This window comes from Flavobacterium mesophilum (assembly GCF_039581405.1).
Classification (GTDB): Bacteria; Bacteroidota; Bacteroidia; order Flavobacteriales; family Flavobacteriaceae; genus Flavobacterium.
This window is the reverse complement of record NZ_JBCPXZ010000003.1, coordinates 288,357-346,027: the sequence shown is the minus strand read 5'-3', so window position 1 is coordinate 346,027 and position 57,671 is coordinate 288,357. Positions and strand designations below refer to the sequence as shown.

52 protein-coding genes and 1 tRNA gene (2 of these 53 cut by a window edge) are annotated in these 57,671 nt (G+C 34.0%); 16 read left to right on the top strand and 37 right to left on the bottom strand.

Annotated elements, in window-relative coordinates; genetic code table 11:
• On the top strand, positions 1-282 hold the 3' portion of the coding sequence (locus AAYQ19_RS10445) for a DUF423 domain-containing protein (RefSeq protein WP_343536168.1). 105 nt of this gene lie to the left of the window's left edge; 282 of the gene's 387 nt are visible here — the last part of the coding sequence; its start codon lies off the left edge, out of view; it ends in the stop codon at positions 280-282.
• Between the two features lie 300 nt (positions 283-582).
• Positions 583-2,187 carry a phosphoenolpyruvate carboxykinase (ATP) gene (pckA, locus tag AAYQ19_RS10440; RefSeq protein WP_343536167.1) on the top strand — a complete coding sequence of 535 codons (1,605 nt, stop codon included), beginning with the start codon at positions 583-585 and terminating at the stop codon, positions 2,185-2,187.
• A 128-nt stretch (positions 2,188-2,315) separates the two neighbouring features.
• Here pckA and AAYQ19_RS10435 read toward each other — a convergent pair whose 3' ends face one another.
• Together AAYQ19_RS10435 and AAYQ19_RS10430 are read right to left on the bottom strand one after the other, a co-directional pair.
• Complete coding sequence (locus AAYQ19_RS10435; RefSeq protein ID WP_343536166.1) at positions 2,316-3,374, bottom strand: phytase; 1,059 nt, start codon at positions 3,372-3,374, stop codon at positions 2,316-2,318.
• Positions 3,375-3,447: 73 nt separating this feature from the next.
• Positions 3,448-6,258 (bottom strand): TonB-dependent receptor, encoded by a 2,811-nt coding sequence (locus AAYQ19_RS10430; RefSeq protein ID WP_343536165.1) that lies wholly within the window; start codon positions 6,256-6,258, stop codon positions 3,448-3,450.
• A gap of 235 nt (positions 6,259-6,493) precedes the next feature.
• Between AAYQ19_RS10430 and AAYQ19_RS10425 the strand changes: the two genes are divergently transcribed.
• On the top strand, positions 6,494-7,594 hold the full coding sequence (locus AAYQ19_RS10425) for a DUF4407 domain-containing protein (protein ID WP_343536164.1): 1,101 nt from the start codon (positions 6,494-6,496) through the stop codon (positions 7,592-7,594).
• Positions 7,595-7,737: 143 nt separating this feature from the next.
• Here AAYQ19_RS10425 and AAYQ19_RS10420 read toward each other — a convergent pair whose 3' ends face one another.
• From AAYQ19_RS10420 to ruvC, 9 genes are all read right to left on the bottom strand, one after another.
• On the bottom strand, positions 7,738-8,454 hold the full coding sequence (locus tag AAYQ19_RS10420) for a PH domain-containing protein (protein ID WP_343536163.1): 717 nt from the start codon (positions 8,452-8,454) through the stop codon (positions 7,738-7,740).
• Between the two features lie 71 nt (positions 8,455-8,525).
• Complete coding sequence (locus AAYQ19_RS10415) at positions 8,526-8,897, bottom strand: MmcQ/YjbR family DNA-binding protein (RefSeq protein WP_132990607.1); 372 nt, start codon at positions 8,895-8,897, stop codon at positions 8,526-8,528.
• A 6-nt stretch (positions 8,898-8,903) separates the two neighbouring features.
• Positions 8,904-9,254 carry a DUF4260 domain-containing protein gene (locus AAYQ19_RS10410; RefSeq protein ID WP_343536162.1) on the bottom strand — a complete coding sequence of 117 codons (351 nt, stop codon included), beginning with the start codon at positions 9,252-9,254 and terminating at the stop codon, positions 8,904-8,906.
• Positions 9,251-9,652 (bottom strand): GNAT family N-acetyltransferase, encoded by a 402-nt coding sequence (locus AAYQ19_RS10405; RefSeq protein ID WP_343536161.1) that lies wholly within the window; start codon positions 9,650-9,652, stop codon positions 9,251-9,253. The genes AAYQ19_RS10410 and AAYQ19_RS10405 overlap by 4 nt, the downstream gene beginning before the upstream one ends.
• Positions 9,653-9,710: 58 nt before the next feature.
• Positions 9,711-10,499: a cyclase family protein gene (locus tag AAYQ19_RS10400; protein ID WP_343536160.1), complete on the bottom strand. Its 789-nt coding sequence runs from the start codon at positions 10,497-10,499 to the stop codon at positions 9,711-9,713.
• Between the two features lie 58 nt (positions 10,500-10,557).
• The gene (locus tag AAYQ19_RS10395; protein ID WP_343536159.1) at positions 10,558-10,935 is read right to left on the bottom strand and encodes a GxxExxY protein; all 378 of its coding nucleotides are present in this window, start codon (positions 10,933-10,935) and stop codon (positions 10,558-10,560) included.
• Between the two features lie 121 nt (positions 10,936-11,056).
• A complete protein-coding gene (gene hemW, locus AAYQ19_RS10390) occupies positions 11,057-12,202 on the bottom strand; it encodes a radical SAM family heme chaperone HemW (protein WP_343536157.1) in 1,146 nt (381 codons plus the stop codon).
• A 71-nt stretch (positions 12,203-12,273) separates the two neighbouring features.
• Complete coding sequence (locus AAYQ19_RS10385; protein ID WP_343536155.1) at positions 12,274-13,125, bottom strand: DUF6252 domain-containing protein; 852 nt, start codon at positions 13,123-13,125, stop codon at positions 12,274-12,276.
• A 38-nt stretch (positions 13,126-13,163) separates the two neighbouring features.
• Entirely contained in the window at positions 13,164-13,718 is a 555-nt protein-coding gene (gene ruvC / locus AAYQ19_RS10380) for a crossover junction endodeoxyribonuclease RuvC (protein WP_343536153.1), read from the bottom strand.
• Between the two features lie 119 nt (positions 13,719-13,837).
• Here ruvC and AAYQ19_RS10375 point away from each other — a divergent pair, with 119 nt between their 5' ends.
• The gene (locus AAYQ19_RS10375; protein ID WP_343536152.1) at positions 13,838-14,782 is read left to right on the top strand and encodes a hypothetical protein; all 945 of its coding nucleotides are present in this window, start codon (positions 13,838-13,840) and stop codon (positions 14,780-14,782) included.
• Positions 14,779-15,882 (top strand): glycosyltransferase family 2 protein, encoded by a 1,104-nt coding sequence (locus AAYQ19_RS10370; RefSeq protein ID WP_343536151.1) that lies wholly within the window; start codon positions 14,779-14,781, stop codon positions 15,880-15,882. Before AAYQ19_RS10375 ends, AAYQ19_RS10370 begins: the two co-directional genes overlap by 4 nt.
• A 111-nt stretch (positions 15,883-15,993) precedes the next feature.
• On the opposite strand, the gene AAYQ19_RS10365 is transcribed toward AAYQ19_RS10370, so the two are convergent.
• Together AAYQ19_RS10365 and AAYQ19_RS10360 are read right to left on the bottom strand one after the other, a co-directional pair.
• A complete protein-coding gene (locus AAYQ19_RS10365; protein WP_343536150.1) occupies positions 15,994-16,473 on the bottom strand; it encodes a hypothetical protein in 480 nt (159 codons plus the stop codon).
• Positions 16,474-16,522: 49 nt separating this feature from the next.
• A complete protein-coding gene (locus tag AAYQ19_RS10360; protein ID WP_343536149.1) occupies positions 16,523-16,906 on the bottom strand; it encodes a hypothetical protein in 384 nt (127 codons plus the stop codon).
• A gap of 46 nt (positions 16,907-16,952) precedes the next feature.
• Between AAYQ19_RS10360 and AAYQ19_RS10355 the strand changes: the two genes are divergently transcribed.
• Positions 16,953-17,453, top strand: a complete 501-nt coding sequence (locus tag AAYQ19_RS10355) for a DUF456 domain-containing protein (protein WP_343536148.1) — start codon at positions 16,953-16,955, stop codon at positions 17,451-17,453.
• Positions 17,454-17,736: 283 nt separating this feature from the next.
• On the top strand, positions 17,737-18,339 hold the full coding sequence (locus tag AAYQ19_RS10350) for a DUF937 domain-containing protein (protein WP_343536147.1): 603 nt from the start codon (positions 17,737-17,739) through the stop codon (positions 18,337-18,339).
• 63 nt (positions 18,340-18,402) lie between these two features.
• On the opposite strand, the gene AAYQ19_RS10345 is transcribed toward AAYQ19_RS10350, so the two are convergent.
• From AAYQ19_RS10345 to AAYQ19_RS10325, 5 genes are all read right to left on the bottom strand, one after another.
• Complete coding sequence (locus tag AAYQ19_RS10345; protein ID WP_343536146.1) at positions 18,403-19,311, bottom strand: pseudouridine synthase; 909 nt, start codon at positions 19,309-19,311, stop codon at positions 18,403-18,405.
• Positions 19,312-19,630: 319 nt separating this feature from the next.
• On the bottom strand, positions 19,631-20,587 hold the full coding sequence (locus AAYQ19_RS10340; RefSeq protein WP_343536145.1) for a geranylgeranylglycerol-phosphate geranylgeranyltransferase: 957 nt from the start codon (positions 20,585-20,587) through the stop codon (positions 19,631-19,633).
• Between the two features lie 60 nt (positions 20,588-20,647).
• Complete coding sequence (locus AAYQ19_RS10335; protein ID WP_343536144.1) at positions 20,648-21,238, bottom strand: DUF502 domain-containing protein; 591 nt, start codon at positions 21,236-21,238, stop codon at positions 20,648-20,650.
• Between the two features lie 64 nt (positions 21,239-21,302).
• Positions 21,303-22,241: a mevalonate kinase family protein gene (locus AAYQ19_RS10330; protein ID WP_343536143.1), complete on the bottom strand. Its 939-nt coding sequence runs from the start codon at positions 22,239-22,241 to the stop codon at positions 21,303-21,305.
• A 95-nt stretch (positions 22,242-22,336) separates the two neighbouring features.
• Positions 22,337-23,428: a diphosphomevalonate decarboxylase gene (locus AAYQ19_RS10325; protein WP_343536142.1), complete on the bottom strand. Its 1,092-nt coding sequence runs from the start codon at positions 23,426-23,428 to the stop codon at positions 22,337-22,339.
• Positions 23,429-23,570: 142 nt separating this feature from the next.
• On the opposite strand from AAYQ19_RS10325, the gene AAYQ19_RS10320 reads away from it, so the two are divergent.
• Positions 23,571-24,047, top strand: coding sequence for a TspO/MBR family protein (locus AAYQ19_RS10320; protein ID WP_343536141.1), 477 nt, complete (start codon positions 23,571-23,573; stop codon positions 24,045-24,047).
• A gap of 57 nt (positions 24,048-24,104) precedes the next feature.
• Complete coding sequence (locus AAYQ19_RS10315) at positions 24,105-25,085, top strand: tetratricopeptide repeat protein (RefSeq protein ID WP_343536140.1); 981 nt, start codon at positions 24,105-24,107, stop codon at positions 25,083-25,085.
• Here the strand turns inward: AAYQ19_RS10315 and AAYQ19_RS10310 are convergent.
• From AAYQ19_RS10310 to AAYQ19_RS10235, 16 genes are all read right to left on the bottom strand, one after another.
• On the bottom strand, positions 25,069-25,776 hold the full coding sequence (locus tag AAYQ19_RS10310; protein ID WP_343536139.1) for a BamP family beta-assembly machinery protein: 708 nt from the start codon (positions 25,774-25,776) through the stop codon (positions 25,069-25,071). The genes AAYQ19_RS10315 and AAYQ19_RS10310 overlap by 17 nt on opposite strands.
• 6 nt (positions 25,777-25,782) lie before the next feature.
• Positions 25,783-26,535, bottom strand: a complete 753-nt coding sequence (locus AAYQ19_RS10305; protein ID WP_343536138.1) for a BamP family beta-assembly machinery protein — start codon at positions 26,533-26,535, stop codon at positions 25,783-25,785.
• Between the two features lie 10 nt (positions 26,536-26,545).
• Complete coding sequence (locus AAYQ19_RS10300; protein WP_343536134.1) at positions 26,546-27,262, bottom strand: BamP family beta-assembly machinery protein; 717 nt, start codon at positions 27,260-27,262, stop codon at positions 26,546-26,548.
• A gap of 73 nt (positions 27,263-27,335) precedes the next feature.
• The gene (locus AAYQ19_RS10295; RefSeq protein ID WP_343536133.1) at positions 27,336-28,010 is read right to left on the bottom strand and encodes an MBL fold metallo-hydrolase; all 675 of its coding nucleotides are present in this window, start codon (positions 28,008-28,010) and stop codon (positions 27,336-27,338) included.
• A gap of 60 nt (positions 28,011-28,070) precedes the next feature.
• On the bottom strand, positions 28,071-28,643 hold the full coding sequence (locus tag AAYQ19_RS10290) for a Crp/Fnr family transcriptional regulator (protein ID WP_343536132.1): 573 nt from the start codon (positions 28,641-28,643) through the stop codon (positions 28,071-28,073).
• 2 nt (positions 28,644-28,645) lie between these two features.
• Positions 28,646-29,293: an HAD family hydrolase gene (locus AAYQ19_RS10285; protein ID WP_343536131.1), complete on the bottom strand. Its 648-nt coding sequence runs from the start codon at positions 29,291-29,293 to the stop codon at positions 28,646-28,648.
• 6 nt (positions 29,294-29,299) lie between these two features.
• Positions 29,300-30,508 (bottom strand): BaiN/RdsA family NAD(P)/FAD-dependent oxidoreductase, encoded by a 1,209-nt coding sequence (locus tag AAYQ19_RS10280; protein WP_343536130.1) that lies wholly within the window; start codon positions 30,506-30,508, stop codon positions 29,300-29,302.
• Complete coding sequence (locus AAYQ19_RS10275; protein WP_343536129.1) at positions 30,505-31,182, bottom strand: glycerophosphodiester phosphodiesterase; 678 nt, start codon at positions 31,180-31,182, stop codon at positions 30,505-30,507. The genes AAYQ19_RS10280 and AAYQ19_RS10275 overlap by 4 nt, the downstream gene beginning before the upstream one ends.
• A gap of 181 nt (positions 31,183-31,363) precedes the next feature.
• Positions 31,364-33,028, bottom strand: coding sequence for an alpha-amylase family glycosyl hydrolase (locus tag AAYQ19_RS10270; RefSeq protein ID WP_343536128.1), 1,665 nt, complete (start codon positions 33,026-33,028; stop codon positions 31,364-31,366).
• Positions 33,029-33,290: 262 nt separating this feature from the next.
• Positions 33,291-35,162 carry a glycoside hydrolase family 13 protein gene (locus AAYQ19_RS10265; protein WP_343536126.1) on the bottom strand — a complete coding sequence of 624 codons (1,872 nt, stop codon included), beginning with the start codon at positions 35,160-35,162 and terminating at the stop codon, positions 33,291-33,293.
• A 115-nt stretch (positions 35,163-35,277) separates the two neighbouring features.
• Positions 35,278-36,123 (bottom strand): hypothetical protein, encoded by an 846-nt coding sequence (locus tag AAYQ19_RS10260; protein ID WP_343536125.1) that lies wholly within the window; start codon positions 36,121-36,123, stop codon positions 35,278-35,280.
• A gap of 237 nt (positions 36,124-36,360) precedes the next feature.
• Positions 36,361-38,475, bottom strand: a complete 2,115-nt coding sequence (locus AAYQ19_RS10255) for a glycoside hydrolase family 97 protein (protein WP_343536124.1) — start codon at positions 38,473-38,475, stop codon at positions 36,361-36,363.
• A 28-nt stretch (positions 38,476-38,503) separates the two neighbouring features.
• Positions 38,504-40,807: a maltose phosphorylase MdxK gene (gene mdxK, locus AAYQ19_RS10250; protein ID WP_343536123.1), complete on the bottom strand. Its 2,304-nt coding sequence runs from the start codon at positions 40,805-40,807 to the stop codon at positions 38,504-38,506.
• A gap of 139 nt (positions 40,808-40,946) precedes the next feature.
• Entirely contained in the window at positions 40,947-41,600 is a 654-nt protein-coding gene (gene pgmB / locus AAYQ19_RS10245; RefSeq protein ID WP_343536121.1) for a beta-phosphoglucomutase, read from the bottom strand.
• On the bottom strand, positions 41,593-43,113 hold the full coding sequence (locus AAYQ19_RS10240) for an MFS transporter (RefSeq protein ID WP_343536119.1): 1,521 nt from the start codon (positions 43,111-43,113) through the stop codon (positions 41,593-41,595). The genes pgmB and AAYQ19_RS10240 overlap by 8 nt, the downstream gene beginning before the upstream one ends.
• Positions 43,114-43,289: 176 nt before the next feature.
• Positions 43,290-44,321 (bottom strand): LacI family DNA-binding transcriptional regulator, encoded by a 1,032-nt coding sequence (locus tag AAYQ19_RS10235; protein ID WP_343536118.1) that lies wholly within the window; start codon positions 44,319-44,321, stop codon positions 43,290-43,292.
• Between the two features lie 235 nt (positions 44,322-44,556).
• Between AAYQ19_RS10235 and AAYQ19_RS10230 the strand changes: the two genes are divergently transcribed.
• Genes AAYQ19_RS10230 through AAYQ19_RS10215 form a run of 4 tightly spaced genes read left to right on the top strand, consistent with a single transcriptional unit; the run spans position 44,557 to position 53,167 of the window.
• Positions 44,557-47,499, top strand: coding sequence for a SusC/RagA family TonB-linked outer membrane protein (locus AAYQ19_RS10230; protein ID WP_343536117.1), 2,943 nt, complete (start codon positions 44,557-44,559; stop codon positions 47,497-47,499).
• 17 nt (positions 47,500-47,516) lie between these two features.
• Positions 47,517-49,112, top strand: coding sequence for a RagB/SusD family nutrient uptake outer membrane protein (locus AAYQ19_RS10225; protein ID WP_343536116.1), 1,596 nt, complete (start codon positions 47,517-47,519; stop codon positions 49,110-49,112).
• A 19-nt stretch (positions 49,113-49,131) separates the two neighbouring features.
• Complete coding sequence (locus tag AAYQ19_RS10220; protein WP_343536114.1) at positions 49,132-50,232, top strand: SusE domain-containing protein; 1,101 nt, start codon at positions 49,132-49,134, stop codon at positions 50,230-50,232.
• 58 nt (positions 50,233-50,290) lie between these two features.
• Positions 50,291-53,167: an alpha-amylase family glycosyl hydrolase gene (locus AAYQ19_RS10215; protein WP_343536112.1), complete on the top strand. Its 2,877-nt coding sequence runs from the start codon at positions 50,291-50,293 to the stop codon at positions 53,165-53,167.
• 87 nt (positions 53,168-53,254) lie between these two features.
• On the opposite strand, the gene AAYQ19_RS10210 is transcribed toward AAYQ19_RS10215, so the two are convergent.
• Together AAYQ19_RS10210 and AAYQ19_RS10205 are read right to left on the bottom strand one after the other, a co-directional pair.
• Complete coding sequence (locus AAYQ19_RS10210; protein WP_343536110.1) at positions 53,255-53,479, bottom strand: DUF6814 family protein; 225 nt, start codon at positions 53,477-53,479, stop codon at positions 53,255-53,257.
• A gap of 15 nt (positions 53,480-53,494) precedes the next feature.
• Positions 53,495-54,991 (bottom strand): MFS transporter, encoded by a 1,497-nt coding sequence (locus AAYQ19_RS10205; RefSeq protein WP_343536108.1) that lies wholly within the window; start codon positions 54,989-54,991, stop codon positions 53,495-53,497.
• Positions 54,992-55,180: 189 nt separating this feature from the next.
• Between AAYQ19_RS10205 and AAYQ19_RS10200 the strand changes: the two genes are divergently transcribed.
• Positions 55,181-55,768, top strand: a complete 588-nt coding sequence (locus AAYQ19_RS10200) for a hypothetical protein (RefSeq protein ID WP_343536106.1) — start codon at positions 55,181-55,183, stop codon at positions 55,766-55,768.
• A gap of 107 nt (positions 55,769-55,875) precedes the next feature.
• On the opposite strand, the gene AAYQ19_RS10195 is transcribed toward AAYQ19_RS10200, so the two are convergent.
• A tRNA-Phe gene (locus tag AAYQ19_RS10195) sits at positions 55,876-55,948 on the bottom strand.
• 104 nt (positions 55,949-56,052) lie between these two features.
• On the opposite strand from AAYQ19_RS10195, the gene AAYQ19_RS10190 reads away from it, so the two are divergent.
• Both AAYQ19_RS10190 and bamG read left to right on the top strand, forming a co-directional pair.
• The gene (locus AAYQ19_RS10190) at positions 56,053-56,787 is read left to right on the top strand and encodes a type III pantothenate kinase (protein ID WP_343536105.1); all 735 of its coding nucleotides are present in this window, start codon (positions 56,053-56,055) and stop codon (positions 56,785-56,787) included.
• Positions 56,780-57,671: the 5' portion of a BamG family beta-barrel-assembly machinery protein gene (bamG, locus tag AAYQ19_RS10185; protein ID WP_343536104.1), read on the top strand. The gene runs 338 nt beyond the window's last position; only the first 892 of its 1,230 coding nucleotides appear in the window; its start codon is at positions 56,780-56,782; its stop codon lies off the right edge, out of view. The genes AAYQ19_RS10190 and bamG overlap by 8 nt, the downstream gene beginning before the upstream one ends.

Genomic DNA, 57,671 nt, shown 5'->3' with positions numbered 1-57,671 from the left:
CTGAATACTTTTGAAGTTGGAGTTCGTTATCAAATGTATCATGCTTTCTTTTTGTTTTTCGTTTCGACTCGAAAAGACATTTCTGAAAAAACCTTAAAAACCATTTATAATTTGGTTGTTGCAGGCGTTGTACTTTTTAGTGGTTCGATTTATTTATTGGCTACAAAAAACTTCACTTTGTTCGATTTTAAATTTATAGGATTCGCAACACCTTTGGGCGGAATGCTATTAATTATTGCTTGGTTGACATTATTTGTTACTATTTTGAGGCAAAAATCATAAAATCCCGAATAAAAAATTCTATCTAAAAATTAATATTTAATTTTGTCTCATAAATAACATATAATCTTATTTGTGTGAATTTATTTTGTTTTTCACTTTAAAAAGAGAAAAATATAACAAATTTGACTAAAAGGTTATAAGATAACAAATTAGAAGCTCTTATTTTTTTATTTTATTGAATTTAAAGTTTAAATTTTGCTTTTTTGATATAAATTAAAGTGAAATTGAAATATTTTTAAAGGATTTACAATAAATCTGTAATTTTGCATTCTATCAAACATCACACACAACTTAAAATTTATGGACACTAACACACTTTTCTCGCAATCGATTTCGTTAAAAGAATTAGGAATTGAAAATGCTAAAGTTCGCTATCAATTATCCCCAGATGAATTGCATGCCATTACTTTACAATCAGGCCAGGGTGTCGAAAGCTCAACAGGAGCATTGGCTATTAATACAGGTGAATTTACAGGACGTTCTCCGCAAGATCGTTTTATTGTAAAAGATGCGATTACAGAAGATAAAGTTTGGTGGGGAAATGTAAATATTCCTTTTGCACCAGAGGCTTTTGAAAAATTATATAATAAGGTAACAAAGTTTTTATCAGACAAAGAAGTTTTTGTTCGTGATTCATACGTTTGTTCAGACAACAATTACAGATTAAATGTTCGTGTTGTAACCGAAACAGCTTGGTCAAATTTGTTTTGCTACAATATGTTCTTAAGACCAGAAGAATCTGAATTGGCAAATTTTACTCCAGAATGGACAGTAGTTTGTGCACCAAGTTTTATGGCAGATCCTGCTGTAGACGGTACACGTCAATCTAATTTTGCAATTTTGGATTTTACTAAAAAAATCGCATTAATTGGTGGAACTGGGTATACAGGAGAAATGAAAAAAGGAATTTTCTCTGCTTTGAATTTCATTTTACCAGTTTTCAAAAATACACTTCCAATGCACTGTAGTGCAAATGTTGGGAAAAACGGAGATACTGCAATTTTCTTCGGATTATCAGGAACCGGAAAAACGACTTTATCTGCAGATCCAGAGCGTAAGTTAATTGGAGACGATGAGCACGGATGGACAAGCGAAAATTCAGTTTTCAACTTTGAAGGCGGTTGTTATGCGAAAGTAATCAACTTATCTGAAGAGAATGAACCAGACATTTACAGAGCGATCAAAAAAGGTGCGCTTTTAGAAAATGTGGTTTTCAAAGCTGGAACTAACGAAGTAGATTATGATGATGTTTCAATCACTCAAAATACACGTGTAAGCTACCCAATAACGCATATTGACAATATTCAGCCAGGTTCAATCGGACATAATCCTAAAAATATCTTCTTTTTAACAGCAGATTCTTTCGGAATTTTGCCTCCAATCTCAAGATTGACTCCTGGTCAGGCGGCCTATCACTTTATTTCTGGATATACTGCAAAAGTTGCTGGAACTGAAGCTGGTGTAACAGAACCACAACCAAATTTCTCTGCTTGTTTTGGAGCGCCATTTATGCCTTTGCATCCAACAAAATATGCTGAAATGTTGAGCAAAAAAATGAAAGATGCTGGTGTAAAAGTTTGGTTGATCAATACAGGATGGACTGGAGGCCCTTACGGAACAGGAAGCCGTATGAAACTAAAATATACTCGCGCTATGATTACCGCTGCATTAAATGGAGAATTGGATAATGTAGAGTATAAAGATCACGCAGTATTTGGAATTGCAAAACCACAATCTTGTCCAAATGTTCCAGAGGAAATTTTAAATCCAAGAAATACTTGGGCAGACAAAGATTTATACGATAAAAAAGCGTTAGAATTAGCTCAGAAATTCAAAGCTAATTTTGCCAAATTTGAAGAATTTGCGAATGCTGAAATTTTAGCAGGAGCACCGATTACAGAATAAAGGGGCAATTACTAATTCAAAATTAAAAAAGCTGTTCGTTTTGAACAGCTTTTTTTGTTTGGTTTCCAATCGCAGAAAAAAAAATAAATAAACACTGAAAACTGCGACCGAAAACCTTGACAGAATGCTTATTTCTTAGCTTCGTCAATGCGTTTTTGGATCAAATCCCAAGTATAATAATGAAAGGTCATTCCGTTGCTCATGGCTACGAAAAGTCCGTTTTTGTATTTTGAACCTAAGTTTACATTGGTAACATCGGCACCGTCGCACTCAATTGTTGAAGTTGGAATTTCGGCTAATAAAGGATAACTGTTTGGATTTCCTTTAGAACCTTCTCTCGGATAAACCATAAAAGAATTTGCTTGCTGATTTGAAACCAAAATATATCCGGTAGAATCTGTTTTCTTGTAGATTGCGATTCCTTCATGATCTGCTTTGAAATCCTTTTGTCCAAAAAGTGCCAATTCTTTATTATCATTTAAAGCTGGATCTGCTTTGTATTTTCTGATTCCGAATTGTTCGTCACAATAGTAAACAGCGCCTAATTCATTGTCAACTGCAATCGCTTCGATTTCTTTTTTGCCACTATAAGCTCCGAATTTGCGAACTACTTTTGCGACAGCATTTTTTCCTGAACCCGAAAGTTCATATTGCCATAAATAACTTCCAGAAGGTCCCGTTTTTCTTCCCACAATAGCAAAAATCTTTCCATCATTTGGACGTGTGTACAAAGCAACTCCCATTGGGTCGCGTTGTGCTTCGCCTTCAAAAACTGGAATTCCGCCGTTGTCAATTGGTTCTAAATCTGGTAAACTAAAAATTCTGATTTTGTTTTCTTCACGTTCTGTAGTTACCGCAACATCTACTTTTTTTCCGTCAATAATCAATCCGTAAGCGATATCAACATTGTTTGGACGTTTTAACGGAATCGATTTTTTAAGGATTTTTCCATTCATATCAAAAGCATATAAACCGCCGTCTGTGTCCTTGTCTGTTCCAACAATAATACTTTTTGAAGGATCTGTTGGGTGAATCCAGATTGAAGGATCATCTGTATCGTGAGGCAAGGCTTGAGTGACAGTTGTTGGCTTAACGGCATTTGGTTGTACCGGTGCTAATTTATCATCTTTACAAGCTGTAAATGAAACTGCTAAAAGTAAAAGAGCAATTAAAGATTTATTTTTCATTGGTATGATATTTTAATGCAATTAGACAGAGCGCTAAACTCTGTCTAATTTAAGAATTTTAAAAAAGTGCGGCTTACAAGTCTAATTTCAATCCTAAATTGTAACGTCCTTGGTAATATTCAGCTTGTTTTGTGTGTGCTTCAACTCCTTGGTAGTAACGCAATGGCTGATTTGTTAAGTTGTTAGCTTCTGCGAAAACACGAAGTTTAGGTGTGATTTTATAAGAAGCATTTGCATCCAAGAAAAATTGCTTGTCATAAAAACTGTCTTTATAAGATTCTGAACCTAATTCATCTAAATAATCAGAAGTGAAGTTAGTTGAAACTCTCGCTGAAAAACGTTTGTTTTCCCAAGATAAAGATCCGTTGAACATGTGTGGTGCTGTACCTGGAAGACTGATATCGTTTCTTTCATTTCCGTCTTCATCAGAAATACCTTTTGCTTTAGATTTTGTATACGTATAGTTTACATAAATTGAGAAGCCTTTCAAGAAATCACCTGGCAAGAAATCTAAACGACGCTGAAGCGCAACTTCAAATCCGTAAACGTCAACGGTGTCTCCGTTTCTTGATTGTAAAAATGACCAGTTTTCTCCCGTTGGAATTGGGTTAACTTGATTAGGAAAATCTGCAGCAAATTTTTCAGTTGTATATTGATTGTCGCTGTAGTTGTATATGAAATCATGTAATTTTTTGTAGAAAACACCTCCAGAAATCAAACCAACAGATTTGAAATAATTCTCAGCCATGAAATCATAATTGTATGAGTATGTTGCATCAAGATCTGGATTTCCAGCTGTAATTTCTTTATCAGCAGCGATATTGTTTACATAAGGTGCTAATGCATAATAGTTTGGACGAGCCAAAGCTGTTGTTGCAGCCGCTCTTAAAACTAAATCTTTAGTCGCATTGTATTGAAATGAAATGCTTGGCAACAAATTCGTATACGTGTTTTTGGTGTTGATTTGACTTTCTAATTCTTCCTCATCCAAAACTCTATTTCCTGTATAATCAATGTGCGTATTCTCGACACGGAAACCTAAAACCATAGAAAGTTTATCGTTAAAATCTTGATCCCATCTTACATAAGCAGCGTAAATACTTTCCTTAGCATTGTAGTTTACAGCTAAATATTCTGCTGGATCGGCTTCTTTATCAAATAATGTCGGATTGTTTAAATCTAAACCTCCCAAAAACGCTGCAGAAGCAAAAGTTCCTGGCACATATTTGCTTCCTGGATTGAAGTTTTTTCCATCAAAATACGATGTTGGAACTTGTGATAATAGCGCCATATCATCATTGATCGGTTCGTAAGAATAGAATGAATTGTTCCTTTCTTTTTCTTTCAAACGAAGTCTAAGACCAGTTCTCAATCTTCCTTTTTCTCCTGCAATTACAGAGAAAGGAAAACGGATATTTACTTTTGCTCCAAATTCGCTTTCGCTTGTATCATCTGTATTTTCAGTAACCGAATCAAATTTGAATTCGTCAACTGATTCACCAACCGTTGTCATCAAAGGAAATCTTGGATCAGATAAATCTTCCATCATTTCCAAACCTTTCTGACGGTATTCGATATAACGTTCTTGCGGGCGATATTCTCTCGCTTTTGCATAATTAGCAGACCAATCCAAATCTAGAGTTGAATTGATTAAATGCTCTCCTCGAATTGAGTAATTCTGAACCGTTTGTTGTTCTAATCTTCTGTTTTTGTTTCTATTGCTGTCAACTCCACCTTTTGTTTGACGTTTTACACGACCTTCAAAACCAGTGATTTCTTCGCCGTTGTAAATTGGCTCGATATCATCATAAGTAGTTCTGAAACGGTTTTCTCTGTCATCTCTCCAGTTGTAGATTGCATTAGCAAAAATGGTATTGTTTTCGTCAAATTTGTAATCCAAAGCCACAGAAGCACTACGACGAATACGTTGTACATCGTATTTTCTGATTTCTGAAGCTTGTAGATATTCATTTCCAAAATCATCTTTTACCCATTCGTTTTCGATGTTATCAGAACCGTAATCTACATTATTATATGATCCGCTGAAAACTGCTCCAAGTTTATTGTCGAAAAAACGATTTCCGTAAACTAAACCTGCAGTATAAGATGCGTGGTCGCGAATTGGCAAATAACCTCCAGCAAGCGTTGCAGAGATTCTTTCGCCATTTGGAGTTGCTCTTGTAATCAAGTTTACAGAACCTCCAATCGCATCAGCATCCATATCTGATGTAAGCGTTTTGTTTACTTCGATAGTCGAAATCATATCAGATGGAATCAAGTCCATTTGTACGTTTCTGTTATCTCCTTCAGCAGATGGAATTCGGTCGCCATTTAAAGTAACCGAGTTCAATGAAGGAGCAAGACCTCTAATAATAATGTTACGCGCTTCACCTTGGTCGTTTTGCATGGTGATACCTGGAACACGTTTTAAAGCGTCTCCAACATTAGCATCAGGAAAACGTCCAACTTGGTCAGATGAAATTACGTTTCCAATGTTTTTGTTGTTTTTTTGCTGATTCAGCGCTTTGGCCTGACCTTTTAAAACGTCTCCAACTACAACTTCGTTCAGCTCAGTTCCAGAAGTTTTTAAGGCAAAATCAATTACATTGTTTTTTCCTTGTTCAACGGTGATTTCCTGAGTTATTGCAGTATATCCAATATATTTTACAGTTACTTTATAAGTTCCTGTATTTACGTTTAATAATTCGAAACGGCCATTATAATCTGAAACCGTGTATTTGTTTTCGCCTACGATTTGAACCATCGCTCCAGGCAAAGGAAGTTTGTCGTCAATATCTAATACTTTTCCCGAAATTATTGCTTTTTGAGCATAACCTGAAAAGGCCAATAGCATAAATGTTACTAATAAATAAATTTTTCTCATTGTGTTTTAGTTTGATTTCCTGCGAAACTAGAACCTTAATGTTATTAAAGAAGTTGAAAAAAATTAACATAGTGTTATGATTGCCCTAATAAAAAACGAACTTATTAATGTTAAAGTAACACTTATTTATTTGAAATAATTTAAGGCGCAAATGAAAACAAATCAACTATTTACCTCATAATTAAATTTTTGGCGTTAAATTTGTTCTATCAATCACAATCAAAAATCATCAATCATGTTAAAACAATTTTTTATCCTATGTTCAGGAGTCGACCGAGATCTCTTGAAAGATTGTTCAGAAGGCGAACAAACCAAATATGTTGGAATTGGCGCCACTGTATTTTTTACTGCTGTAATGGCATTTTTAGCCAGTGCTTATGCGCTTTTTACGGTTTTCGATTCTATTTATCCCGCTTTGATTTTTGGATTTGTTTGGAGTTTGCTGATTTTTAATCTGGACCGATTTATCGTTTCGACAATTAAAAAGAGAGACCGTTTTATGGATGAATTCCTGCAAGCGACGCCTCGAATTGCTTTGGCAATTATTATTGCGATTGTAATTTCAAAACCTTTGGAAATTAAAATCTTCGAAAAAGAAATCAATACTGTTTTGTTGAAAGAGAAAAACGAAATGGAATTGGCCAATAAAAAACAAGTTGGAAACTATTTCAAATCGGATTTAGATAAAAATAAAGCTGAAATTGCGGCGCTAAAGGCAGATATTGTAAAGAAAGAGAAAGAAGTAAACGACTTATATTCTGTTTATATTACCGAAGCCGAAGGAACTGCCGGAACCAAGAAATTAGGAAAAGGCCCAGTTTATAAAGAGAAACGAGAAAAACACGATGCGTCGCTTAAAGAGTTTGAAACTTTAAAAACAACAAACGAAGCAAAAATCGCCGAAAAGGAAAAAATCGGGAAACAATTACAAGCCGATTTAGATAAAAAAGTTTCGCAAACACAGCCCATCATTGAAGGTTTCGACGGATTAATGGCGCGTATCAATGCACTAAACAAATTGCCTTGGCTTCCGTCATTTTTCATTATGCTATTGTTTTTAGCCATTGAAACTTCTCCAATTATTGCCAAATTATTAGCACCAAAAGGAGAATTCGATTTCAAACAAGAAGAAGCCGAAACTGCGATGAAAGCGACTTTGGCACAAAATAAATACCAACGCGATTTACTCGTAAAAACCAGCGCCGAAATGCACGACAGAGTGTACGCTGATATCGCCGAAGATAAAGGATTATTTGACTTGCAACGTAAAAATGCCAAGGAATTACTGGAACTACAGTCGCATAAATTTGTAGAAAAGCAGAAAGCGACGCTTTAGTCAGAAAGTTGGAAATTCGAAAGTCATAAAGTCGAAATACAGACTTAAAAATAAAGTCCGAAATAGAATTTCTATTTCGGACTTTTTATTTTGACAAAGTCAAGAAAACTTTAAGACTTTCGACTTTTGACTTTAAGACTTATTTACATGTAACTTAAAATCTCTTTCTTATAAGCATCATATTCTCCTTGCATGATTAAACCATTGTCAAGAAGTTTTTTGTAATTCTGCAATTTATCAAAAAGTTCTTCTTTAGATAAATCACTTAATTTGCGTTCTCCTGCTGGTTGAGATGGTTGCGTTGGAAGCGGTTCGTAAGTTTCTGTAACAACTGGTGCTGCAGGCAAAATTTCTGCGAAACTTGTCACTTCTTCTGTTTCTACTTCTTCAACTTCGTCTTCGTCTTCAAAAACTGGTTCTTCTACTTGAACTGGTTCTTGAACAGGAGTTCCAGCTTGAACAGGATTTTTCAATAAATCCAATTGCTCTTTAGCATAGGTATAAATTTTTCTAGCTTGAATTTTCGGGATATAATCGATAGAAACAGCTAAATCAGTTTTTGTTCCAAATGAAAATTCAGAACCTAAAATATTTTCTTTAACAAACGTACTTGCAATATCATCCCAAGTATAATCTGTGAAGTCCATAGAAAGACCCAAATTTTTAGGTTTGCAGATAATAATACGTTTATTGGTTAATACAATGCTGTCCGGAAAAACAGTAAGTGCAGGCTTTTTTTGCACTGCGATATATCCAACTTCTTCGCCTTTCATTAATAAATCTGTAAGTTTCGAAGTGATTTTTTCAATCGCTTTTGGATCTTGTTCTTCGTTCAGAAATTTTTTAAATTGTTCTTTCATTTTTTTAAAGGTTCTAAGTTGCTAAGCTACTAAGCAGCTGCGTTTTTTTTCTTACGTTGCAAATGTAATGCCTAATTTTCTAATTCGGTTATTTCATTTTGAATTTTCTTTGTTAAGCTTTTGAAAACCAATTCGTACGAATGGTCTATGAGTTCTTTCACAAATTTATCTGGGAGATTTCCGTTTAAGGCCACGGTATTCCAATGTACTTTGCTCATATGAAATCCTGGTTTTATTTCGTCATATTCTGCCCTTAGTTCTTCTGCACGGTCTGGATCACACTTTAAATTGACCGAAGCTTCATTTTTTTCCCATTGTGAAAGTGACGATAAGGCAAACATTTTTCCGCCCACTTTAAAAACTAAAGTATCTTCATCAAAAGGAAAATGCTCACTGACGCCTTTTTTCGAAAGACAATATTCATAATACGTTTCTAAATTCATACTAGTTTATTTACCAATTTCACCTAAATGCGTGTATTTAAAACCTTTTTCATATTTGAGGCCGTAACCAAAAAATCGATCCATTGCCGAATGTGAAAATAAAATAATTCCGGCTAACTGCAACAATTCATTTTTAAAATAAGAACCTAAAAGATATAAAAGAATTGCAATGCCTTTATGGTGAAAGACATTATAAAGAAATGCTCCACCTTTATTTCCAAAAGCATAGCCAATCATGGATAAATCGGGAGCTAGAATTAATGCCAAAAACCACCACCATTCAAAATTCAAAAGACTAAATAAATAGATTCCCAGAATAAACAAAGCGACTTCTTCAAGTTTTAGAACTGTTTTCATTTGACTATTTTTTCCATCATCTTTTCAGGATGATTCAGTTTTGTAAATCCGAATTTTTCATATAAAAAATGCGCATCAGTGGTTGCCAATCGCCAAATTTTGACTTCTTGTAATTGAGGATCGTTCATCATCGCTTCAATTAAAATGGATGAATATCCTTTTCCACGATGTTCTTCAGTAATAAAAACATCCATTAAATAAGCAAAAACCACATAATCGGTAATTACGCGCGCAAAACCAATTTGTTTGTCGTCCAAATAAATTCCAAAACAAACCGAAGCATCGATCGTTCGTTGAACTTCATCAATTGTTCGCCCTGCGGCCCAATAAATATCTTTTAGAAAATTCTGTATAAACGGAACATCAAGTTTTGTTTTATCTGTAGAAACGGCTATCATTTTAATTTTAGATTTAAGAGTTCAGATTTTAGATTTTTTTAGAAGTGGAATCTAAAATCTACAATCTAAAATCTGCAATTTTATATAATATAGGTTTACTTGGACTTGCGTCATTTTCAAACGAAGCGATTTGAAGATTTAGTATATAATTTCCATCTTCAATTTCATCGGGAGCATAAATCATTTCTGTAATTGTAGCATTTAGTCTGGCGTCAGAATTGAGATTTACCGTGTCTTTTACATTCCAAAACGCTTTGTGAGCTAATAATTTTCCTTCGTCATGTTCTTTGTCGACACTTGGCAAATCGATTAATAAATGTTGAATTTCGCTTTCGCGGATGAAAATCGCAGCATCTTCAGCTAAATATGGCGGATTTGTATTCGAATATTTTCTTGATTTTTTATCTAATTGATTTGGAAGCGTTCTGATAATAATCGACTCTATCTTGCTAAAAGGAGTCGAAGCATTTGTTACATTGAGCGAAGTCGAAATGCATTCTTTCGTAATCACAAAATCATCTCCAATTTTTTCTGGTTCAACCGTGATCAATTTTGCCGTAAAGAAAAACTGTTTCAATGATTGATTAATGCTATAAAAATCATTCGTGATATGTCCTAAACATTCTGTATGCGTGCCATGTCCATGCGGATTGAAGAAAATGTTGTTGAAATTCGTAGACGATTTCCCTTCCGAAACTTTCCCAATCCAGTCGCCAAAAACTACCGGTTCAATGGAAGGTTTTTCGATATACCAAGCAATCGGATTTGCATCTGTATTGGTTAATGGAATCGAAATATCGATGGGTTTTGATAAGTCTATTTCGAAGTTGTTGATTTTTGCTTTCATAAGTTTTGTTTAACCGCAAGGCACGCTAGGAATTACGCAAAGGTCGCAAGGATTTTTATTAAAGATTGTTTGCCACTCTTTTTATTCCATTTTTTAATAAAGAAACATTGAAGTTAATTAATAAGCCTAGTTTGCAATTTGTTAGTTTTAAGTAAGTCAATAACTGAGCAAAATGAACCTCATTTAAACAATCGACTGCCTTTACTTCCAAAATTAGTTTATTTTCTATTAAAATATCTAAACGATAACCAACATCTAATTTTACTTCTTCATAAATTAATGGTAATGCTTTTTGTTTTTCGATATTAAGCTCTAATTTCTTTAATTCATAGAACAAACATTCCTCATAAGCACTTTCTAAAAGACCAGGACCTAAAGTTTGGTGTACTTTTAACGCCGCATTAAACACAATTCGAGATAGATCATTTTCTGACATAAGCAGTTTCAATAAAAATTAAAACTCAAATATAAAACTTTATGTACAAAATATAGTTCAATTCTTACAAAATAAAAGATAGCGTTCTTTGCGTAATTCCTAGCGTGCCTTGCGGTTAAGTCTATTCTTCCAAATTTAAATAAAACAAATCACTCGCAATTCCATCCGTTAAAAATTTTCCTTTTGGAGTGGGTTTTAGAATGTTATTTTCAATTGAAAGAAGATCATCATTTAAAAACTTTTCAGATTGTTTTTTTAGATAGTTCAAATATTCCAAACCAAATTCCTTTTCAATTCTGTCCAAAGAAACCCCCCAAATCGTTCGTAATCCCGTCATAATATATTCATTATAACGATCTGAAATCGTCAATGTTTCCGTTTCAATAGGAAGTTCATTGTTTTGAATTGCTTTTATATAAAGTGAATTATTGGCGATATTCCAGCCTCTTTTTTCTCCGTCATAACTATGCGCCGAAGGACCAATTCCGATATATTTTTTGCCTAGCCAATATGCCGAATTGTTTTTGGAGAAATAATTCTCTTTTCCAAAATTCGATAATTCATAATGAATAAAACCGTTTTTCTGAAGCATTTCAACCAAAATCATAAAATGGTTTGAAGCGACATCGTCCTGTGGTTCAGCAATTTTTCCGGTTTGAATTAATTTGCTCAAAGCTGTTTTTGGTTCCACCGTCAAAGCATAACTCGAAATATGCGGAATACCAAAATCTAAAGCCGTTTGAATATTCTGTTTCCACATTTCGTCGCTCATTCCCGGAATTCCGTAAATCAAATCCAATGAAATATTATCGAAATATTTAGTTGCTTCTTGCAAACATTTTTTGGCTTCCGCCGAATTATGAGCACGGTTCATCATCTTCAAATCGGCTTCAAAAAAAGATTGAATTCCAATGCTTAAACGGTTTATTGGACTTTTGGATAATTCTAAAATTCGTTCTGGCGACAAATCATCTGGATTTGCTTCCAGCGTAATTTCAGGATTTTCGATGACTTTGTAATGCTTGTAAACTTCAGAAATCAGAAAATTAATTTCTTCATTACTTAAAACCGAAGGCGTTCCGCCACCAAAATAAATTGTTTCAATAATATTGTCATCCTGAGCAGAGTCGAAAGGTTTACGCATACCAATTTCTTTGGCTAAAGCCAAAACCATATCGTCTTTCTTTTTCATAGAAGTCGAAAAATGAAAGTCGCAGTAATGACAAGCCTGCTTGCAAAATGGTATGTGAATATAAATGCCCGACATAATAAAAAAAGAGCAAGGTAAATCTTGCTCTTCAATATTCAATATTATTTGACGAAAAAATGCTTTTAATTCTATTTTCTTTCCTTGAATGTACCATTTGTAATGGTGATTTTTGCTTTGGTTACAGGATGTGTCGCAGTAAGATTAAATGTTCCTGTCACGTAAAAATCATTTATGGCCGTGTAATTTATTGTTCCTGAAACGATGTAATCAATATTTTCATGAGTTGCAACATCATATTTTTGGAAAGAAATTTTGTATGCCGAATTATTTGTGAAAGTATAAGTTCCAGCTTTAGCACCAGAATAAGGGAATGTTATGTTAATTGTATATTCTCCATCATTTTGAGCATACAAAATATAAGATTCCATATTTTCAATTGTAGATGACATCACTAAACCATGCCAGTCTTTTCCGTCTAATTTTGCAAAAGTACCTTGCCCTTCAAAATCGGATGCGATTTCTTTGTATGGAATTTTAAAAGAACCACTTACATTTATGAAGTCAGATTGATAATCGTATTCGTCTTCATAAATTTTGCCAGAAAATTTTACCTGAACAGTTTTGTCCGTTGGATTTAAATTTTCTAAAGTAAAAGTAAATGTGTTCGAACTGAAATTTCCTAATGCATAATGATTTGGAATTGTACTTGTTATTGATGTTGAGTTCGTAATAGCTTCGTACAAATTGCCATAGGTATTGAATTTAAAATCAATAGCAAAGCCTTCTTCAGATGTACCTAAAACTTCTATAAAATCACCTTGTTTAATTGCTTCCCAGGTTTTGACTTTTTGTGTTTTGTTATTGTAAGTAAAGTTGAAATAAGCATCCCCAGATTGGCTTCCATCACCGCTTTCGTCTGAAGAACATGATGAAATAAGGATCGTAAATAAAGCAAGAGCAATAAGTTTAAGGTTTTTCATTTGTGGTATTATTAGGTTAAATTTTAACCCAAATATACTTATTTTCTTATTTTATCCTCGTTTTGTTTCACAAAAGCATCCCAACCTGAATAACTTTTTCCAGCAACAACTTTTCCCGAATTAAAATGATGGCAAACTGCAGCGGCCAAACCGTCTGTTGAATCTAGGTTTTTTGGCAATTCTTTTAAGCCCAAAAGTTGTTGCAGCATTTTTGCGACTTGTTCTTTGCTGGCATTTCCGTTTCCGGTAATTGCCATTTTTATCTTTTTAGGTTCGTATTCTGTAATCGGAATGCCTCTTGAAAGTCCCGCCGCCATTGCCACACCTTGCGCGCGTCCTAATTTCAGCATCGACTGAACGTTTTTGCCAAAGAAAGGCGCTTCAATTGCGATTTCATCAGGACAATGCGTTTCGATTAATTCGATAGTTCTTTCAAAAATAACTCTTAGTTTTTGGTAATGATTGTCGTATTTGGAAAGCTGCAATTCATTCAATTGCAGAAATTCCATTTTTTTATTGGTTACTTTAATCAATCCGAAACCCATAATTGTGGTTCCTGGGTCAATACCTAATATGATGCGTTCTTGTGTCAAGAGAGTTTTTGTTTCAAGTTTCAAGTTTAACGTTTCAAGTTTCAAGTTTTTTAAAAATCAAAACGATTCATTTTCTAATTGTCATATTGCCTAATTTACAAATTGTTTACTTTTGCGGCATGATTTCAATTCCACACAAAGCTAAGCAATTCCTAGTTCTTCTGGCCAAACTTTTAATTGTTGGCGGCGCATTTTATTTTATTTACAATCAGCTGGCTAACAATGACAAATTAGACTGGCAGAAGTTCATTGTTTTGTTCAAGAAAAACCAGTCGGTTTTAGGGATTGGATTTATCTTGCTTTTGAGTGTTTTGAACCGTTATTTCGAGATTTTGAAATGGCAGAATCTGGCGCAAGTCATTCATAAAATATCAGTTTACGAATCCACAAAACAAGTTTTAGCCGCTTTAACTGCCGGAATTTTTACGCCAAATGGAGTAGGAGAGTACGCAGGAAAAGCTTTGTATTATCCAAAATCTGAAGCCAAAAGAGTGGTTTTTTTAAACTTGATCTGCAACGGAATCCAAATGATTTTGACGATTATTTTCGGGATTTTCGGATTGCTTTATTTCAATGCAGAATTCAATGTGATTACAACCCAAACCGTTCTCATTCTTTTTAGTGGATTTGTATTAATTTTAATTATTTTATTTTCAATTAAAAAGATAAAAGTAAAAGGATATTCGATTGAAAAACTGATTCATAAAATCAATGAAATTCCGAAATCAGTTCATCGAAAAAACATTTTTTTAGGAATTTGCCGTTATTTGGTTTTTTCGCATCAGTATTATTTTTTGTTTTTAGCTTTTGATGTCGATTTACCTTATTTGACTTTAATGGCAGCGATTACATCAGTTTATTTTCTGGCTTCTTCATTGCCAACATTTCAATTTTTGGATTTTGCAGTAAAAGGAAGTGTAGCCATTTATTTCTTCGGAATTCTGAAAGTAAACGAGTGGATTGTAGTTTTTATAAGTACTTTAATGTGGTTTTTAAATGTAGTTCTTCCGGTAGTTTTAGGAAGCTATTTTGTACTGAATTTTAAAACTAAAACGACAACATGATTTTGGAATTATTCTTCATATTAGCCATTTATAGCATCAGTATTGGTTTGCTTGTTTATGGTTTTTTCAGAATAAAAACTTATCAAAAGAACAATTTAGAGCCGAAAATAAGTTTTACAATAATAGTTCCGTTTCGGAATGAAAAGGAAAATTTGCCAATACTTTTAGAGAGTTTTTCTAATTTGAATTATCCAAAAGATTTATTCAAAGTTATTTTAGTGGATGATAATTCAAACGAGAAATTCCACATCTCACATTTCACATTTGACATTTCACAAATCGACAATATACGAGTTTCAAAATCTCCCAAAAAAGATGCGATTACAACTGCAATGCAACATGTAGAAACCGATTGGGTTATTACAACCGATGCTGATTGTATTGTTTCAGAAAACTGGCTTTTGACCTTAGACAATTACATTCAGGAAAATAAAGTTTCGATGTTGGCGGGTGCTGTGACATACAACTGCGGAAATTCTTTTTTAGATCATTTTCAGCAATTAGATTTAACGAGTCTGCAGGGAGCCACAATTGGAAGTTTCGGAATCAATAAAGGGTTTATGTGTAATGGAGCCAATTTTGCCTACACAAAATCATTGTTTGAAAGTTTAAATGGCTTTGATGGAAATGACAAAATTGCTAGTGGTGATGATGTTTTTTTACTCCAAAAAGCCATTGAAAAGTTCCCAAATCAAGTTCATTATTTAAAAGCAGACGGTGCCATTGTCATCACAAAACCAACTAAAAACTGGAAAACATTATTTCATCAAAGAGTACGTTGGGCAGCAAAAACAAGTTCTTATAAAAGTGCTTTTGGCAAATTCTTAGGAGTGATTGTTTTCTTTGGAAATCTGAGTTTTGTAATTGGATTTTTCTTTCTTCTTTTCGGAATTTGGTCGTATCCGATTTTTGTAATTTTTGCTTTTTTTAAGTTTGCAATTGATTTTGTTTTGCTTTCCGTTACCAATAAGTTTTTGACAAAAACTAAAATCAAAAGCCTTTTGCTGAGCAGTTTGCTATATCCTTTTTTTAGTTCGGCTGTGGCTTTGTATAGCTTGTTTGGTTCTTATGAATGGAAGGATCGACGCTTTACGAAATAAATTAAAACCATATAAGTTATATAAGAAATTTAAGTTGCAAATCACTGTCACCTTGCAGTAAGTTTAAATGAACTTATATAACTTACATGGTGAAAAGTTATGGTGAAAAAACTATTCTTTAGCTTTTAAAATAACAGGCAAAATAAATTGCGTTTTTACCGGAATACCACGCTTGATAGCTGGATTTACTTTAGGAAAATCAATTAAGCGTGCGTGCAGAATACTATCTACTTTGATGGTGTCATAAGCAACAGAATCTTTAGGGAATTGAGGCTCGAATTTCATTTTTGAATTCGGAAAAACAGTTACTTTTACCTGGATGGTGTCCAGTTCAGGATACAGAATTGACAGACTATCGATTTGTAGTTTCTCTTGAATAAGTTGTGCCATTACATCAAAAAAACATTTTTGGCGTTGTTTTTCATCTGCAATACTTTCGCATTCGGCGACGGTAGGATATTCATCTACTTCTTTCCAGTTAATGGATTTTAGCTCTTTTTGAAGCAATTCTTTTTCAGACGGAACCTTCTTCTCAAAATATTGACAAGAGTTCAAAAGTAGGAAAGCTAAAAAAATGAAAAACTGCTTCAAGATTTTGAGGTTGAGTTGAATAAAGTGCTTTTGTGGTATAAAAATACGATTATTTTTTTTGTGAACCTTTGTATTCTAAATAATCTTCATAGCTTTCAGAAAGCCACTGTTGTTTATTTTGCGCAGCAAGTTCTTTTTGGTCAGGATATAATGAGGCAAGCCGATCTGAAAATGTTGCGATCTGAACGGTGTAGGTGTAAAATTCGGCTTTTGTAAGTACAATATTTGGATCTTGTTTGCGATTAAAGAATTCAAGAAAAAGGGTGTCAAATTCCTTGAGAGAAAAATTTAATACTTTTTTCTTATTACTTTTATAAATGCTGTCCTGCATTAAAAGATCATCTAAAGGAAGTTTTTGAGTTTGAGCACATACGTTTGAATGGATTGAAAGAATCAAATAGAAGAATGCAAATATTTTCAAAAATCGTCTCATAGCTTGTTTTTTCTAGGGATTTGCAAATACAATTTACAAAAAATATATGGATTTAGTATTGTTGTTGCTCGGTTTTATCTGTATGATTATCGGTATTTTTGGTAGTTTCTTGCCTGTTTTGCCTGGCTTGTCAAGTTGCTGGGTCGGATTATTGCTTTTGTATCTCACAAAGGCTGTCGAGAATAATTACTGGGTTTTGGGCATTACATTTCTTATTACAATCGTGATTACAATTTTAGATTATATAATTCCGTCAAAAGGAACTAAAAAATTTGGAGGAAGCTCTTACGGAGTATGGGGAACAAACATTGGTTTAATAATTGGGATTTTGGCTCCTATACCTTTCGGAGTAATTATTGGACCATTCGTTGGGGCATTTATTGGAGAACTTATTTATGATTCAAAAAACCATCACAGGGCATTAAAAGCGGCTACAGGATCGTTGCTTGGATTTCTTGCTTCAAGCTTTATTAACTTTATGTTTTGTGTTATTTTTCTTGGAATTTTTCTGCATGTAACATGGGAATATCGAAACATTTTATTTTAATTCTGTAAAAGTACTTAGGATTTTTCTTATTTTTTGTAGGTTTTTGAAAAATATTCAAAAATTTGTAAAATTTTTTTCCATTTCCTTTTGATAACGAAAGTATTATGTTTACTGATATTGGCAACAATTTATGTTAATAACCTGTTAATCGGGTATGTATATTCTTAACTTATTTTTTGGAAATGTTAAAATATTTTATATTTTTATCCTGATAAACGATAAAAAGCCTCACTTTATCGATTATTTCGAACAATTATAAATAATTATTTTATAAGTTATGAGTATGACCCCAAACCTACAAATTGAACTTAGACGTTTTATTTCTTCTAATGTTGTTTCTAAGCTAAACAAGTTTTATTTCGAAAACGATGCACTTTTAATCAAGGGAATTGATGTTTCAATAGGCACAATTTTAATGGGCCTATATAACAAAGCCGAAGAATTAGGCTTTTATAAGGAAGTCATCTCTTTGATCGAAGACGATTCAACCTTTTATCAGGAAGTCGATTTTACTTCAGGCCGAATCTTATCAGTTGACGACTGTTACCGAATTGAAGGAAACGCAATTTTAAAAGAAATCTTCACCAACAAAAAAGGCAGAATTTCTGAAATGATTTCAAATGAAGTCGGAATCAAGAGCGAAACTGCCCGAGAAATACTTAACTTTTCAGCACTTCTTGTAGTCTCTTATCTTAAAAATAATATCCAATTATTAGACAGTTTAAAACTTCTTTTGGAAGAACAAAAAAGAGAAATCCTGAACAGCATCCAACCTGGAATCAAAATCATACTTGGTTTTTCGAATTACGAATCAGTTGAAGAAAAAAATCAAAACATCGGAAGATCAATCTTCACACTTTTTGGACATAACTTTTTCAGTTTCTAAAATAAAAAAATCCCGTCTTACAAAAGCAAAACAGGATTTGATATTTAATCTAATTTGAGAAACTTAAGAGTTTTTCAAATTGATAATTTCTTGGTCTGTCAGAAAACGCCAGTTTCCTCTAGGCAGATTCTTTTTAGTTAAACCAGCAAATGAAACGCGGTCAATACGCAAAACATTGTAGTCAAAACTTTCAAAAATAGAACGAACAACCTTAACGTTTGATGTACGTAATTTAAGGCCAACTTCGCTTTTTGCTTCTTTTTCAATATAACTGATTTCCTCAACAGAAACACGGTGTCCTTCAAGAACTAAACCTTTGCTGATTTTTTCCAAATCCTCAAACTTCAAGTTTTTGTCTAGCGAAACCTGATAAATTTTTGATGATTTTTGATTCGGCAATGAAAACTTACGAATCATATCAGTATCATTAGTAAACAAAAGCAATCCCGTTGTATTCTTGTCCATACGTCCTACAGGAGCAATTTTTGCATTTGTAGAACCACGAACAAGTTCCAATACATTGCGATATTCCTGACCTTCATCAAGAGCAGTAGTAAAGTTTTTCGGTTTGTTCAGTAAAATATATTCTTTCTTTTCTGGAGTCAAAACAACGCCATCAAAGTTTACAACATCATTGATTTTTACTAAATATCCCATTTCAGTAACTGGAACGCCGTTAACTTTAACGTTTCCAGACTGAATATAAATATCGGCATCACGACGTGAACACACTCCAGAATTTGAAATGTATTTGTTCAAACGAATTTCGTCTGAAGCTTTTTGTCTCTTAGCCGGCTGATTTTGTTTTCTGAATTTTTCAGCAGCAGCTTCCTGAGCAGCTTTAACTTCAGGTTTCACTTTTTTTGGCCCCTGAGCGCGTTTTTGCATAGGAGGTTTTGGCTTGCTAGAGTTTGGTCTTGAGCTATTTGGTCTCGATCCGCCTCTTCTATTATTGCCTTCCTTGTTGTTCATAAAGTCATTAATTTGTGCAAAGATAGTTTTTTCCCGCCAATAAATCTTAAGTTCAATGTTCTTAGATTAATAGCGTTGATTTTTAAATAGATAAGGAGCAAGACGAAAGGCTTTTTTTCGGGCATGGTTTCCCGCTTTTTGTTCCCAATCTTTTATTTTTTAAAGAAAAAAATAAAAGGATTTCCACGTCAATCGGGGCTAGACTCAAACAATTGGCTTTTTTTAAACAATTTAGCTGTTTCGCAGAGTTTCAGAAAAATTATAAAAGATTTTCAAATTTTAAATCAGCGCAATCTGCCAAATCTGCGAGAGAGAAAAATTAGTAATTAGAAATCAATTCGCGCCCGTGCCACAAAACACTCGGATTGATCAAAACAATGCAGAAAACGCCAGAAACGATCAAGAATTTCAAAACATTATGAAGCATTAAAAATTGTTCTTTAGAATTTGATTTCCACAAATAAAGAAGGAAAAACAACAAAACCGCAAAACAGATATAAAAGTAAATATCCATATAGCCAACATCATAAACATTGACTAAAATATAAACCGGAATAATGGTCAAAAGCGTCAAAAGCGTTATAATTTGTTTTGAAGTTTTTTCGCTATAAAGTATCGGAATCGTTCTGTAATCATTTGCCAAATCGCCTTTCAAGTTTTCTAAATCCTTGATCATCTCTCGAATCAAAAGCAATAAAAACAAGAAAACCGCATGTGCCGAAATGACCATAAAATGACTCATATGATTTTCAATTTCTTCAAACGAAATCGAATTGTAGAAATACAATAATATCGCAAAAAATGGGATTACTGCCATAAGCGCAGCGGTCAGATTTCCAATAAATGGATATTTTTTTATTTTATGCGAATAAAACCAAATCAGGAAAATGTAAGCAGAAAAAAATAAAAACGCACGCCAAGAAACAATTGAAGCCATTAAAACCGCCAAAAAATTCAAGCTGAAATAAACGGATAATTTTGTTTTCTGACTAACCAAACGATCCAGCATCGACTTGTTAGGCCTATTGATTAAATCTTTCTGACTGTCGTAAAAGTTGTTGATGATATATCCCGAAGCAATTGTAATTGCCGAAGCAAAAACAATCAGAAATAAATAAAAATCCAAGATAATGTCAAGTGCTCTTTTCTCTGGAGCCAAAATAAATATCGCCGACAGATACTGCGCAATAACGATAATAGGGATGTTATAACCGCGTACCACAGAAAACAAACTAACAATTTTCATTACTATAAGTTTGTGCTGTCTGCTTAACATAAATTACAATTGTGATGGATTAGATTGTGGAAGTTAAAGTATATTTTTTTATTCTAAAATTTACAGTTTGTTTTTTAACAATTCTTTAGAACCATAGCCGAGTTTTCGAATACATGCCAAAGCTTGTTTTTGAGTAATCTCAATTTCTCTAATGTCTTTTTTTTCTACAATAACCACAGAACCACTCCAAGGATTTGGTGCATCTGGAATAAAAACAGTAAAAGAGTTGTCGTTTATTTGCTCAATCAAAAAGGCAAATTGCCAACCAGCATCAGTAGGAACCATAATTACTTTTAAATCTTCATTAGATTCAAAACCCATTATGCTTTCGTTCATGTTTTTCATAAATGCATAACCCGGAACAAAACTCAGAATATTGTCTTCAATTTTCTGAACCAAGTTTTTTGCATAAACTGTTTTTGCTAATAATCCTGCGATGAAGCAAATAAGAACAATTATAGTAACGCCAATAATTTCCTGAAGTGCAAATCCCATAAATTTTACCCGAGGCAAACTGTTGACAATGGGATCTGTAATTTTTTGAACAATATGATATCCTTTTTCTAAAAGCACCAATAATAAAATCAGAGGTGCCAAAAATAGAATTCCGCCTAAAAAAGTTGCTTTGATGATCTTTAAAATACTTTTCATATTCAGTAACTTTTAGAGGTTAAATTTCAGGAAAGTCTATTCAAATAATTGTCGTTTTAGGAAATTAAAATTGATATACTACTTCTAATTTGTAGTCTTTCAAAGAAGCTTTTGCACGTTCTAGGTCTTCGGTGAAACCAAGAATATAACCGCCACCGCCAGAACCGCAAAGTTTTAGGTAATAGTCATTGGTGTCAATTCCGTGTTGCCAAATTCCGTGAAATTGTTCTGGAATCATTGGTTTAAAATGATTTAAAACAACTTTCGAGAGTTTTTTGGTATTGGTAAACAACGATTTCATATCGCCATGCAAGAAGTTTTCTACGCAAGCGTCAGTATATTTAACAAACTGATTTTTAAGCATAGCACGGAAACCTTTATCTTTTAGGTTTTCCATAAAAATGCTAACCATTGGAGCAGTTTCACCAACGATTCCTGAATCTAACAAGAATACGGCGCCTTTTCCATCAAAACTTTGAGTCGGAATACCGGTTGCTTCAATATTGTCTTTAGAATTAATCAAAATCGGAATACTCAAATAACTGTTCAATGGATCCAAACCAGAACTTTTCCCGTGGAAAAAGCTTTCCATTTGAGAAAATATATTTTTAAGCTGTAATAGTTTTTCGCGTGTCAAATTCTCTAAAACCGTGATTTTGTTTGTAGCATATTTGTCATAAATAGCTGCAACAAGTGCACCGCTGCTTCCAACACCATATCCTTGTGGAATACTAGAATCGAAATACATTCCGGTTTCAACATCATTTTTTAAAGTTACTAAATCGAAAGTAACCAATTCTGGTTGCTGTGTGTGTAACACTTCAAGATAAGAAGCAAAACTTCTTAAGCTTCTGTTTGATGCAATCGCTTCAGCCGAAGGTTCTTCGGATTTCTTCAATGCACCGTTGTAAAAGTTATAAGGAATAGAAAGTCCTTTAGAGTCGCGGATAATTCCGTATTCTCCAAAGAGTAATATTTTTGAGTAAAATAGGGGTCCTTTCATGATTTATTTTATGTCTTTCTTTATTTTTATTTGGGGCTTGAATGATTCTAATTTTTAATTTTCGAATCTTAAATTTTAATTAAAGATACGGAAAATTACAATGCAATTGCACCGCTTCCAATTTTGTCGCAAATGTACTGACCATTCTGACAAAAAACAACTAATTCACCCTGAATAAATTGTAATACTTCTTCGCTAACGTTTTCAGGATAAAGTACATGAACATTTGCTCCAGCATCAAGCGTAAAACATACTGGAATTTGGGTTTCATTTCTGAATTTCCAAATCGCATTAATGATTTGCAGCGTATTTGGTTTCATCAAAATATAATACGGCATCGAAGTCATCATCATGGCATGCAAAGTCAAGGCTTCGCTTTCTACAATTTTGATGAATTCGTCTAAATTTCCACTTTCAAAAATGGCAATTAATTTATCTAGATTTTCATGCGCTTGCGCAAAACGTCTTTCAGCGTACGGATGATTGTGCATTAAATCATGTCCAACCGTGCTTGAAACCTGTTTTTCGCCTTTGTCAACTAATAAAATCGTGTCTTGGTAATTCTTGAAATTTTCGTGAATGGCATAAGGAAATTCAACTCCAAATAAATCCGTACTTCCTTCGATATTAGCTTGATTTCCCCAAACTACTACATTTCCTTTTACACTTCGGCACGCACTTCCAGAACCCAATCGAGCCAAAAATGATGCTTTCTGATAGAAATAATCGTCGGTCATTTCAGGATTCAATTTTCTTTCTAAGCTCATAAAATTCATTGCCAAAGCGGCCATTCCAGAAGCAGAAGAAGCAATTCCTGAACTATGCGGAAAAGTATTTTGGGTATCGATTGTAAAATGATAGTCTTTCAAAAACGGCAAATAAACTTCAACTCTTTCTAAAAACTTCTGAATTTTCGGTTTGAAATCTTCTTTTGGTTTTCCTTCAAAAAGCAAATCAAAAGAAAAATAATTCGTTAAAGCCGAAGTATCTTTTTTAGAAAAAGCTAATTTCGTAATCGTTTTACAATTGTTAAGCGTAAAACTTACTGATGGGTTTGCTGGAATCTGGTTGGCTTTTTTCCCCCAGTATTTTACCAATGCAATGTTGCTTGGAGCGCTCCATTCAAAGTTTCCGTTTTCGATTGTTGAAGTATATGGATTTGGAATAAAATCAGTTGCTGTAAACATGAAATAAAATTTTGGCAAAGATAACTTTTTCACCATATAAGTCATATAAGAAATTATAAGTTGGGTTTGCTAAAATGAACTTACGCTACTTATGTGGTTTAAATTTTTCTTTTGATTATTTTTGACTACAAAATATGATAAAATGAATAAGTTCGTAAAAATTGCTATAGCTTTAGTAATCTGTTTAACAGTAGGGTATTCTGCAAGTTTGGTTACAAGGCCAAGCATAGAGACTTGGTATGTAATGCTTCAAAAACCAGTTTTTAATCCGCCGAACTGGATTTTTATGCCGGTTTGGTCGTTGCTTTATATTTTAATGGCAGTTGCCGCAGGATTAGTCTGGGACAAACTAAAAGAGAATTCTGAGGAAATAAAAAAAGCATTGCTTTTCTTCATTATTCAATTGATTTTAAATTCAATTTGGTCGTATATATTCTTCGGATTAAAAAATCCGATGTTGGCTTTAATCGAAATTATTCTTTTATGGTTGTTGATTTATGAGACGTATTTGAAATTCATCAAAATCAATAAAACTGCCGGTTATTTATTGATTCCGTATTTGGCTTGGGTAGCTTTTGCGACGGTTTTAAATGCTAGTATTTGGTGGTTGAATAAATAGTTTTTTGTTTCAAGTTTAAGGTTTTCTTTGTTTCAAGTTTAATCAATCGTTTGCTCTATGAATAGATTTAAGTTTTTTCTAGTTGTTTTGGTTTTAATTTCATTTAAGACTTTTGCTTGTTTGAATGGCGAAACTAAGATTCTTAAAAATGGAGAATATGTTTATATCGATTACAGAGGATTAGTACCGCACGGGCATCATTTTGCTATCAATGATTTTCCTAAAGTTATAAAACAACTTGACAGCGCATATACAAAGACTAAAGACATTGATTATTTGTCTGACAAAGGTTACCTCTTGATTGTTCAAAAGAAATATGCAGAAGCCTTAAACTTGTATTTGAATATTGAAAAAATTAGCCCGAACAGATACTCAACAGCTTCTAATTTAGGAACGCTTTATGAATTGATAGGCGAAAATCAAAAAGCATATACTTGGATTAAAAAATCTATTGGAATTAATCCTGAATCTCATAATGGTTCTGAATGGCTTCATTTGAAAATATTAGAAGCAAAAATCAAGAATTTAAATGATGTTTCGGGACAGTTTTTAATAAATACAGATTTTGGGAGTTCAGGCGTACCTCAAACTAATTTATCAAAAGAGGAAGTTGATAAATTAGCGAAAGCTGTTTATTTTCAAGTAAATGAGAGAATATCATTTATTGAGCCTAAGGATAAAATTATTTCGATTCTGCTTTTTGAACTCGGAAATCTTGTGGAGTTGATAGGAGAACATGAAAACGCTCTTCGCATTTTTAAGAGTGCAAGAATTTATGGTTATAATAAGGATATTCTCTTTGAAAGGGTAATTAACAGTGCTCGAACTGATAATGTTTATTTTCGTGAAAGAGCTGTAAAATATGGTTCTCAACTTCGAGCTTTAAGAGAAAGTAAAGGAAACATATATTCTAATTATATCTCTCAAATAGAAACAACTATTGTTATTCTTTCAGGAATAATAATAGTTTTATTAATTTTCTCAATCGTAGTTTTCTTAAAATGGAAAAAGCTTAAGAATATTACTTCAGCTTCTTAAATTCTTCATTTTTAGTATAAAGAAAATCCATAACTGCCAAAACATTTGGGTTTTCCAGAAGCGTTTTCGATTTCGGATCTGACTCGCAAAAATCAATAAAAAGTTCCTTTTCTTCGGGTTTCAGTTTTAAATTGTTGATGAAAAAATCGGGTGGGCAATAAGCAAGTGCTAATTTCTTAAAACGATCGTCGTCAAGTTCCATTTTTTTCTTCGGCTTACCTTTTAAAGGGAATGAAACTCGAAGTGCTTCTCTAATTGTATTATCACTAACTCCTGTATTCCAGAATAAATTTTTGGCATTTTTATCGATTAAAATAGCTGCGGTAGCATCAGCATCAACCTTGACTTTATCAAATTCGACCTTCGTTATTACAACTTCCTTCAATTCTTCAGGTTTTAGAACCGTATTCACGATTATAGTATTCTGATTAATATTTTCCTCAGAAATTTTTAACCTTGAGAAAAAAGAATCTTTATAGAAAAAAATAAGACTGTCCTGTGCCTTTACCAAAATTGAAAATTCTCCCAATTCATTTGTTTTAGTGCTGATTTTAGTGGTCTTATTAATTACTTCCACTTTGCTCAGTGGCGTATTCTGCGAAAGAACTTTTCCGTGTACTAATTTTTCGGTTTGAGAAATACTAAGCTGATAGGTGAAAAAAGAAATTGTGGTAAGTAGTTTTGCTTTCATCAAACTTTAGTTTTTAATTTCGTTTTTTAGCTTCTTAAATACATCGTTTTTAGTATACAAAAATTCCATAGTGGCTAGGATATTTGGATTTTCTAAGAGTATATCAGATTTTGGATCGGCTTCACAGAATTGAAGGAAAAGCTCTTTTTCATCCGGATTTAATTTTAAATCTTTGATAAAAAAATCTTCAGGACAGGTTGTTGCAATTAACTTTCTGAAATCAATTTTTGGAAGTTCTTTTCTTGACTCTTCTTTGCCTTTTTTGAACAAGTTGTAAACTTCTTTGCCAAGACGGATGAAATCTGCATCTAAAGGCGTTCCTTTTGCTTCATTAAAACCTTGAATTTTTAAACCTTCTTTTGTTTTATGTGAATTTAGTTTGAGTTCGTTTAGATCTTCTTTACTCAGTGAAATTGAGGTAGTTTTTTTGTCTAAAATCACCACTTCATTTAATTCTTCCGCTTTCGGAATCATATTTACAACAAGGTTATTAGTTTCGATTTCCTTTGCTGTAATTTTTAATCGTGTGAATAAATAATCTTTTGCAAAAAACAATAAACTGTCCTGCGCTTTTACAGCAATAGAAAATTCTCCCGAAGCATTTGTTGTCGTGCTTGTTTTGGCCGTTTTATTTATAACTTCAACGTTTCGCAAAAGTAGATTTTGAGAAATGACTTTCCCGTGAAGCATTTTTTCGGTTTGAGAAATACTGATTTGATAAGTGAAAAAAGAAATTGTAGTAAGTAATTTTACTTTCATTTAGTCGATTTTAGTTTTTGCTTTCAGCATTTAGTTTTTGAAACTCTTTGTTTTTAGTGTGCAAAAAATCCATGGTGTAGAGTAGATTTTTTTGTTTTACAAGAATTTTAGCTTTAGGATCGGCATCACAAAATTGTAGAAACAAATCTTTCTCTTCTGGATTTAATTTTAAATCATTTGTGAAGAAATCGAGCGGAACCGTTGCTTCTGCAAGCTTTTTAAAATCTAATTCTTTGAATTTTTCTTCAGCTTTTTTATGCTTTTTTCGAAATAAGCTGAAAATGGCCATCAAATCGACTCCACCTGCTATCGTTCCATCGTAAACGCCAGTTGATAGCGGAGGTCTTGGGACTATAATTGAGTTTTCGTCGGCTGGACCAACTTTAGGAAAAGTAATTTTGCTAAGAACCACTTCGTCAAGTTCTTCAGGCTTTAAAACCATATTGACCGTAATATTGTTTTGATCAATAGTTTCTTGCCAAACTTTTAATCTTTTAAAGTAATAATCTTTAGAGAAAAATAGTAAACTGTCTTTTGGCCGAACCAAGATAGAAAATTCTCCGAGCTCGTTTGTACGTGTACTCGTTTTGGCAGTTTTATTAATTACTTCTACTTTATCAAGTGGAACATTCTGCGATAGCACTTTTCCCTGAAGTAATTTTTCGGTTTGAGAAATGCTGAGTTGATAGGTGAAAATAGAAATTGTGGTAAGTAATTTTACTCTCATACAGGATTAATTAGTTGAGAGTAAAATTATTAGAATAGTCTTAATGAAAACTTACAGATTCTGTAAATTCTTGTTAATTAAATAGGGTCGAGTTGCTGAATTTCTGCAATTCGCCATTATTAAATAGAACAGGACCATGGCCAAAGCACAATATTTTCGGCTGTAACGAAGCTAATTTTAGAATCGATTTTCTATTTGTTTCTTGGTTTGTAGTAAATAAATGTGGTGGTTCGTGAAGACCGACTTTTGTAGTCAATAAATTCATATTGGTCATAACATCGCCTACAATTAAAACGCCATCTTTTTCTCTAAAAAAAGACAAATGACCTCTTGAATGTCCAGGAGTTTCAATAACCGTAAAACCGCCAATTTGATCTCCTTCTTTTAAAGTTTGAGAAACCGAATGTCCTTTTCCTGCCCAGAAATTCTTCTGAAATTTTGAAATAATATGATTCGGATTTGGGTATTCTGTAATTACGTTCCCGTTTTCGGCGAATTCTTTTTCAGGTTCGCTGCATAAAAGAGGAATGTTCAACGTTTCACAGATTATTTTACTGCTTCCTTGATGATCGGCGTGCGCGTGCGTGAGCGCGTGTTGGGTAACCGATTTGTCTTTTATTGACTTTAATATTTTATTGGCAGAACTTCTAATTCCGGCATCAATTAAAACATCTTCGATCAAATAGCAATTGATGGCGTTGCGAGGAAACAGTGGAATTTGGTAAACGTCTTTGGCGATATTCTTCATCTTTACAAATTTTATTTTGACAAAGATTCGAATTCGGTTTTTCAATCCACTTGATAAATGTTAAGAAATATCCTGACGGATTCTGCTCAACGATTCTGGAGTAATTCCGAGAAAAGATGCAATATAAATTAAAGGTGTCCGCTGAATGATTTTGGCTGGAGCCGAAGCTAAAAAAGTCTGGTATTTTTCTTTAGCGGGAATCATTTGAAGTTTTAAAACGCGATCGGCCATGCAAAGGTAATTCTGTTCCGCTAAAATTCTCCCGATACGTTCCCAATTCGGGATTTCGTGATACAGAAACTGCATTTTTTCGAAAGTAATCGAAAGCACTTCGCAATCTTCAATACATTGAATATTTTCAAAAGATTGGGTTTGATTGATAAAACTGGAATAGGAAGCGATAAAACCTTCATCACAACTTAAATAGGTCGTAATTTCTTTTCCATCTTTTAAATAATAAACTCTCGCCAATCCGTTAAGGATGAAAAAAATCTTCTTGCTGATTTTTCCCATTTCCGAAAGATATTCTTTAGCTTTAAACTCTTCATATTCAAAACAAGAAGCGATTGCCTCAATTTCATTTTCAGGAAAAGAAGCAATCGCTGTGATTTGTTTTTGTAATGAAAGATGCATTTTTATAGAATCTCAATCAATTCTGAAGCCGTATTGACAACCATTTTCGCACCGCTGTTTTTCAATTCTTCTTCAGTTCTATAACCCCAAGTAACGCCAACTGGAAACATATTGGCATTTACAGCCGTCTGCATATCGATATCAGAATCGCCAACAAAAAGGATTTCTTCAGGTTTTAGATTCCATTTTTTACCAATTTCTAAAGCTTCAAACGGATTTGGTTTTTTTAGTGCTTCTGTGCTTAAACCAACCGCTTGATCAAAATGATTTGGGAATATTTCTGATGCTATTTTCTTTGTCAATTCATCGGCTTTGTTGGAGAAAACCGCCATTTTGATGTTTTGCGAAGTCAGGTTTTCTAACAACTCGACAATTCCATCATAAGGTTTGGTTTTGAGTGTGCAGATTTCACGATATTCGTTAATCATTCGATCAAAACAAATTTCGATTTGTTCGTCTGAATTGTCGGTTGCCGGAAGTGCTTTGCTTACTAAATTTCGCAAGCCACTTCCAATAAAATATTGATAGGTTTCGTAAGTGTGCGTTGGGAAATTTAGACCTTGAAGCACTTTGTTCATAGCATCTGAAATGTCTTCTAATGAATTGACCAAAGTTCCGTCTAAATCGAAAATAATTCCTTTAAATTTCATTTTGTATTAAATATTTTGAGCCAGAATAAACCCGCTTGTCCAGGCATTCTGAAAATTAAACCCTCCTGTTATGGCATCGATATTGACAATTTCACCAGCAAAATAAAGGTTTTCATGAATTTTGCTTTCCATTGTTTTAAAGTTAATTTCTTTTAAATCGATTCCGCCAGCAGTTACAAATTCCTCCTTAAAAGTACTTTTTCCGTTGACTTTAAATTCGGCTTTTGTTAATTGTGAAGTTAGATTTTGCAATTGGTTTCTAGATAAATCTGCCCATTTCGTTTCTGCATCAATTCCCGAAGCCAAAACCAAACTTTCCCATAAACGATTCGGAAAATCAAAAGGTGATTTTTTAGAAACTGCTTTTTTAGCATGTTCCTGTTTTAATTCTTTTAGGATTTTTTCAGCATCTTCAAAATCAACATCATTTAACCAATTCACAAAAATCGTAAACTGATAATTTTTATCATGCAGAATACGCGCTCCCCAAGCCGAAAGTTTCAAAATCGCTGGTCCGCTCATTCCCCAATGCGTGATTAACAAAGGTCCTGTCGATTCCAATTTGGTGTCTTTTACGTTTACGGTAACTTGTGCAGCAACTCCCGGTAATTCTTTAATTCGCGGATCTTTGATGTTAAAAGTAAATAGGGAAGGGACAGGACTTACAATAGCGTGACCGTGTTCTTGAAGCATTTCCCAGATTTTAGGATTGCTTCCAGTTGCCATGACTAATTTTTCTGTAGCATAATTATCGGTTTGCGTATCAATTTTCCAATGATTTTCTTTTTTGAAAATGGATTGAACGCTTTGTCCTGTCAATACTTTAATGCCTAATTTTTCGGTTGCTTTTAGAAAACAATCGATTATAGTTTGTGAAGAATTGGAAACAGGAAACATTCTTCCGTCTTCTTCGATTTTTAATTCGACACCGTGTTTTTCAAACCATTCAATCGTATCTCCGGAACAGAATTGATGAAACGGCCCCCGAAGTTCTTTTTCGCCGCGAGGATAAAACTTCACTAATTCGTTGGGCTCAAAACAAGCGTGTGTAACGTTGCATCGTCCGCCACCAGAAACGCGGACTTTAGAAAGAACTTCTTTTCCTCTCTCTAAAATGGCGATTTTCAGTTTCGGGTTTTTCTCAGCAATATTAATTGCAGTAAAAAAACCAGCAGCGCCTCCGCCAACGATGATGATGTCGAAATTTTTAATCATATTTTATCTGGATTATCAGAGATAATTCCGTTTGCTTTATAACTTTTTACTTTTTGAATGTCTTCGTCCGAGTTTACTGTCCAAGGGAAAACTAAAAATCCTTTTTCCTGAATTTGCTGAACATTTTCTTTATTCAATAACTGAAAATCGGGATGAATTGCTTTTGCTTTTATTGATTCGGCGAAAGCCAAGGCGTCTTCAATATTTTCTTCTGTTAAAACTCCAATTGGAATGTTTGGATTTAAACTTGAAGTTTCCTGAAGCATATTCCAATCGAAACTTGAAATTATAAAATTATTGTAATTCCATTTTTTTTCTGAAATATATTCCTCAATTAACCGGACAACTTTAGGAGCAGTTCCTAAACCTTTTAATTCAATATTGATCAGACATTTTTTGTCTACCAAATCAAAAACCTCGTTTAGAGTTGGAATTTGGTATTTTTCATCAATCAGAAATGATTTTATTTCAGATAATGAAAAAGTATTTATCAAACCTTTTCCATTAGTTGTCCTGTCTATAGTTTCGTCATGAATTACGATAATATGTCCGTCGGAACTTAAGTGAACATCAAGTTCAATTCCGTCTGAATGCAAGTCTAAGGCTTTTTGAAAAGCTTGAAGTGTATTTTCAGGTTCGTATGCTTTTGCACCTCGATGAGCTATTTTTAGCATTTTCTGCGTTTTTTTCTAACCGCAAAGGTCGCAAAGTTTTACGCAAAGGTCGCAAGGAATTTAAAAAATAAATAGCCACGAATTCACGAATTTTTATTTTCAAAGATTGTCAAAAAATAATTCGTGAATTCGTGGCTAAAAAACCTTTGCGTGCTTTGCGTAAACCTTTGTGTCTTTGCGGTTAAATTTTTTCTAATAAAACAATTCCAAATTCGCTGTCAATAATCACTTTTCCATCAACAACTTCTGTTACTTGATTGGAAAAACCATCTCGTAATTTAGTTCCGTTTTCGAAAAGAGAATACACAGAAAGTTCCTTACGACCTTCAGGTAAATCTAAACCAATTAATACTTTGTCTGCAAACAATCCTTTAGAATACGTTCTTGAAAATAAATACGGCTGACTGCTTAATTGCGTATGAACGCCCGCGCCAACCGCAGGATGATTTCGTCTAAACTGACCTAATTTTTGCCAGTGTGAAAGCATTTTCTGCGTATCAGGATTGTTTTGGATATCATCCCAATTCATATTCGAACGTAAAGTTGCATCACCTTGAGTTCCTTCAACAACCAAAGAACGATTCGATTCGTCTCCGTAATAAACTTGTGACATTCCTGGTGAAAGCAAGAGTTTTGTTCCTGCTTCAAAACCTTTTACACGATTGGCGTCAAAAGGTTGTCCGTCGTCGTGAGAAGACATATAATTAAGGACAGAATAGCCTTTTAAGTCGTTATTCAAATGATTCGAATATTTCGAAAATAAAGTTTCATAATCGCTTTGACCGGCATTCCATTTAAACTCAAAATTGATCATGCTGTTGAAACCATTTTGGAAGTAATTGACTTTTCGATCTCCAAAATCATAATCTTGTCCACCGCTGATTCCGTAACCGTAAACTTCAGCGATTGTATAAAATGGGTTTTGATCTAAAACTTGCATCGGGTGATGTTTTTTCCAAGTTTCAAACGCGTAGTCACATTCTTTTTTGAAATCGGCCCAAACATCTTCATTAGTATGTTTTACGGTATCGGCGCGGTAACCGTCAATTCCGAATTCTGTGATATAATCGGTCAACCATTTTATGATGTAATATTTGGGTGTTTTTGGATAACCGGTTCTTTTGAAAAACTCATTCAAAGAAGCGATTTCCTTTTCGTAACGCCCTTCTTTTTTCCATTTTTCGATTAAAAAAGGAGGAAGTTGCACTTCTTGATTGCTTTCGGTTCGCACATCTGGAAGATTATCCACCAAAGTACACATTGTAGTATTGTCAAATGATTTGTAATCGCACACAACACCAGTTCGAACCCAGTCAGAAGGCCAAATTGGATCTTCGGGAGTTACGGGGCCTGTATGGTTGATTACGCCGTCTAGAATTATTCGGATACCTTTTTCGTGTGCTTTTTTTACCAATTTGGCTAAATCTTCTTTTGTTCCAAAGTTCGGATCAAGGGCTGTCCAGTCTTTTGCCCAATAACCATGAAAGCCATAACTCAATCCTGTTCCTTCATCAACGCCATCATGAATTTGTTCTACAATCGGCGTAAGCCAAATGGCATTGATTCCTAATTTTTCAAAATATCCTGATTCGATTTTTTTAGTGATTCCGATAATATCTCCGCCTTCAAATCCGCGCAGTTTTCCAGGTGTTTTAGTTCGGTTGAAATTTAAATCGTTTGATTTGTCGCCATTGTAAAAACGGTCTGTAAGTAAAAAATAAACATTTGCTCCTTCCCAAACGAAAGGTGTTTTCGAAGTATTCTCGTTATTCATTGTAACTGATTTTGAGCCAGAACAACCCATTATGAATACTAAAGATAAAAAAAGGAAAGTGTATTTTTTCATTATTTAGGAATTAATTATTAAAAAAAATAGCCACGAATTCACGAATTATTTTTTGACAATCTTTGAGTGTGAAAAATCGTGAATTTGTGGCGGAAAATTTTTAAACACATAGAGTCATAGGCTTTACTTTGTCTTTAAAAGATTTAAATAAATGATTTCAATCATTAACACATAGTTTGAATATTACAACTATGTTTATTTAAACAAGTGAAACGCCTTTATTGAGTTTTAAAATCTATGTTTCTATGTGTTTAAATAAAATTTATTCCAATTCTAAAATCAGAGCTGATTTTGGTTCTAAAGTAATTTCAGAAGCTAAATCAAATGTTTTTCCTGTGATAACATCTTTTCCTGATTTAAAGTTTTTGATATTTTCTTTGAAACGGTTTGTTTTTACAACTTGTTCTTTTGCATTGTTATTGAAAACTACCATTACCGTTTTTGCATCGTTATATCTGAAATAAACATAAGTATTGTTTTCCGGGATATAATGCGTCATTTTTCCAGTATGAATCACTTCGTTTGATTTTCTCCAGTTGAATAATTTCGAACTGAAATCAAAGAAAGAAGCTTGTTGAGCCGTTCTTCCTGCTGCAGTAAAAGCATTGTTTTTATCGCCAGCCCATCCGCCTGGAAAATCCTGACGAATATCGGCATCGCCTTTGCCTTTGTCTCCACCCATTCCAATTTCAGTTCCATAATATACCTGTGGAATTCCGCGAATAGTTGCAATCAAAGTCATTACCATTTTGTATTTCGTCAAATCATATTTATACACTTCGTTGATACGATTTGTATCGTGATTTTCAGCAAAAACTAAGATGTTGTTGGTATTTGGATATAAATAATCCATTGCAAAATTGTTGTAGAATTTAATCAATCCGCTGTCCCAGTTTGGAGTATCTTCACTAAAAACAGAACCAATTTGGTCTTGCAAAGTAAAGTCCATTACACTCGGAAGATTTGAATTATAATTTTCAATCGCTCCAATTTTACTGTCTTTTTGCCAATAAGCCAAACTCGCCTGATTGTGCATCCAGATTTCTCCAACAATATTGAAATTCGGATATTCGTTCGTAATCGATTTTGCCCAATTTGCCATAGCAGTTGGATCAGAATAGTTGTAAGTATCCACGCGGAATCCGTCAAGATTTGCAAATTCAATCCACCAAATGGCATTTTGAGTTAAGTATTTTGCAACAAGAGGATTTTTTAAATTCAAATCAGGCATTGAAGGCACGAACCAGCCATCAATACAAATTTCCTGATCTAATTTTGAAGCGTGTGTATCTGGAATTACTTCACGTCTATGGTGTGTTTGTGTGAAACTTTCGAATTGGTTGAACCAAGTTTTGGTCGGAATATCTTTCATCATCCAGTGCGTAATTCCCCAGTGATTAGTTACATAATCCATAACCAATTTCATGTTCTTTTTGTGCATTTCTGCAGATAAACGAGCATAATCGTCATTCGTTCCGTAACGAGGATCAATTCTGTAAACATCAGATTGTCCGTAAGTATGATATGAATGTTGCTTGTCGTTGTCTTCGCATAAAGGCGTGCTCCAGATTGTAGTGGCTCCAAGAGACGAAATATAATCTAAGTTTTTGATGATTCCTTCGATATCACCGCCGTGACGCCCGCCTGGTTCTGCGCGATTTCCTTTTTCAGTCAAAACAGGATCACTGTCGTTTTTCGGATTTCCGTTCGCAAAACGATCCGGCATGATTAAATAAATCAAATCAGATGAATCGTAGCTTTTTCTGTTGGCAGAATTCGCTCTTCTTTCTTTCAAAGCATATTTTTGAGTAAAAGCCACTTTGTTTTTCAATTTAAATGAAAAAGTTAGTTCAGAAGCTTTAACATCTTTTGTATCGATAGTTACGAAAAGGTAATTTGGGTTTTCCGTTTTTTCGACGTTTTTAATCGCAACATTATTTGAAACCGAAGCTTCATATTGCGAAATGTTTTTTCCGTAGAACATAATCTGAAGTTCCGGATTGTTCATTCCGGCATACCAGAAAGGTGGTTCTATTTTTTGGATTTGCGCTTTCGCGGAAGCGGAAAACAATAAAACCACTAGAAGTAATTTATAAAAAGAATGATTTAAGAAATTCGTTTTAAGGTTTTTCATAGTTTATTTTTTTTGATTTAATAAATAGCAATTCTTACCAGATTTTTGAAGCCTTAATGAAGAATTGATTTGAGAGAAACGACTATTTTTTGAAAAACCTTTTTGTGAAATTTTTTTAGTCACATGGAATTCCAAATAAATCTAAGCCATCTCCCCAGTATACTTTTATAGGTTTATCTTTTTTTACAATATATATCGCTCTTCCTGGGAAATCACATTTTGATTTTTGCGGATATTTTCCCCATAGAAAATCATCATTATATGTAAAATAATAATCTCCAATATTTGCGAATACCTTGGTTTTTATTTCGTCTTTGTAATCATAATTTTTGCTTTCCTTTTCATTGTATTCGCGTATTTTTCTCTCAATATCCGAATAGTTGTTTTGATAGTTTATTTTAAGCAATTGTTTTGAACAAAAAATTGGATTGCCATTTTTAGCTGTATCAAAATTTTGAATTGGAAAAGCAATAATATTTGTGCGACACTCATCAAGTCCGCAAACGACATTGTTTATGTTCATTTTCGAAAATCCTTTCGTGCCATAAACATAATAGCTGTTATCGACTATTTTTTTGATCTCACTTTCTAATGCTTTGTTTCTTATGAGTTTGTAACTTCCTAAAGTGTCAAAATATTCAAAATTTCTAGCTTTTGTTGTGTCTGTTTCTAAAACATTATACAAAGAATCTTTTGCATTGATCTGATTGAATATTTTATCAAACGGATTGGCATTATTGGAATTTGAGTCATCTAGATTCACAACAATTGCTATCGTTGTTTTTGATAAATTATAAACCGAAAATAGTTTTTTGTCTATATCAGGATTCTCTAAAGAATCTATTTTTGTATTTTGACTGTTTGTTTTAGTAATCTGCTCTTTTCGCTGATTACATGAAATCAGTAAAATTGTGAAAAGAATAACGGCAATATTTCTCATTTTATTAATTTGTTTTTTCATAGAATTTCGGTCGTCGAAATTTTGAACAAATGTAATTAAAAAGACAAATAAATAAGTTTTTTCTTTCTTTTTTAAACCGTAAAAATTTTTTTAGTTGAAAATGTATTTTATTTGATACGTTATAGTAGTAAAATAGAATTTAGACCATATAAGAAATGCAAGAACAATTAAGAAAAAAACTGGGGAGATTTTAATTTTAAATGAACTTACATTTTCTTATATCGCTAATTAAATTATTTATTTAGTTTCAATAACACTTATCGCATATCCTCCTCCAGGAGCAGAAAACTGAGATAATTTAGATTTGTTTGTTACAGCAATTTTCTTGATCGTATAAGCTTGCGGATTTGTTTTGTAATGCGCATCTTTTGCATCAGCATAAATTGTTGCTGTATATTTTTTACCTTTTTCAAGGAAACTGAAATCGATGTTTGAAGTACGAGGCGTTTCTCCGTTTACGTTTCCGATAAACCAGTTGTTTGTTCCTTTTGCTTTACGAGCCACAGTAATGAAATCTCCAGGTTCAGCCTCGATATATTTACTTTCTGACCAATCTACAGCCACATCTTTAATGAATTGGAATGCATCAGGAAAACGGTTGTAGTTTTCTGGAGTATCAGCTGCCATTTGTAATGGACTGTACATCGTTACATATAAAGCTAATTGATTACAGATTGTACTGTTTACATGTGATTTGTTATCAGGATTCATTTTGCTGATATCCATTTCGAAGATTCCAGGCGTATAATCCATTGGGCCACCAATTAATCTTGTAAAAGGTAAAACCGTTACGTGATTTGGTTTAGAACCACCAAACGCTTGGTATTCTGTTCCTCTTGCAGCTTCGTTTCCAATTAAGTTAGGATACGTTCTTGCGATTCCTGTTGGGCGAACTGCTTCGTGCGCGTTCACCATGATTTTGTAATCAGCCGCTTTTTCAATTGCGTATTGATAGTGATTTACAATCCATTGATCGTAATGATTTTCACCACGAGGTAAAATATCTCCAACGTAACCGCTTTTTACAGCATCATATCCGTTGTCTTTCATGAATTTGTACGCAGCATCCATGTGACGCTCGTAGTTACGCGTAGAACCAGAAGTTTCATGGTGCATGATGATTTTTACACCTTTAGATTTTGCATATTCGTGAAGTCCTTTTACATCAAAATCTGGGTAAGGAGTCAAGAAATCAAAAACATAATCTTTTGAATGTCCGAACCAATCTTCCCAACCTACATTCCATCCTTCAACCAAAACAGCATCAAAACCATTTGCAGCAGCGAAATCAATGTATTTTTTTACGTTAGCATTGTTTGCTCCGTGAGTACCGCTTGGTTTTGCTTTTGAGAAATCAGAAACTCCCAATTGAACTGTTGGGAAATCATTTGTGTAAGACCAAGAGCTTTTTCCTGTGATCATTTCCCACCAAACACCAACATATTTTACTGGTTTGATCCAAGAAGTATCGTCAATTTTTGATGGATCGTTTAAGTTATAAGTCATTTTTGAAGCCAAGATTTCTCTAGCATCATCACTAACCATAATGGTTCTCCAAGGCGAATGACTTGGCGCTTGCATATACCCTTTATCACCTTTTGCATCTGGAGTCAACCAAGATTCGAAAACTAAGTTTTTATCATCTAAATTCAAGTGCATACAAGAATAGTTGATCAAAGCCGCTTCGTGCAAGTTAATGTAGATTCCGTCAGCCGTTTTTAACATTAAAGAAGTCTGCACTCCTGTTGGTGAAAAAGATTTTTGAGAAACGTTTGCAGTGTATGCTTTTTGAGATAGACCTCTAATTTCAGACAATTTAGATTTTGTATAATCGTATTCTTGAGTATCGTAATCTCCAGGGATCCAGAAAGCAGTGTGATCGCCAGTCATTGCAAATTGCGATCTTTCTTCTTTGATTACGAAGTAAGTAAGATTCTTTTGCGCTGGGAATTCGTAACGGAAACCTAAACCATCTTCAAACAAACGAAAACGGATAATGATTTGTCTGTCTGTGCTTTTTTGGTTTAAAGTTACTGCTAACTCATTATAATGATTTCTGATGTGATCAACTTCTCCCCAAACTGGTTTCCAAGTTTCATCAAAAGTTGAAGTTTTTGTGTCAACAACAGTAAAGTCGTTCAATAAAGATTTTTTATCATCTTTAAGTTCAAGACCTAATTTACTGGTTTTTACAACTTCTTTATTTTTATATTTTAAATTGTAAGTTGGAGTTCCGTCGCTTTGAAGCGAAAATTCCATTACGAACTTTCCTTCGGGAGATTTTAATTGCTGCGCCTTAGCAATCGTGCTAACCGCAAACAAAACTAAACTTGCGAAAAATAAATTTTTCATGTTTTTTAGAGTTTTAGTGTATTGTAATTTAATTTATTTGTACAAATTTACTTGCAATTACAGGATTTCCATTAACTACAATTGTTAAATCTTGATCGCCGTCTACGGTAAAAGTGGTTTCGTTGTGATTTACAGTAACTTTCAAAATTTGGTTTCTGAAATTGATTTTAAACGAATATCCTTCCCATTCTTTTGGAATTTTTGGTGAGAAATGAAGTTGGTCGTTTTTCACACGCATTCCTCCGAAGCCTTCCACGATACTCATCCATGTACCTGCCATTGACGTGATATGACAACCTTCTTCCACTTCTTTGTTATAATCGTCCAAATCCAAACGAGAAGTCCTTAAATAAAATGTATAAGCCATATCCATTTTATCTAAAACTGCAGCCTGAATCGAGTGTACGCAAGGCGAAAGCGAACTTTCGTGTACTGTAAATGATTCGTAGAATTCGAAATTGCGTTTCAATTCTTCTTTCGAAAAATGATCTTCGAAGAAATAGAAACCTTGTAAAACATCGGCTTGTTTGATGTATGGCGAACGTAACACACGATCCCAAGACCATTTTTGGTTGATTGGACGCTGTGATTTATCTAAATCTTTAACAGGAACTAATTCCTTGTCTAAGAAACCGTCTTGTTGCAAGTAAATTCCAAGTTCTTCAGAAACTGGGAAGTACATATTGTCAGCTACTTTTTTCCATTCCTGAATTTCTGCTGGTGAAAGAGCAACTTTTTCCATCACTCTTTTGTGATCTGCAGGATATTCTGAAGCTACTTTTTCAATTTGTTCCGAAGCAAAATCAATACACCATTTTGCAATATAATTCGTGTAGAAGTTATTGTTGATGTTGTTTTCGTATTCGTTTGGACCAGTAACTCCAAGAATTACATATTGATTTTTGTCTTTTGAGAAAGAAGCTCTCTGATGCCAGAAACGCGCAATTCCGATTAAAACTTCTAAACCTTTTTCAGGAATATAAGAGTAATCTCCCGTGTAACGGTAATAATTGTAAATTGCAAAAGCAATCGCTCCATTTCTGTGAATTTCTTCGTGCGTGATTTCCCACTCGTTGTGACATTCTTCACCATTCATGGTCACCATTGGATACAAAGCTGCACCGTTTTTGAAACCTAAATTATCTTTCGCGTTTTCAATCGCTTTGTCCAATTGATTGTAACGGTACGTCAATAAGTTTCTCGCAACCTGCTGATCTTTTGTAGCCATGTAAAACGGAATGCAATACGCCTCAGTGTCCCAATAAGTAGATCCGCCGTATTTTTCTCCGGTAAATCCTTTTGGACCAATATTTAATCGGCTGTCTTTTCCTGAATACGTTTGGTTCAATTGGAAGATATTGAAACGAATTCCTTGTTGTGCCTTAACATCACCTTCAATAGTAATATCTGACATTTCCCAAACTTTTGCCCAAGCATCGATTTGGTTTTGAAGCAAAGTGTTGTAGCCTAGCGCCACAGCAGATTTAATTACTTTTTCTGCTCCGGCCAAAGTATTTTCGTGGTTTAAAGAAACCGTATAACCTCCAATTTTTTGGATCGTTGAGGTTTGTCCTTTTGCGATAATAGTTCCGTAAGTGTACTGAACTTTATCAGTTGTTGAATCGATTGTCGACGGAGAAACATTGATGTTTTCGCCATTTGCCAAAATCGTATTGTGCATGAAAGTCGTAACTTTAAAATGCGTTTTGAAAGTCTGAGCGGTTACAAAAGCTTCGTTCGTACCTTTTTTAACTTCAAGAGGTTCCCAGAATTTTTCTTCCCAGTTGGCATCTTCATTCGTTACACCCGCATCGATGTACGGTTTGTAAACGATTTTTGCATCTTTATTTAAAGGCGTAATATCGTATTTGATCACTCCGGCTTCGTCTAAATCTAAAGAAAGAAAACGACGGATGTTTACCGCGATTTCAGTTCCGTTTTTTAGAACAGCTTCAAAAGAACGGTTGTACCATCCTTCTTTCATATTCAATTCTCTGCGGAAATTTCTAACTTCGGTACAATTGTGTAAATCAAGGTTTTCTTCGTTGATTTCGATATCAATTCCAATCCAGTTTGGGGCATTCAAAACTTTGGCGAAATATTTCGGATAACCGTTTTTCCACCAGCCCACTTTTGTTTTGTCTGGATAATAAATACCTGCAATGTAACTTCCTTGGAAAGTTTCGCCAGAATATTTTTCTTCAAAATTCGCACGCTGTCCCATAGCACCGTTCCCGATACTAAAGAGACTTTCAGACGATTTTACTCTTTCGACATCAAATCCTTCTTCTATTATGGACCAATTGTCTGGTTTTATATAATCTTGATTCATCTTTTAAATTAGATAATTCGGCAATTTGGTAATTAGATAATTGCCTTGGTTTCTTATTAACTTTTTACATTCATTTGATTAATTAAAGCATTAGAATATTTATCTACGAGATTCATTTTCTCATTGACACATTTTCTAATTACCTAATTAATTTCTCAATAAAGCCTGGTGTGATTTGGGTAAAATCTTTAAAAATATGATCAGCTTCATGTAAAATTGTTTCCTCACCAATTCCAACACTTACCATTTCTGCAATATTTGCTGCCTGAATTCCGGCAACAGAATCTTCAAATACAATTGAATTTTTTGGATCAATATTTAACGATTGAGCCGCTTTTAAGAAAACTTCAGGATCTGGTTTTGCATTGGTAACGTCATTCCCGTCAACAATAACATCGAAGTAAGATAGAACTCCTGTTTTTTCTAAAATTGGTCTTGCATTTTTGCTGGCAGAACCCAATGCAATTCCTTGATTTAAATCTTTTAATAGCTGGAGAATTTTTAAAACTCCTGGAAGAATCTCACTTTCATCCATGTCAACTAAATAAGATAAATAATCTTCGTTTTTTTGAATCAGCCATTTGTCTTTGTCTTCTTGCGAAGCTTGAACATTGCCTAATCCAAGTATGATGTCTAACGAACGAACTCGGCTCACGCCTTTTAAAAGTTCGTTGTCTTCGTGTGTAAAGTTTATATTTAATGACTGAGCGATTTTTTGCCACGCCAAAAAGTGGTATTTAGCGGTGTCAACGATTACGCCGTCCAAGTCGAATATAAATGCTTTTTTATTCATGAATTTCAATTTTATTTCTGTTGTTCACTCTTAGTGTCAGCAATCCAGCAAGTATCATAGATACTCCTCCAATAATCAGAGCGTAAATTGGTTCACTGTTGAAGAATTGTTTTATTATAAATCCTAATATGGTGGCCGCTACAATTTGCGGAATAACTACAAAAAAGTTAAAAACACCCATATAATATCCCATTTTTGCAGCTGGCAAAGCACCAGAAAGCATGGCATACGGCATTGACAAAATACTGGCCCAAGCGATACCAACGCCTAACATTGGTAAAATCAGCATTTGTTTATCACCAATGAAATAAATTGAAATTAAACCAACACCTCCAGCACAGAGGGCTAATAAATGTGTTGCTCTAACGCCAACTTTTTTTGCAATAATTGGTAATAAAAAGGCTACTGCCGCAGCGACTCCGTTATAAACTGTAAATAAGACAGAAACCCAGTCGGCAGCGTCATTATATAATTTTGAAGTGGTGTCGGTTGTGCCAAAAATGTGTTGTGTAACGGCTTGAGTAGTGTAAATCCACATAGAGAAAAGCGCAAACCATGAGAAAAATTGAACCCAAGCTAATTTTTGCATTGTTTTTGGCATATTCAATAAATCGGTCATGATTATGGTAAAACCATTTTGGACTTTTTTAGTGCGTAATTGTGATGCTATTGCAAATAAAACACCCATAAAAATCAATCCAACAAATAGAATGTAGAGTTCTTTTGCTAGACTATTTTCAAAAATTAAAAACGAAATCAATCCCCCAATTGCAGCAAATACAATTCCTAAAGTCAATTGTTTTTTGGTTGTAACGCCGGTTTCTGTTTCAGAATTTTGAGTGTTGTTTTCAGAATCTTTTTTGCTTTTGGCTTCAAAGGCATGAAGTTCTTCAGGAGTATATTCTGTTGTTTTAAAAACAGTCCACAAGACAGAAAGTAGAAAAACAATTCCGCCAATATAAAATGACCATTTTACTGCATCAGGAATAATACCTTTTGGCGCAACGTTGCTTACATCAAAGACATTTGTGAAAAGATAAGGCAAAACAGAACCGACAACAGCGCCCGTACCAATGAAGAAACTTTGCATTACAAAACCTAGTGCGCGTTGTTCATCGGGCAAATTATCTCCAACAAAGGCGCGGAAAGGTTCCATGGAAACATTTATAGAAGCATCCATTATCCACAAAGTTCCTGCAGCAATCCACAAGGTAGGAGAGTTGGGCATAACGAATAATGCCAACGAAGACAAAATAGCTCCAATTAAAAAATAAGGACGGCGTCTTCCTAAACGAGTCCAAGTTCGATCACTAAAATAACCAATAACTGGTTGAATGATTAATCCTGAAACAGGAGCCGCGATCCATAAAATTGGAATTTCGTCAATTTTAGCACCTAGGGTTTCAAAAATTCTTGAAGTGTTTGCGTTTTGCAGTGCAAAACCGAATTGTATTCCTAAGAAACCGAAACTCATGTTCCAAATTTCCCAGAAACTTAATTTACGCTTTTCCATTATCGTAATTTGAAAAATTATACGATAAGCGCTTTGCTTATCAAAACTTGCTGTTTTTTTCGAAGTAAAACTAAAAGCCTTGACGGGCGTAAAAGTATAAATTATTTTTTTATTTACGCTAATAAAAAAGCCATAAAAATTTTTTATGGCTTTAGAATGTATTGATTTTAAGAAAATTAGTCAGTGGATTCTCTTTTTATTAAGTGGGTTTCGATGACCTCAGTTGTGTAATTTTCATTTTCATCATCGTCTTCGTCATGTTCCGCTTCTAGTCGTTCGATAAGCATTTTAGCAGCCTTATTTCCCATTTTTTCACCGCTCTGACTTACGGTTGTGATGCTTGGAGTTGAATATTTTGAAATAATTCCATCAGTAAATGCAATTACGGCTAAATCTTCAGGAACTTTTAATCCCATTTTTGATGCGGTTTTGATAATTGTTACCGCAAAAAGTTCATTTACGGCAAAAACAGCATCAAAAGCTCTGGCGTGCAAAAGTTCAGAAATAGTGATTTCGCAAGTATCTACATCTTCAATTTTGATGATTAAGTCTTCGTTGAAAGGAATTCCGTTGTCTAAAAGTGCTTTTTCGTAGCCATCGGTTCGTAGTTTTCCAACGCTTACATAATCTACGGTAGTTACTAATGCAATCTTTTTTCGGCCGTTATCTATCAGGCTTTGAACAGCTTCATAGGCTGCTGCTTTATCGTCAATGATGACTTTATCGCATAAAATATCATTGGTTACACGGTCAAACATGACAACCGGCATTCCTTGATTGATGACTTCGGTGATGTGGTGAAAATCGCCTTTGAACTGTGTTTCTTTAGAAAGCGACATGATAAAACCATCGATACTTCCGTTGGCTAGCATTTCCATATTCAAAACCTCTTTGTCAAAAGAATCGTCTGATAAACAGATTACTACACTATATCCGTGTTCATTGGCAACTTGTTCAACTCCATTGATTACTGTGGAGAAAAAGTGATGCACAATTTCAGGTATAATAATACCGATACTCTTGGTTTTTCGGTTTTTAAGACTCAGGGCAATATTGTTGGGTTTATAGTTGTAAAACTTCGCAAAAGCCTGCACTTTTAGGCGTGTTTCTTCGCCTATTTCTAGACTGTTTCGTAGTGATTTTGAGACAGTTGAAATAGAGACATCAAGTTCCTTTGCGATCTGTTTTAAGGTTATTTTACGTTTCATAGCGCTTTTTGGAAAAAATCTAATTGATAATAAAGGTGGTTATAATTTTTGGTATTGGCAATTTTTGACTTAAAAGATTACAAAAAATAGAAAGTTTTCAACACTACCACGTTTTCGTAAACCAATAAAAATTGCCACCGGTTGTTCGTGTTAATAAATTCATAATTTTGAAATTCGAAGTAAAATTAAAAACTTAACTAACAATCACAAACTCAAACTAATTTAAACAAAAAGTATGAAAACAATTTACAAAAAGTTGTTATTTTTATTCCTACTGCTGCCGTTTACTGTGTTAGCTCAAAGCACATTAAATGGAACTGTTGTCGACAAGGCAACTGGGCAGCCGATTCCGGGAGTAAATGTTAATGTACAAGGCTCAAAAGCAGGTACTTCTACAGATTTTGATGGGAAATTTCAATTGCCAAACTTGAAGAATGGCGATAAAATTGTCGTGTCATTTATTGGTTATGTAAGTACTACTGTTACTTTTTCTGGACAAAAAACAGTAAGCGTTTCGCTAGAAGAAGACACCAACCAACTTAAAGAAGTTGTTGTACAGGTAGGTTATGGAACTGTTAAGAAAAAAGACGCGACAGGAGCTGTAACAGTATTATCAACAAAAGATTTTAACAAAGGACCAGTAAGCTCTGCAGATCAAATGATCCAAGGTAAAGTAGCAGGTTTACAGATTATTAACGGTGGTGGTTCTCCTGGAGCTGACCCAATCGTTAGAATCCGTAGCGGATCTTCGCTTAGTGCAAACAATGATCCATTATATGTAATTGATGGTATTCCTGTTGCAAACGGAGGAGTTGAAGGAGGAAGAAATCCATTATCTACAATCAACCAAAACGATATCGAATCGATTTCTGTTTTAAAAGATGCTTCTGCAACTGCAATTTATGGTTCTAGAGCTTCTAATGGGGTAATCATTATTACAACTAAAAAAGGAAAAGCTGGCGATATCAAAGTAAGCTACAATGGAAACTTCCAGGTTTCAGAAGTAACACAGCAAGTTGATGCTTTATCAAGCGGACAGTTTAGAGATTTCGTTAATGCTCATGGAAGTGCATCTCAAATTGCTGCAATGGGACAAGCTAATACAAACTGGCAAGATGAAATTTACAGAACCGCTATGGGTACTGACCAAAACATCTCTGCAAGTGGTGGAGCTGATAATGTTGCCTATAGAGCTTCTGTTGGATATACTAATTTAAATGGTATTTTATTAAGAGATAACTTTGAAAGAACAACTTTAGGAGTTTCGTTAACTGGAGACTTTTTTGACAAACACTTAAAAGTTCAGGTAAATAACAATACCTCTATAATTAACAGTAATTATAGTAATACAGGAGCAGTTGGAGCAGCTGTAGGTTTTGATCCAACTCAGTCTGTAAAAAATGCTGATGGAACTTACTTCCAATGGATGACATCTCCAACAGAATTTAATCAATTGGCTGGAAAAAATCCACTTGCATTAATTAACCAACAAAATAACTTAGGTACTTTTAATAGAAGTATTGGAAATATCCAATTAGACTATAAAATGCACTTTTTACCAGAATTAAAAGCTACAGTGAATTTAGGTTACGATCAAATGAGCGGTAGAGGTTTTGGAGGAACGAATGGAGATTATTTATATGGTCTTAAAGGTTCTGGATACAATAATACTTATGAAAATATTGAAAAGAGAAATAACAAGTTAATGGACTTGTATTTGAATTACAATAAATTGTTCGAAAGTATTAAAACGCAGGTTGATGTAACAGCAGGTTATACGTATCAAGATTTTAGAGAAGAAAAAAACAAATCAAACTATAATTTTGAAAATGATGTAAATACTGTAGAGTTGTTTACTCCAACACATATTAACTTACAGTCTTTCTTTGGTAGAGCTAATTTCACAGTAGCTGATAAATATTTAGCAACTGTTTCTTTAAGACGTGATGGTACTTCTAGATTTACAGAACAATATCGTTGGTCAAATTTCCCAGCTGTTTCTGTGGCATGGAAATTAAATGAAGAAAGTTTCTTAAAAGATGTTGCAAGCATTAACTCTTTAAAATTAAGAGGAGGATGGGGTATCACAGGTCAACAAAATATCGGAAATGCTTATCCGTCTATTCCATTGTATTTAGCATCAAATAGTGCTGCTCAATATCAAATCGGAAATACATTCTACACAACTTATAGACCACAACCTTATAACAGCAACCTGAAATGGGAAGAGACCACTACAATAAACGTAGGAGTTGATTTCTCTCTTTTTAACAATAGAGTTTCAGGTACTGCAGATGTTTATCAAAGAACTACAGATGATTTATTGTTATATACTCAAAATCCTGCTTTCTTCGGATTTTCTAATTATGACAACTACAATGTTGGTAGTCTTAAAAACAAAGGAATTGAGTTATCTGGTGAAGTTATTCCAATTCAAAAAGATAATTTAGAATGGAGAATTGGTGGAAATATTACTTTCCAGAATTCAAAAATTACAAAATTAACAACAACTCAAGATAATACTCCTGGATTAGAAGCTGGAGATAATATATCAGGAGGAACAGGAAATAAAATTCAAAACAATCAAGTAGGTTATGCACCAAATTCATTCTATGTATTTGAGCAGGCTTATGATGCAAGCGGAAAACCAATTGATGGTGTTTATATTGACCGTAATAAAGATGGAGTTGTAAATGAGCAAGATATGTATCGTTTTCATAAACCAGCTGCTGATGTTTTCTATGGTTTTTATACAAGCTTGACATACAAAAACTGGGATTTCTCTATGAACTGGAGAGGTTCTTGGGGGAACTATATGTACAATAACGTAGATTCAGGTAATGGTACATATAACAACATCTTGATCAGACAAAATGATTTGTCAAATGGAGTTGAGAATCTTTTAGAAACAGGATTCAAACAAGGAAGTAATTTCCAATTAAAATCTGATTACTATGTTCAGGATGCATCTTTTGTAAAATTGGATAATGTTACCGTTGGATACACTTTTAAAGAAAAAATAAAAGGGATTTCAATGTTAAAATTAACTGGGTCAGCACAAAATGTTTTGACAATCACGAAATATGAGGGATTAAATCCTGAGATTTCTAATGGTATTGATAACAATATTTACCCAAGACCAATTACGTTCATGTTAGGACTAAACGCTAACTTCTAATTCAAATAACAAGAATAATGAAAAAGATACAAATAAAATTATTAGGTATTTCTTTGTTTATGATGACGATGCTGGTTTCATCATGTACAGACGATTTAAACCAATCGCCAGATACAGGGGATTCTGTTAGCGCTGATGAGCTTTTTAAAGATCCAGCGTCATACAAAGAGAATTTATCAAAACTATATGCAGGTTTTGCAACAACTGGTCAACAAGGACCTGCTGGAAGTCCTGATATTTCTGGAATTGATGAGGGAACAAGTCAATACATCAGAGGTTTTTGGATGATGCAAGAATTAACAACTGATGAAGCTGTTATTGCTTGGAATGACGGAACAATTAAAGATTTCCATTCACAAACATGGTCATCTGCAGATTCATTTATTGCGGCAACTTTTGCACGTTTTTCTTTTCAAATTGTAAACTGTAATGAGTTTTTAAGACAAACTACAGATGCAAAACTAGCATCAAGAGGAATAACAGATGCAACAGTTTTAGCTGATATTAAAGCATACCGTGCAGAAGCTCGTTTTTTAAGAGCGATGACGTACTGGCATTTAGTAGATACTTTTGGAGCTGGGTCTATAGTAACAGAAGATTCTCCAACTACATTCTATTATCCAGAATATGCTTCAAGAGCTGAAATTTATAAATTTATCGATGAAGAGCTTACTGCAATTGAACCATTATTGAAGCAACCAAAAACAAACGAGGCATACCGTATCGATCAGGCAGCGGCTTGGATGTTGCATGCTAAATTGTACATGAATGCAAAAGTTTATATTGGAACTGATCATTATGCTGAGGCACTTCCTTTAATTGATAAAGTAATCAATTCTGGTTACACACTTCATAATAATTATAATCAGTTATTCTTAGCTGATAATGATAAAAATGGTGCGCAGAAAGAATTTATTTTTACAATTGGTTTTGATGGAATCCACACTCAAACTTATGGAGGAACAACATTCTTAGTTCACGCTCCAGTTGGTGGAAGCATGGTGGCTTCTGAATATGGCATCAACGGAGGTTGGGGTGGTATCAGAACAACTTCAGCTTTTGTTGACAAGTTCCCTGCTGTTACTACTGATACTCGTGCTCAGTTCTATACAAACGGACAAAGTAAAGAAATTGCAAACATTGGAAATTTTACTGATGGATATGCGATTATGAAATTTAAAAATGTTGATGTTAATGGTGTTCAGGGATCAGATAAAGCAGGAAATTTTGCAGATACTGATTTTCCAATCTTCAGACTTGCAGATGCTTACTTAATGTATGCGGAGTGTGTTGTTAGAGGTGCAGGCGGAAGCTTAGCAACGGCAACTACTTATGTAAATGCGTTAAGAACAAGAGCAAAAGCAAATATTATTACTCAAACTGATCTTAACTTGAATTTTATCTTAGATGAAAGAGGAAGAGAGCTTTACTGGGAAGGACACAGAAGAACAGATTTGATCCGTTTCGGAAAATTCACAGGTGGTTCATATTTATGGCCTTGGAAAGGAAATGTGGCGGCAGGTACTTCTACACAATCTTTCAGAGATATATTCCCGATCCCAGCTGGGGCTTTAGGAGCAAATCAAAATTTAAAACAAAATCCTGGATACTAACTAACTAAAAATATACCAAATGAAAAATATAACTAAATCATTAATTGCTTTATTAGCATTAGTTGCAATATCATGCAGCGTTGAAGATGTACAAGACAGACCTGTTATTGAGGGAGTTGATTCTCCTGTTTTAACTGCTCCTCAAAGTGGTGCAGCATATGTTTTAACTCCAGATGCGGCAGACAATCAAGCAGAACGTTTTACATGGAATTCTGCAAATTATGGCGGAGATGTTGTGATTACTTACGCAGTTGAGATGGACAAAAAAGGAAACAGTTTTAAGACTCCTAAAGAATTAGGAACTGTACAATCTCAAAACCAAGTTTCAGTTTCTGTTGGTAAATTAAACACTGCTGCCTTGGCTTTAGGTTCAACTCCATATGTTGCAGGTGATTTTGAAGTGAGAGTAAAATCTACTGTGAGCACAAACATTATGTATTCAAATGTTGTTGGAATCGTTGTAACTCCTTACACTACTGAAACTCCAAAATTATGGGTTCCTGGTGGATACCAAAGCACAAGTGGTTATGGTTCAGATTGGACACATTCTTCTGCTCCAACATTATTAGCTGAAGGTTACGGAAAAACTGCTTTTGAAGGTTATGTATATTTTGCAACTGCACAAGATCCAACACAAGATGGAAAAGGATACAAATTGTCTACTGAAGCAGGTTGGGGAGGTACAAATTATGGAGCTGGTGCTACAGCAGGAACATTAAGTTCTGCTGGAGATGCTAAAAATCTTGCAATCACGACTCCAGGATACTATAGAATTAAAGCAGATACTGATCCTACAAAATTATCAATCGCTACATTAAAAACTACATGGGGAATTATTGGTAACGCAACTCCAGGAGGATGGGATACTGATACTCCAATGACATATGATCCTGCTACTAAAAAATGGACAGTTACTGTAGTTTTAACTGCTCAGTCAGCTCCAGACAATGGATTGAAATTTAGAGCTAATGGTAACTGGGATCTTAACTACGGAGATACTGGGGCTAATGGTAGTCTAGAAGAAGGTGGAGCTAATATTGGAACTGCTGCTGGAACATTTGTAGTTACATTGGATTTAAGCAATCCAAGAAACTATACTTATACAATAGTAAAAAAATAATTTAAATAAAAGAAAGAGGCTATCTACGGATAGCCTTTTTTAATAACAAGATCATTTTATGAAAAAAACTTTACTATTATTTTTTCTTTTGTTGTCAGGGAGTTCATTTGCGCAACTTGCACAAACAGTGACCTATTCTGTAAGCCCGGCCGCTTTTGAAGAGACTACTTCCATTACTATTACAATAAATGGAAACAGTATTGATGAATCAAGTTGGAGTGTAACAGATAATTCGCTTTATATGTGGGCATGGGCATTTGATACAAATGATACCACTCAAAAAGGAACACCAAACAACGGTTCTTGGGAAGCATCAAGCGATGCAAGTAAATTCACATACAATGCAGCAAACGATACTTATACAAAAACAATAACACCAACAATTTACTACAATACAACAGGAATCGGAAAAATTGGTTTTTTAATTAAAGCCAAAAATGGAACTGGAGACAAAAAATCGCAAGATATTTTAGTTGAAGTTGGCTCTTTTCAAGTAACATTGACTTCTCCAACAGAAAACAGTACTACAATATTAGCATCAGGTTCTAATTTTAATATTGCAGCGACAAATACAAATGGGGCAGCAAGTTATACTTTAAAAGCAAACGGAACTACAATTGATACTAATGCAAGTACTGCAAGTTATTCTTATACAGCAAATAATCTTACTAATAATCAGAGCTATGAATTAGTTGCGGTTCAAGGAGCTGTTACGATTTCTAAAAAGTTTTCGGTTGTTGTGAACCCAAATACAGTTTCTGAGGCAATGCCTGCAGGCTTAATTGACGGGATAAATTACAATAGTGCTGATGCAACAAGAGCAACTCTAGTTTTAGACGCACCTTTAAAAGATTTTGTTTACGTTGCCGGAAGTTTTAATAATTGGCAACCAACAACTTCTTATGCCATGAAAAAAGATCCTTCTTCGGGGAAATTTTGGTTGGAATTGACAGGGTTGGTTTCAGGAACAAATAATACGTATCAATATTGGGTAGGCGAGAGCACGCCTTTGGCAAATTCTCCTGCGTTGGTAAAAACTGCAGATCCATATTCTACTTTGGTTTTGTCGCCTTATGATGATTCTTCGATTCCTGCAGCTTCGTATCCAAATATGCCAGCTTATCCAACAGGACAAAATTTTGAAGTAACGGTTTTGAAAACGGGGCAAACGCCATACAATTGGCAAGTAACTAATTTTTCAAAACCTGAAAAAGACAAATTAGTGGTGTATGAACTTTTGGTTCGTGATTTTGATGCTAAAAGAAATTACCAAACATTGATTGACAGAATAGATTATTTTAAAACACTTAAAATAAATGCTATCGAATTAATGCCGGTAATGGAATTTGAAGGCAATGAAAGCTGGGGATATAACACTTCGTTTCATATGGCTTTGGATAAATTTTATGGTACATCAGATAAGTTAAAAGAGTTTATCGATCTATGCCACCAAAACGGAATAGCTGTAATTCTTGATGTTGCTTTGAATCATGCATTCGGAAGAAACCCAATGGTAAGAATGTGGATGAACGATCCAGACGGAGATGGTTTTGGATCACCAACTTCTGAAAATCCATATTTTAATACCGTTGCAAAACATACGTATAGCGTAGGTGAAGATTTTAATCATGCCTCTCCAAAAACACAATATTATGTAGAACGCGTTGTGAAACAATGGATTGAAGAATATAAAATTGATGGTTTCCGTTGGGATTTGACAAAAGGATTTACGCAAGCATGTACCGCTTCAGATGAAACATGTACAAACGCTTATCAACAAGACAGAGTTGATATTTTGAAGAAATACGCTGATTATTCTTGGAGTCTTGATCCAACACATTATACGATTTTTGAGCATTTAGGATCTGATTCTGAAGAACAGCAATGGGCAAATTACCGTGTTGCTGAAACGCCAAGCAAAGGTGTTATGATGTGGGGAAAAATGACAGATCAATACAATCAATTGTCAATGGGATATTCATCAAGTAGCAATATTTCAAGAATGATGAGCTCTAGCCGTGGTTTTACAGCAAATCGTTTGATGGGTTATGCTGAAAGTCATGACGAAGAACGTTTGATGTATAAAAATGTACAATACGGAAACACTTCAGGAACTTATAATGTAAAATCATTAAATACGGCTTTATCTAGAATGTCTGCAATTGGAGCGGTTTCATTGTTGATTCCTGGTCCAAAAATGATCTGGCATTTTGGTGAATTAGGTTGGGATGATTCAATTTATACTTGCAATGACGGAACTGTAAATGATAATTCTGCAACGATTTCTGGAGATTGTAAATTAGATACCAAACCACAGCCACAATGGTCAGAAAACTGGTTGGGCGATACAAATCGTAATAAAATCTATTATGATTGGGCAAAAATGATCAACATGAAAGTGACTGAACCTGTATTTTTAGGAACAGCAACGATGGCAAGTGCAAATACGTTGACAGTAAACATTAAAATTACGAACAGCAATTTGGCGGCAACTCAATTAAAAGATGTTTTGATTTTGGCCAATTTTGATGTGACGCCACAAAACGTTGCTACAGGTTTTCAATATACTGGCACATGGTATAATTTAATGGATAATTCTTCGATTAACGTTACTGATGTGAATGCAACGATCAATCTGAATCCAGGAGAATACAGAATTTACGGAAATAAAACGGCTAATTTGGCGATTCCAGATTTTGATAAAACAAGTTCAGTTAATTTATATCCAAATCCGGTTTCAAATTATTTTACTTTAAGTGTTGTAGCTTCTAAAGTTCAGGTTTATTCTATAACAGGCCAACTGGTAAAAAGTTTCACTTCAAATGGAAATGTTGATTTTCAATATAATGTAAGCGATTTGAAAACAGGTTTGTATGTTGTAAAAGCAATCGACGAAAACAATAAAGTTCAAGTAATGAAATTTATAAAAAAATAAAAGAAAGTAATTGAAATTTGGTTTTTTAGTAATGTAAAAGGGCTGTCTATTTGATGTAGACAGCCCTTTTTAATTAAGTCGTTTTGGTTATTTTTTCTCGTTGTATTCTCCAATCAAAGAAAAATAGCCAAAAGTTCCTAAGCCTAGAACGATTAATGGGGTGAGAATGAAAAGGATGATAACTCCAAACACCAAGTCATCCTGCTGGTCTGATAAAAATTTTGGCAAGCCAAATTCAAAGATGCAGAAGTAAGCGGCAAGAATGGAAATTATAATCCACAAAACACCTAAAATTTGTTTAACGGTATTCATAATTATAAGTAGGTATTAAAGGTGATTCGTTTTGTTTTTATTGTCAATATAAATCATTCCAATTACAAAGCAGATTGAAGCAATAATAATTGGGTACCAAAGGCCGTCAAGATAAAACTCTTCTTTTTCATTTGCTTTGGCATGTGTTACAAGATAAGTTGAAATTGCAGGTAGCAAACCTCCAAAAATTCCATTTCCTACGTGATAAGGAAGTGACATTGAAGTATATCTGATTTTAGTTGGAAACATTTCCACTAAAAAAGCTGCAATTGGACCATATACCATTGTAACAAATATTACTTGAATGAAAACCATGAGAATTAGCATCCATTCGTCATTTGAATTTATTTTAATCGTAACACTGCTTTGTGGTTCTTTTTTATCGGCAAAAACAGTTTTCTTTTCCATATACGAAGTTCCATCCGTATAGGTTTTAGAAATTGTAGTTACAACATCGTTGTTTTCTTTTGTCTCGGTATTTTGGGTTGTTTTTTCAGTAATTTCTATTTTTTGTTTTACGTCTGTTGTGTTGTACATCTCTCTATAGATTGGTCTATAAAAAAATATTGCCAAGAACATTCCGGTCATCATGATGTATTTTCTTCCAACTTTATCGCTTAGCCATCCAAAGAAAATAAAAAATGGTGTACCTATTAATAATGCAATTCCCAAAAGTCCATCAACTTGCGAAGAGTCAATATTCATTACTGTTTTCATGAAACTCATGGCGTAAAATTGTCCCGTGTACCAAACAACGCCTTGCCCCATCGTCGCGCCAAAAAGTGCCAATAAAACAAACTTTAGATTGTATCGATTTCCAAAACTTTCCTTTAAAGGATTAGCGCTCGTTGTTCCTTCTTTTTTTGCTTTTGCAAATACAGGCGATTCGTCCATATTTTTTCGGATCAGATAAGAAACGCCAACCATTACAATGGAAACCCAAAACGGAACGCGCCATCCCCAAGTATCAAAATCTTCAGCAGAAAGTATGCTTTTTGTTGCCAAAATAACCATCAACGATATAAACAAACCTACAGTAGCAGTAGTCTGAATCCATGAAGTCCAATATCCTTTTTGCCCAACAGGAGAATGTTCAGCAACATACGTTGCAGCGCCACCATATTCCCCACCTAAAGCAAGGCCTTGCAACAAACGAAGAACCAATACTAATAAAGGAGCTAAAAAGCCAATAGTTTCATAACTCGGAATGCAACCTATTAAAAAGGTCGAGCCCCCCATTAATAATAAGGTAGCCATAAAAGTGTATTTTCGGCCAATAATATCACCAAGTCTGCCAAAAAATAAAGCACCAAAAGGTCGAACAACAAATCCCGCTGCAAAAGTGGCTAGCGTCGACAAGAATGCTGCTGTTGGATTACTGCTCGGAAAAAATTTGGTTGAAATAACAACAGCTAAACTTCCAAAAATATAAAAATCGTACCATTCAATCATAGTGCCCATTGAGGACGCCGAAATAACTTTCCAAATACCTTTAGTAGAAGTTTTGCTCATAAAACCGTTTTGTGTACTTAATAATTATTAAATGATAAAAATATAGTTTTACGAATATAGAAGATATTTTTTTATTCACTTAATACTTTTTTAACAAAAACTACTAATTTGTTGACATTGTAAATCACGATTCAAAATTTTAATCAGAACAATTTTATATTTGAAAAAGTTTTTAAATTTTAGTAAAAAATGAAACAGTTTTCAATAGTGTTTTTTTGTATGATTTTTATTTCTTGTGCGAATAGAAAAAATGCGACTTCTGGTGTAGAAGACAGAAATAATTGTAAAGCTATTCCAGTGACATCAGAAGAGGTACAACAATATTTACATTTTACAAAAGATTGCAGTTTTTGTGAAAAGGAATTTGAAAACTTTAAAAAAATAAAAAAAGGAGTTTTACTTTATCATTGGAAAGAGGGGATTGGAAGCAATCAATTTTTAATAGTTGATTTTGATAAAGGCTTTAGTTTTTTTATTAAGTCGGAAGATTTTACAAAACAAAAAGATTTTATTTTAGAGGATAAAAAGAAGCTAAGTTTTATTTTGGAAGCTTTGGAAAAAGGAAATTATTATCAAAGTTGTGAGGGATTTGATGGACATTCAAATTTATATGTATTAATTGTAAGGAACAATGATGAAATGAAAGTTCAGTATTTCTCAGGTTTTACAGATCTTTATAAAGTAAAAACAGTAGATATAAATGTGAGCTCAATTAAAGAAGTTTTTGGAATAATGGAAAGAAACTATTATCGAAGTATACCAATAAACAAGAAATAGAAGTTTAGAATAATTTTGGGAACCTAGCGTGAAATACTTAGCGTCCTTTACGGTTAAACCCAAAAAGTATAAAAACAAAAAACCCGAATATTGCTATTCGGGTTTCGTGGTACCTCCAGGGATCGAACCAGGGACACATGGATTTTCAGTCCATTGCTCTACCATCTGAGCTAAGGTACCGTCTTGTGCTCAATGCGGGTGCAAAGATAGAATCATTTTTCGTTTATCCAAAACATTTTTTTAAAAAAATCAATTCGTATCTTCGCAATGGTAAAAAAATAGATATGATTTTAACTATTGATGTCGGAAACACGCGAATTAAAGCAGCTGTATTTGAGGGAAGTAATGCGCTAGAAAATTTTGTTTTTGAGAAAAATGATCTCGAAAAAAAAATTAAAGAAATTTTAGAAAAATTCCCAAACTGCTCAGATTTGGTTGTTGCTTCTGTCGGAAATGTCGAAAAACAATCTTTTTTGGCTTTTGAAAAGCAACTGAATATTCATTTTTTTACGCATGAGGATATTTTTCCTTTCCATAATAAATATGCAACGCCAAAAACGTTAGGAATTGACAGAATGATTTTAGCTGCAGGGGCAACTTTGCAGTTTCCTACAAAAAACAGATTAGTAATCGATGCGGGAACCTGCATTACCTATGATTTTATCGACGAAAATGACAATTATCTAGGTGGAGCAATCTCGCCCGGACTTAGATTGCGATATGAATCTCTGCACCAATTCACTGCCAAACTGCCTTTGCTGACTTTTGAAGAGCCAGAAAATTATGTAGGAAACTCAACTCAACAAGCCATTCATTCAGGTGTTGTCAATGGGTTCGTCTATGAGATCGACGGTTTTATCGATGAATATCGAGCTGAATTTTCAAATTTTATAATAATTTTAACGGGAGGTGATGCAGAATTTTTGGCTAAACGATTAAAAAATACCATATTTGCCAATTCAAATTTCCTACTAGAAAGTTTGAACCAAACATTTCAATATAAAATCGACAATGATTAAAAAAATTATAATAAGTGCTTGTTTACTTATCTCGTTCGTTTCATTTGCTCAGCAAGGTACAGCTTCACCGTATTCTTTCTACGGAATTGGAGATGCAAGATTCAAAGGTACTCTAGAGAATAGATCTATGGCTGGGGTTTCAATAGAGCAGGATAGTATTCACTTGAATGTTGATAATCCGTCAAGTTATGCTAGTTTAAGACAAACTACATTTACAGTTGGTGGAAGTTTTGGTACAGCTACATTAAAAAATTCTGATCACTCAGAAAAAGCGCAAAGAGCGACTTTTGATTATTTGGCAGTAGGGATTCCTATGAAGAGATTTGGAGCAGCTTTTGGTTTAGTTCCATTATCGTCTGTTGGATATAAAATCATCAATGATAATACCGCTACAGAAGGCGCAACAAGCAACCAGTTTCAAGGAAAAGGTGGTGTTAATAAGGTGTTTTTTGGTTTGGGTTATAAAATTAGACCAAACTGGAATATTGGAGCAGATGTACAGTATAATTTTGGATCAATTAACACATCAAGTGTTGAGGCCATTACAGGGGTGCAAAATGCAACTAGAGAAACAAATGAATCTGATTTGTCAGGGGCTAATTTTAATCTTGGGACAATGTACCAAACCAAGATTTATAAAAAAACGATGTTGTTTACAAGTTTGAACTATACATTTGCTAGTACATTAAAAGCAAGTAATGTTAGAACTATTGAGGTAGATACAGATCCAGATCCAATCATAGCGGACCCAGTTGAGGCAAAAATAAAACTTGGAAGTAAGTTGACCATCGGAGCAGGGGTAGGTATTCCTAGAAAATGGCTTGTTGGAACAACGCTTGCATTTCAAGGTAGCGGACAATACGCGAATTATTACAATTCAAGTG

Bases quoted from the DNA above. Each gene is read 5' to 3' on its own strand.
- AAYQ19_RS10320 (WP_343536141.1), top strand. From the start codon at position 23,571: ATGAATAAGTTCGTAAAAATTGCTATAGCTTTAGTAATCTGTTTAACA.
- AAYQ19_RS10315 (WP_343536140.1), top strand. From the start codon at position 24,105: ATGAATAGATTTAAGTTTTTTCTAGTTGTTTTGGTTTTAATTTCATTT.
- AAYQ19_RS10300 (WP_343536134.1), bottom strand. From the start codon at position 27,262: ATGAGAGTAAAATTACTTACCACAATTTCTATTTTCACCTATCAACTC.
- AAYQ19_RS10200 (WP_343536106.1), top strand. From the start codon at position 55,181: ATGAAACAGTTTTCAATAGTGTTTTTTTGTATGATTTTTATTTCTTGT.
- AAYQ19_RS10220 (WP_343536114.1), top strand. From the start codon at position 49,132: ATGAAAAATATAACTAAATCATTAATTGCTTTATTAGCATTAGTTGCA.
- AAYQ19_RS10225 (WP_343536116.1), top strand. From the start codon at position 47,517: ATGAAAAAGATACAAATAAAATTATTAGGTATTTCTTTGTTTATGATG.
- AAYQ19_RS10330 (WP_343536143.1), bottom strand. From the start codon at position 22,241: ATGAAAGGACCCCTATTTTACTCAAAAATATTACTCTTTGGAGAATAC.
- AAYQ19_RS10345 (WP_343536146.1), bottom strand. From the start codon at position 19,311: ATGAACAACAAGGAAGGCAATAATAGAAGAGGCGGATCGAGACCAAAT.
- AAYQ19_RS10325 (WP_343536142.1), bottom strand. From the start codon at position 23,428: ATGTTTACAGCAACTGATTTTATTCCAAATCCATATACTTCAACAATC.
- AAYQ19_RS10205 (WP_343536108.1), bottom strand. From the start codon at position 54,991: ATGAGCAAAACTTCTACTAAAGGTATTTGGAAAGTTATTTCGGCGTCC.
- AAYQ19_RS10420 (WP_343536163.1), bottom strand. From the start codon at position 8,454: ATGAAAGAACAATTTAAAAAATTTCTGAACGAAGAACAAGATCCAAAA.
- AAYQ19_RS10215 (WP_343536112.1), top strand. From the start codon at position 50,291: ATGAAAAAAACTTTACTATTATTTTTTCTTTTGTTGTCAGGGAGTTCA.
- AAYQ19_RS10385 (WP_343536155.1), bottom strand. From the start codon at position 13,125: ATGAAAAACCTTAAACTTATTGCTCTTGCTTTATTTACGATCCTTATT.
- AAYQ19_RS10430 (WP_343536165.1), bottom strand. From the start codon at position 6,258: ATGAGAAAAATTTATTTATTAGTAACATTTATGCTATTGGCCTTTTCA.
- AAYQ19_RS10370 (WP_343536151.1), top strand. From the start codon at position 14,779: ATGATTTTGGAATTATTCTTCATATTAGCCATTTATAGCATCAGTATT.
- AAYQ19_RS10295 (WP_343536133.1), bottom strand. From the start codon at position 28,010: ATGAAGAATATCGCCAAAGACGTTTACCAAATTCCACTGTTTCCTCGC.
- mdxK (WP_343536123.1), bottom strand. From the start codon at position 40,807: ATGAATCAAGATTATATAAAACCAGACAATTGGTCCATAATAGAAGAA.
- AAYQ19_RS10235 (WP_343536118.1), bottom strand. From the start codon at position 44,321: ATGAAACGTAAAATAACCTTAAAACAGATCGCAAAGGAACTTGATGTC.
- AAYQ19_RS10340 (WP_343536145.1), bottom strand. From the start codon at position 20,587: ATGTTAAGCAGACAGCACAAACTTATAGTAATGAAAATTGTTAGTTTG.
- AAYQ19_RS10305 (WP_343536138.1), bottom strand. From the start codon at position 26,535: ATGAAAGTAAAATTACTTACTACAATTTCTTTTTTCACTTATCAAATC.
- AAYQ19_RS10360 (WP_343536149.1), bottom strand. From the start codon at position 16,906: ATGAGACGATTTTTGAAAATATTTGCATTCTTCTATTTGATTCTTTCA.
- AAYQ19_RS10350 (WP_343536147.1), top strand. From the start codon at position 17,737: ATGACCCCAAACCTACAAATTGAACTTAGACGTTTTATTTCTTCTAAT.
- hemW (WP_343536157.1), bottom strand. From the start codon at position 12,202: ATGTCGGGCATTTATATTCACATACCATTTTGCAAGCAGGCTTGTCAT.
- AAYQ19_RS10425 (WP_343536164.1), top strand. From the start codon at position 6,494: ATGTTAAAACAATTTTTTATCCTATGTTCAGGAGTCGACCGAGATCTC.
- AAYQ19_RS10405 (WP_343536161.1), bottom strand. From the start codon at position 9,652: ATGATAGCCGTTTCTACAGATAAAACAAAACTTGATGTTCCGTTTATA.
- pckA (WP_343536167.1), top strand. From the start codon at position 583: ATGGACACTAACACACTTTTCTCGCAATCGATTTCGTTAAAAGAATTA.
- AAYQ19_RS10415 (WP_132990607.1), bottom strand. From the start codon at position 8,897: ATGAATTTAGAAACGTATTATGAATATTGTCTTTCGAAAAAAGGCGTC.
- AAYQ19_RS10255 (WP_343536124.1), bottom strand. From the start codon at position 38,475: ATGAAAAATTTATTTTTCGCAAGTTTAGTTTTGTTTGCGGTTAGCACG.
- AAYQ19_RS10290 (WP_343536132.1), bottom strand. From the start codon at position 28,643: ATGCATCTTTCATTACAAAAACAAATCACAGCGATTGCTTCTTTTCCT.
- AAYQ19_RS10230 (WP_343536117.1), top strand. From the start codon at position 44,557: ATGAAAACAATTTACAAAAAGTTGTTATTTTTATTCCTACTGCTGCCG.
- AAYQ19_RS10400 (WP_343536160.1), bottom strand. From the start codon at position 10,499: ATGAAAGCAAAAATCAACAACTTCGAAATAGACTTATCAAAACCCATC.
- AAYQ19_RS10210 (WP_343536110.1), bottom strand. From the start codon at position 53,479: ATGAATACCGTTAAACAAATTTTAGGTGTTTTGTGGATTATAATTTCC.
- AAYQ19_RS10260 (WP_343536125.1), bottom strand. From the start codon at position 36,123: ATGAAAAAACAAATTAATAAAATGAGAAATATTGCCGTTATTCTTTTC.
- AAYQ19_RS10335 (WP_343536144.1), bottom strand. From the start codon at position 21,238: ATGAAAAGTATTTTAAAGATCATCAAAGCAACTTTTTTAGGCGGAATT.
- AAYQ19_RS10190 (WP_343536105.1), top strand. From the start codon at position 56,053: ATGATTTTAACTATTGATGTCGGAAACACGCGAATTAAAGCAGCTGTA.
- AAYQ19_RS10265 (WP_343536126.1), bottom strand. From the start codon at position 35,162: ATGAAAAACCTTAAAACGAATTTCTTAAATCATTCTTTTTATAAATTA.
- AAYQ19_RS10410 (WP_343536162.1), bottom strand. From the start codon at position 9,254: ATGAAAACAGTTCTAAAACTTGAAGAAGTCGCTTTGTTTATTCTGGGA.
- AAYQ19_RS10270 (WP_343536128.1), bottom strand. From the start codon at position 33,028: ATGAAAAAATACACTTTCCTTTTTTTATCTTTAGTATTCATAATGGGT.
- AAYQ19_RS10310 (WP_343536139.1), bottom strand. From the start codon at position 25,776: ATGAAAGCAAAACTACTTACCACAATTTCTTTTTTCACCTATCAGCTT.
- AAYQ19_RS10275 (WP_343536129.1), bottom strand. From the start codon at position 31,182: ATGCTAAAAATAGCTCATCGAGGTGCAAAAGCATACGAACCTGAAAAT.
- AAYQ19_RS10285 (WP_343536131.1), bottom strand. From the start codon at position 29,293: ATGAAATTTAAAGGAATTATTTTCGATTTAGACGGAACTTTGGTCAAT.
- pgmB (WP_343536121.1), bottom strand. From the start codon at position 41,600: ATGAATAAAAAAGCATTTATATTCGACTTGGACGGCGTAATCGTTGAC.
- AAYQ19_RS10435 (WP_343536166.1), bottom strand. From the start codon at position 3,374: ATGAAAAATAAATCTTTAATTGCTCTTTTACTTTTAGCAGTTTCATTT.
- AAYQ19_RS10395 (WP_343536159.1), bottom strand. From the start codon at position 10,935: ATGTCAGAAAATGATCTATCTCGAATTGTGTTTAATGCGGCGTTAAAA.
- AAYQ19_RS10375 (WP_343536152.1), top strand. From the start codon at position 13,838: ATGATTTCAATTCCACACAAAGCTAAGCAATTCCTAGTTCTTCTGGCC.
- AAYQ19_RS10280 (WP_343536130.1), bottom strand. From the start codon at position 30,508: ATGATTAAAAATTTCGACATCATCATCGTTGGCGGAGGCGCTGCTGGT.
- AAYQ19_RS10355 (WP_343536148.1), top strand. From the start codon at position 16,953: ATGGATTTAGTATTGTTGTTGCTCGGTTTTATCTGTATGATTATCGGT.
- AAYQ19_RS10240 (WP_343536119.1), bottom strand. From the start codon at position 43,113: ATGGAAAAGCGTAAATTAAGTTTCTGGGAAATTTGGAACATGAGTTTC.